Source organism: Kitasatospora sp. NPDC056273 (genome assembly GCF_042268845.1).
GTDB lineage: Bacteria > Actinomycetota > Actinomycetes > Streptomycetales > Streptomycetaceae > Kitasatospora.
In genome coordinates, this window is the sequence record NZ_JBHJSJ010000022.1 from 59,315 (window position 1) to 116,985 (window position 57,671).

At 74.2% G+C, this 57,671-nt stretch carries 42 protein-coding genes (1 of these 42 cut by a window edge); 14 read left to right on the top strand and 28 right to left on the bottom strand.

The window, feature by feature from the left end:
- Window positions 1-51 precede the first annotated feature (51 nt).
- The 3 genes from ACFCY1_RS20915 (at window position 52) to ACFCY1_RS20925 (ending at window position 2,080) form a co-directional block, all read left to right on the top strand.
- Window positions 52-711: a TetR/AcrR family transcriptional regulator gene (locus ACFCY1_RS20915; RefSeq protein ID WP_375875526.1), complete on the top strand. Its 660-nt coding sequence runs from the start codon at window positions 52-54 to the stop codon at window positions 709-711.
- An 87-nt stretch (window positions 712-798) separates the two neighbouring features.
- Window positions 799-1,344 carry a DUF4188 domain-containing protein gene (locus tag ACFCY1_RS20920; RefSeq protein ID WP_375875527.1) on the top strand — a complete coding sequence of 182 codons (546 nt, stop codon included), beginning with the start codon at window positions 799-801 and terminating at the stop codon, window positions 1,342-1,344.
- Between the two features lie 61 nt (window positions 1,345-1,405).
- Complete coding sequence (locus ACFCY1_RS20925) at window positions 1,406-2,080, top strand: C39 family peptidase (protein ID WP_375875528.1); 675 nt, start codon at window positions 1,406-1,408, stop codon at window positions 2,078-2,080.
- A 97-nt stretch (window positions 2,081-2,177) separates the two neighbouring features.
- Here ACFCY1_RS20925 and ACFCY1_RS20930 read toward each other — a convergent pair whose 3' ends face one another.
- A complete protein-coding gene (locus ACFCY1_RS20930; protein WP_049649292.1) occupies window positions 2,178-3,029 on the bottom strand; it encodes a hypothetical protein in 852 nt (283 codons plus the stop codon).
- A gap of 292 nt (window positions 3,030-3,321) precedes the next feature.
- Between ACFCY1_RS20930 and rpe the strand changes: the two genes are divergently transcribed.
- The 5 genes from rpe to ACFCY1_RS20955 all read left to right on the top strand — a co-directional run bounded on the left by rpe (window position 3,322) and on the right by ACFCY1_RS20955 (window position 13,633).
- The gene (rpe, locus tag ACFCY1_RS20935) at window positions 3,322-4,005 is read left to right on the top strand and encodes a ribulose-phosphate 3-epimerase (protein WP_049649291.1); all 684 of its coding nucleotides are present in this window, start codon (window positions 3,322-3,324) and stop codon (window positions 4,003-4,005) included.
- Between the two features lie 171 nt (window positions 4,006-4,176).
- On the top strand, window positions 4,177-5,136 hold the full coding sequence (locus ACFCY1_RS20940; RefSeq protein WP_375875529.1) for a pirin family protein: 960 nt from the start codon (window positions 4,177-4,179) through the stop codon (window positions 5,134-5,136).
- A 178-nt stretch (window positions 5,137-5,314) separates the two neighbouring features.
- The gene (locus tag ACFCY1_RS20945; RefSeq protein WP_375875530.1) at window positions 5,315-5,926 is read left to right on the top strand and encodes a hypothetical protein; all 612 of its coding nucleotides are present in this window, start codon (window positions 5,315-5,317) and stop codon (window positions 5,924-5,926) included.
- Window positions 5,927-6,185: 259 nt separating this feature from the next.
- Entirely contained in the window at window positions 6,186-12,122 is a 5,937-nt protein-coding gene (locus ACFCY1_RS20950; RefSeq protein ID WP_375875531.1) for a hypothetical protein, read from the top strand.
- Window positions 12,119-13,633, top strand: a complete 1,515-nt coding sequence (locus ACFCY1_RS20955) for a hypothetical protein (protein WP_375875532.1) — start codon at window positions 12,119-12,121, stop codon at window positions 13,631-13,633. The genes ACFCY1_RS20950 and ACFCY1_RS20955 overlap by 4 nt, the downstream gene beginning before the upstream one ends.
- 84 nt (window positions 13,634-13,717) lie before the next feature.
- Here the strand turns inward: ACFCY1_RS20955 and ACFCY1_RS20960 are convergent, their stop codons facing one another.
- The 3 genes from ACFCY1_RS20960 to abc-f all read right to left on the bottom strand — a co-directional run bounded on the left by ACFCY1_RS20960 (window position 13,718) and on the right by abc-f (window position 17,704).
- Window positions 13,718-14,281, bottom strand: coding sequence for a CGNR zinc finger domain-containing protein (locus ACFCY1_RS20960; RefSeq protein WP_375875533.1), 564 nt, complete (start codon window positions 14,279-14,281; stop codon window positions 13,718-13,720).
- The gene (locus ACFCY1_RS20965) at window positions 14,278-15,984 is read right to left on the bottom strand and encodes an ABC-F family ATP-binding cassette domain-containing protein (protein WP_375875569.1); all 1,707 of its coding nucleotides are present in this window, start codon (window positions 15,982-15,984) and stop codon (window positions 14,278-14,280) included. The genes ACFCY1_RS20960 and ACFCY1_RS20965 overlap by 4 nt, the downstream gene beginning before the upstream one ends.
- A gap of 85 nt (window positions 15,985-16,069) precedes the next feature.
- Window positions 16,070-17,704: a ribosomal protection-like ABC-F family protein gene (gene abc-f, locus ACFCY1_RS20970; RefSeq protein ID WP_049649298.1), complete on the bottom strand. Its 1,635-nt coding sequence runs from the start codon at window positions 17,702-17,704 to the stop codon at window positions 16,070-16,072.
- A 656-nt stretch (window positions 17,705-18,360) separates the two neighbouring features.
- Here abc-f and ACFCY1_RS20975 point away from each other — a divergent pair.
- Window positions 18,361-19,977 (top strand): tannase/feruloyl esterase family alpha/beta hydrolase, encoded by a 1,617-nt coding sequence (locus tag ACFCY1_RS20975; RefSeq protein ID WP_375875534.1) that lies wholly within the window; start codon window positions 18,361-18,363, stop codon window positions 19,975-19,977.
- Between the two features lie 182 nt (window positions 19,978-20,159).
- On the opposite strand, the gene ACFCY1_RS20980 is transcribed toward ACFCY1_RS20975, so the two are convergent.
- Entirely contained in the window at window positions 20,160-20,588 is a 429-nt protein-coding gene (locus tag ACFCY1_RS20980; protein WP_375875535.1) for a hypothetical protein, read from the bottom strand.
- A gap of 142 nt (window positions 20,589-20,730) precedes the next feature.
- Entirely contained in the window at window positions 20,731-21,087 is a 357-nt protein-coding gene (locus ACFCY1_RS20985) for a hypothetical protein (RefSeq protein ID WP_375875536.1), read from the bottom strand.
- A 251-nt stretch (window positions 21,088-21,338) separates the two neighbouring features.
- Here ACFCY1_RS20985 and ACFCY1_RS20990 point away from each other — a divergent pair, with 251 nt between their 5' ends.
- A complete protein-coding gene (locus tag ACFCY1_RS20990; protein ID WP_049649282.1) occupies window positions 21,339-21,533 on the top strand; it encodes a hypothetical protein in 195 nt (64 codons plus the stop codon).
- Window positions 21,534-21,650: 117 nt separating this feature from the next.
- Here the strand turns inward: ACFCY1_RS20990 and ACFCY1_RS20995 are convergent, their stop codons facing one another.
- The 13 genes from ACFCY1_RS20995 to ACFCY1_RS21055 form a co-directional block, all read right to left on the bottom strand.
- Window positions 21,651-22,592 carry an ATP-binding cassette domain-containing protein gene (locus tag ACFCY1_RS20995; protein ID WP_117487111.1) on the bottom strand — a complete coding sequence of 314 codons (942 nt, stop codon included), beginning with the start codon at window positions 22,590-22,592 and terminating at the stop codon, window positions 21,651-21,653.
- A gap of 53 nt (window positions 22,593-22,645) precedes the next feature.
- The gene (locus ACFCY1_RS21000) at window positions 22,646-23,899 is read right to left on the bottom strand and encodes a cytochrome P450 (protein WP_049649278.1); all 1,254 of its coding nucleotides are present in this window, start codon (window positions 23,897-23,899) and stop codon (window positions 22,646-22,648) included.
- A gap of 56 nt (window positions 23,900-23,955) precedes the next feature.
- Window positions 23,956-24,774, bottom strand: coding sequence for an ABC transporter permease (locus ACFCY1_RS21005; protein ID WP_049649277.1), 819 nt, complete (start codon window positions 24,772-24,774; stop codon window positions 23,956-23,958).
- Window positions 24,768-39,710, bottom strand: a complete 14,943-nt coding sequence (locus tag ACFCY1_RS21010; protein WP_375875537.1) for an amino acid adenylation domain-containing protein — start codon at window positions 39,708-39,710, stop codon at window positions 24,768-24,770. Before ACFCY1_RS21010 ends, ACFCY1_RS21005 begins: the two co-directional genes overlap by 7 nt.
- Complete coding sequence (sbnA, locus tag ACFCY1_RS21015; protein WP_375875538.1) at window positions 39,710-40,729, bottom strand: 2,3-diaminopropionate biosynthesis protein SbnA; 1,020 nt, start codon at window positions 40,727-40,729, stop codon at window positions 39,710-39,712. The genes ACFCY1_RS21010 and sbnA overlap by 1 nt, the downstream gene beginning before the upstream one ends.
- 191 nt (window positions 40,730-40,920) lie before the next feature.
- Window positions 40,921-42,075: an acyl-CoA dehydrogenase family protein gene (locus ACFCY1_RS21020; RefSeq protein WP_049658255.1), complete on the bottom strand. Its 1,155-nt coding sequence runs from the start codon at window positions 42,073-42,075 to the stop codon at window positions 40,921-40,923.
- Window positions 42,072-42,767 carry a hypothetical protein gene (locus tag ACFCY1_RS21025; protein WP_375875539.1) on the bottom strand — a complete coding sequence of 232 codons (696 nt, stop codon included), beginning with the start codon at window positions 42,765-42,767 and terminating at the stop codon, window positions 42,072-42,074. The genes ACFCY1_RS21020 and ACFCY1_RS21025 overlap by 4 nt, the downstream gene beginning before the upstream one ends.
- A complete protein-coding gene (locus ACFCY1_RS21030) occupies window positions 42,764-43,660 on the bottom strand; it encodes a hypothetical protein (protein ID WP_375875540.1) in 897 nt (298 codons plus the stop codon). The genes ACFCY1_RS21025 and ACFCY1_RS21030 overlap by 4 nt, the downstream gene beginning before the upstream one ends.
- A 2-nt stretch (window positions 43,661-43,662) precedes the next feature.
- Window positions 43,663-43,932, bottom strand: coding sequence for an acyl carrier protein (locus ACFCY1_RS21035; protein ID WP_049655074.1), 270 nt, complete (start codon window positions 43,930-43,932; stop codon window positions 43,663-43,665).
- Window positions 43,933-43,976: 44 nt separating this feature from the next.
- Complete coding sequence (locus ACFCY1_RS21040) at window positions 43,977-45,263, bottom strand: type III PLP-dependent enzyme (protein WP_375875541.1); 1,287 nt, start codon at window positions 45,261-45,263, stop codon at window positions 43,977-43,979.
- The gene (locus ACFCY1_RS21045; protein WP_375875542.1) at window positions 45,260-46,669 is read right to left on the bottom strand and encodes a hypothetical protein; all 1,410 of its coding nucleotides are present in this window, start codon (window positions 46,667-46,669) and stop codon (window positions 45,260-45,262) included. The genes ACFCY1_RS21040 and ACFCY1_RS21045 overlap by 4 nt, the downstream gene beginning before the upstream one ends.
- Window positions 46,669-47,598, bottom strand: coding sequence for a 3-oxoacyl-[acyl-carrier-protein] synthase III C-terminal domain-containing protein (locus tag ACFCY1_RS21050; RefSeq protein ID WP_049655080.1), 930 nt, complete (start codon window positions 47,596-47,598; stop codon window positions 46,669-46,671). Before ACFCY1_RS21050 ends, ACFCY1_RS21045 begins: the two co-directional genes overlap by 1 nt.
- A gap of 111 nt (window positions 47,599-47,709) precedes the next feature.
- A complete protein-coding gene (locus ACFCY1_RS21055; protein ID WP_375875543.1) occupies window positions 47,710-48,438 on the bottom strand; it encodes a DUF4097 family beta strand repeat-containing protein in 729 nt (242 codons plus the stop codon).
- 187 nt (window positions 48,439-48,625) lie between these two features.
- On the opposite strand from ACFCY1_RS21055, the gene ACFCY1_RS21060 reads away from it, so the two are divergent.
- A complete protein-coding gene (locus tag ACFCY1_RS21060; protein ID WP_053112228.1) occupies window positions 48,626-49,354 on the top strand; it encodes an aspartate/glutamate racemase family protein in 729 nt (242 codons plus the stop codon).
- Window positions 49,355-49,426: 72 nt separating this feature from the next.
- Here the strand turns inward: ACFCY1_RS21060 and ACFCY1_RS21065 are convergent, their stop codons facing one another.
- The 9 genes from ACFCY1_RS21065 to ACFCY1_RS21105 all read right to left on the bottom strand — a co-directional run bounded on the left by ACFCY1_RS21065 (window position 49,427) and on the right by ACFCY1_RS21105 (window position 56,283).
- Window positions 49,427-50,140, bottom strand: coding sequence for a 2-hydroxychromene-2-carboxylate isomerase (locus ACFCY1_RS21065; protein ID WP_375875544.1), 714 nt, complete (start codon window positions 50,138-50,140; stop codon window positions 49,427-49,429).
- Entirely contained in the window at window positions 50,137-50,871 is a 735-nt protein-coding gene (fabG, locus tag ACFCY1_RS21070; RefSeq protein WP_049655090.1) for a 3-oxoacyl-[acyl-carrier-protein] reductase, read from the bottom strand. Before fabG ends, ACFCY1_RS21065 begins: the two co-directional genes overlap by 4 nt.
- Complete coding sequence (locus tag ACFCY1_RS21075) at window positions 50,871-51,368, bottom strand: 3-hydroxyacyl-ACP dehydratase FabZ family protein (protein WP_049655093.1); 498 nt, start codon at window positions 51,366-51,368, stop codon at window positions 50,871-50,873. The genes fabG and ACFCY1_RS21075 overlap by 1 nt, the downstream gene beginning before the upstream one ends.
- Window positions 51,365-51,760 (bottom strand): hypothetical protein, encoded by a 396-nt coding sequence (locus ACFCY1_RS21080; protein WP_375875545.1) that lies wholly within the window; start codon window positions 51,758-51,760, stop codon window positions 51,365-51,367. The genes ACFCY1_RS21075 and ACFCY1_RS21080 overlap by 4 nt, the downstream gene beginning before the upstream one ends.
- 103 nt (window positions 51,761-51,863) lie before the next feature.
- A complete protein-coding gene (locus tag ACFCY1_RS21085; protein WP_375875546.1) occupies window positions 51,864-52,985 on the bottom strand; it encodes a beta-ketoacyl synthase N-terminal-like domain-containing protein in 1,122 nt (373 codons plus the stop codon).
- On the bottom strand, window positions 52,982-53,947 hold the full coding sequence (locus tag ACFCY1_RS21090; protein ID WP_117487105.1) for a hypothetical protein: 966 nt from the start codon (window positions 53,945-53,947) through the stop codon (window positions 52,982-52,984). Before ACFCY1_RS21090 ends, ACFCY1_RS21085 begins: the two co-directional genes overlap by 4 nt.
- Window positions 53,944-54,747: an alpha/beta fold hydrolase gene (locus ACFCY1_RS21095; protein ID WP_375875547.1), complete on the bottom strand. Its 804-nt coding sequence runs from the start codon at window positions 54,745-54,747 to the stop codon at window positions 53,944-53,946. Before ACFCY1_RS21095 ends, ACFCY1_RS21090 begins: the two co-directional genes overlap by 4 nt.
- Complete coding sequence (locus ACFCY1_RS21100; protein ID WP_375875548.1) at window positions 54,744-55,985, bottom strand: beta-ketoacyl-[acyl-carrier-protein] synthase family protein; 1,242 nt, start codon at window positions 55,983-55,985, stop codon at window positions 54,744-54,746. Before ACFCY1_RS21100 ends, ACFCY1_RS21095 begins: the two co-directional genes overlap by 4 nt.
- Before the next feature lie 37 nt (window positions 55,986-56,022).
- Window positions 56,023-56,283, bottom strand: a complete 261-nt coding sequence (locus ACFCY1_RS21105; RefSeq protein ID WP_049652157.1) for an acyl carrier protein — start codon at window positions 56,281-56,283, stop codon at window positions 56,023-56,025.
- A 161-nt stretch (window positions 56,284-56,444) separates the two neighbouring features.
- Here ACFCY1_RS21105 and ACFCY1_RS21110 point away from each other — a divergent pair, with 161 nt between their 5' ends.
- From ACFCY1_RS21110 to ACFCY1_RS21120, 3 genes are all read left to right on the top strand, one after another.
- Window positions 56,445-56,786 carry a winged helix-turn-helix domain-containing protein gene (locus tag ACFCY1_RS21110; protein WP_049652158.1) on the top strand — a complete coding sequence of 114 codons (342 nt, stop codon included), beginning with the start codon at window positions 56,445-56,447 and terminating at the stop codon, window positions 56,784-56,786.
- A gap of 54 nt (window positions 56,787-56,840) precedes the next feature.
- Window positions 56,841-57,080, top strand: a complete 240-nt coding sequence (locus ACFCY1_RS21115) for a hypothetical protein (RefSeq protein WP_049652159.1) — start codon at window positions 56,841-56,843, stop codon at window positions 57,078-57,080.
- 78 nt (window positions 57,081-57,158) lie between these two features.
- Window positions 57,159-57,671, top strand: the 5' portion of a protein-coding gene (locus ACFCY1_RS21120; protein WP_375875549.1) for an ABC transporter ATP-binding protein. Its footprint extends 315 nt past the window's final position; only the first 513 of its 828 coding nucleotides appear in the window; its start codon is at window positions 57,159-57,161; the stop codon falls past the right edge of the window.

The window sequence follows — 57,671 nt, forward strand, 5'->3', positions numbered from 1 at the left end:
GGCCGTGGGAGACGGCCTGGCCGGGGGCGCGGCTGTGGTAGCAAGGCAGGCATGAAGGAGCGGGAGCAGGAACGGGAGCGGGAGCGGGAGCGGGCGCGGAAGCGGGGCGGGGGCCGGGGGGCGTACCACCACGGGGCGTTGCCGGAGGCGTTGGTGGCGGCGGCGTTCGAGGTGCTGGACGAGCAGGGGCAGGAGAAGGTCAGCGTGCGGGAGGTGGCGCGCCGGGCCGGGGTGTCGGCGGGGGCGCCGTTCCGTCACTTCGCCGACCGGCAGGCGCTGTTGACCGCGCTGGCGGACCGGGTGCTGGCGGACTTCGTACGCTGGCAGGAGGCCCAGGTGGCGGCCGCGGGGCCGGACGGCAGGTCGGTGATGCGGGCGATCGGGCTGGGGGTCGTCCGGTACGTGCTGCGCCATCCGCGGCGGTTCGAGCTGGTGCGCTCGCGGGTGTTCGCCGCCGCGCGGGACCCGGAGCTGAGCGAGCGGCTGGACGGCATCGACCGGGTGTTCACGGACCTGATCGTCGCGGACCAGGAGGCGGGCCTGCTGCGCCCCGGGGATCCGGCGCTGGTCGGGCTGGCCGGGCAGGCGCTGGTGTACGGGCTGGCGCAGATGATCCTGGACGGCTACCTGCCGGCCGCGGCGGCGGAGGAGCTGGCCTGCCAGGTGATGGACACCTTCGGCCAGGGGATCGCCAACCACCCTTCGCCGTAACCGAATTGTGCGCTGGACGGGCCTTGACCGGGCCATTCCGCGCTGATGTAATCACCGATTACATCGGCACGGGCACGGGAGGCAGAGATGTCCTTGTTCGCCAAGCCGCAGCCGGGCTACACCACGGCCGCCGCCACCGGCGACACCGTGGTGCTGCTGATCGGCATGCGGATCAACCGCTTCTGGGCCGTGCACCACTGGGGCCCGGTGATGTTCTCGATGCTCCGGATGCTGTACGAGCTGGGCCGCGCCCCCGAGCGCGGCCTGCGCGGCCGCATCCTGCTGACCGCCTCGCCGCGCACCTACTACGTCGTCCAGTACTGGGAGTCGAAGGAGAAGCTGTACGGCTACGCGAGCGCGCCGGACGGCTTCCACCACACCGTGTGGGGCATCGTCAACCGCAAGCTGCGGCAGGGCAAGGCGCGCGGCCACGTCGGGCTCTGGCACGAGACGTACATCGTGCCGCAGGGCGGGTACGAGGCGATCTACTTCGACATGCCGCCGTTCGGCCTGGCCGGTGCCACCGGCTCGCTGCCGCTGGAGGCGCGCGGCCGGCGGGCGTCGCAGCGGCTGGCCTACCGGGAGCCGGAGTCCGGTGGGGTGGAGCCGGCCGAGCCGGGGACCGGCGCCTGAGTACGGCCGCGCAGGGAGTGTCGTGAGCCGCCCGGCCGCCGCGCCGTGAGAGCGTCGGGGGATGGTGGATCGGGGCGACGCGCGGCCGGAGGCGCCGGCGCGGCCGGTACGGGTGGTGCACGAGGTGCCGTACCGCGCGCAGTGGGAGTCGGAGGAGCTGGTGCGGGAGATCGTCGACGGGCGGCTGGACGCGTCCGCCGACCCGCGCTGGGGGCAGTCCGGAGCGGCCAGCGCGGAGGAGTACGCGTGGTGGTCCTGGCGGCTGTGCGGGGTGGCCTGCCTGCGGATGGCACTGGCGCACTGGTGGGGTGTGAACCCGGCGGCGATGGCGCTCGCGGAGGAGTGCCTGGCGGCCGGCGCGTACCTGCGGGACGGCGACGGCCTGCGCGGACTGATCCACGCGCCGTTCGCCGGGTACGTCGAGCGGCGCTGGGGACTGGCCGCGCGGGCCCGGGAGTTGACGCCCGAGGAGGTGTCGGCCGAGGTGGTCGGCGGCCGGCTGGTGATGCTCTCGGTGCACCCGTCGATCCGGGAGCCGTACGGGCCGGAGCCGGTCCGGCGCGGCGGGCACCTGGTGCTGGCGGTGGGCGCCACGGACACGGCGCTGCTGGTCCACAACCCCTCCGGGTTCCCGGGGGAGTCGCAGGCCTTCGCGCGCGTGCCGTGGCGGTCGTTCGGGCGGTTCTACGCCGGGCGGGCGATCGTGCTCGGCCCGCCCGGGGCGCTCTCGTCCTGAAGGCGCGGACTGGCCCTGGCGTTGTCCTCGCCCTGGGGTCGCGGACTGGCCGTGGCTGCGCCCTCGCCCCGACGGCGCGGACCGGGCGGGCCGGCCGTCACTGGTTGTCCGGCAGCCCCATCGGGTTGATCGGCAGCTCGCTGCGACAGAGCGCCGAGATCGGCTTCAACGCCGCCGCCAGCCGGTCGAGTTCGGCGCGCGGGTAGTCGTCCCAGACCCGGGCGGCGGCCAGGTCGGTGGCGGCCTCCAGGGTCTGGTGGCGGATCCGGCCGAGCTCGGTGACCGTCCCCTCGGCGGTCAGCCAGCCGCGCTCGACCAGGCGCTCGGCGGCCGCCTCCCACTCGGCGTCCGTCCACCCGCGCAGCGGCTGGATCATCTCGCGCCGCATGTCCATCGCGCAGCGGACCACCAGCGCCTCGCAGCCGTCCAGCCCGGCCGCCACCAGGGCGGCCACGTGGCCGTCGCCGCGGTGCTCGCGCATCACGGTGGCGGCCTGCCAGAGCCGCTCGTAGAGGCCGCTCGGGCGGGGGAGCGCGGCGTTGGCGGCGGCCAGCACCCGGCCGGCGCAGTCCAGCCGGGTGGCGGCCTGCTCCAGGGTCTCGGCGACCAGCTCCACCTGGTTCTTGTCCACGTGCTCCAGCAGCCGGCCCAGGATCGTCGCCGAGGCCTTCAGCCGAACGGCCAGCGCCTCCTCCGGGCTCGCGTGGTTCCACACCTCCGGCAGGGCCCGCTCGACCATCGCCGGAGCGAAGTTGAAGAACGCGGCGGTGACCGGCGGGGCGTCCACCGCGCCGAGCGGGGCCGCGCGGGTGGCGAAGTAGCCGTGCAGGCGGCCGTGCAGACCGGCCTCCTCGAAGGCGGATCGGCCCTCGGGCAGGAAGTAGGTGACGGCGTGCACCGGCTCGAAGAGCCACCACAACGCGCGGGCGGGGTGGACGAGATCGGTCATCGAGGGACCTTCCTCGGACGGAGCCCCGGGCGGGCCGGGGCGCTCGGCTGGTCGGGACGACGGCCCGGCGGGAGCCGCGGCAGGAGCGTGGACCGTTCACCTGGCAGGTGCGTGGACCGTACAAGGGCTGATGACCACGGGGAAGGCCCCGGTAACCCCCGAGGGGGTGTGATGACGGTCACGCGGAGGCGACGCCGTGCGGTCGGCGGCGGTGCGGCACGGGATGATGGGATGAGGTGCCCGCTCCGGGGGCGCCGAGCCCTCGCAAGCCCTCGTACGAAGGTAGTCGGTCATGGCCCAGATCAACCCCAGCATCCTGTCCGCGGACTTCGCCCGGCTCGCCGACGAGGCCGAGGCCGTCCGGGGTTCCGACTGGCTGCACGTGGACGTCATGGACAACCACTTCGTGCCCAACCTCACCCTCGGCGTCCCGGTGGTCGAGTCGCTCGCCCGCGCCACCGACATCCCGCTCGACCTCCACCTGATGATCGAGGACCCGGACCGCTGGGCCCCGCAGTACGTCGAGGCCGGCGCCGGCTCGGTCACCTTCCACGTCGAGGCCGCCGCCGCGCCCGTCCGCCTCGCCCGCGAGATCCGCGCCAAGGGCGCCCGCGCCTCGATGGCGCTCAAGCCCGGCACCCCGATCGAGCCGTACGAGGACCTGCTGCCCGAGCTCGACATGGTGCTGATCATGACCGTCGAGCCCGGCTTCGGCGGCCAGGCCTTCCTGGACATCATGCTGCCGAAGATCCGCCGCACCCGGGAGCTGATCGCCAAGCACGACCTGGAGCTGTGGCTCCAGGTGGACGGCGGCGTCGCGGCCAGCACGATCGAACGCTGCTCGGAGGCGGGCGCGGACGTGTTCGTGGCCGGCTCGGCGGTGTACGGGGCCGAGGACCCGGCCGAGGCGGTCCGCAACCTGCGGGGGCTCGCCGAGAAGGCGGCGGCCGACGCCTGGTGGGCCTGCGGGCACTGAGCGCCCCGGGGGCGGCGGCCCGGCGGCCTACTGGTGCGCCGGGCCGTCGGCGCCGCCGGATGGCCGGGCACGGGTGGAGGAACCCCGCACCGTGGCGGATGATCGGTGACGGTGTCCTCCGAGGAGCCGAGGACCCCGCCCGGCCCCTCTCCGTACGGTGGTGGAACCGCGATGAGCAACCTCGACCTCAAGCCGGCCCCGACCAGCTGCGGCCGCGAGGCCGGCACCGGCCCGGCGAAGGACCTGCTGACGGCCCGTCAGTTCCCGCTTGGCGCAGGCACGGTGGTCCGCCGCCTGCTGCCCAACCTCGGCCGCCGGATGGTCGGAGCCTGGTGCTTCGTGGACCACTACGGCCCCGACGACATCGCCGACGAGCCCGGCATGCAGGTCCCGCCGCACCCGCACATGGGCCTCCAGACGGTCAGCTGGCTCCATCAGGGCGAGGTGCTGCACCGCGACAGCCTGGGCAGCCTCCAGACCGTCCGGCCGTACGAGCTGGGCCTGATGACCTCCGGCCGGGCGATCTCCCACTCCGAGGAGTCCCCCCGCCCGCACGCCCGCCACCTGCACGGCGCCCAGCTCTGGGTCGCCCTCCCGGAGGCCGGCCTCCACCTCGCCCCCGCCTTCGAGCACCACCCCGACCTGCCCGTGGTCACCGCCCCGGGCCTGCGCGCCACCGTCATCCTCGGCACCCTCGACACCGCCACCTCGCCCGGCGCCACCCACACCCCGCTGGTCGGCGCCGACCTCGCTCTCACCGGCGGCGCGGACCTCCGCCTCCCGCTCGTCCCCGACTTCGAGTACGCCGTCCTCGCCATGTCCGGCCGCGTCGACGTCGACGGCGTCCCGGTCGAGCCCGGCTCCATGCTCTACCTCGGCTGCGGCCGCCCCGACCTCCCCCTCCGCGCCGACGGCGACGCCGCCGTCCTCCTCCTCGGCGGCGAGCCCTTCGACGAGAAGATCGTCATGTGGTGGAACTTCATCGGCCGCACCACCGACGACATCGCCCAGGCCCGCACCGACTGGATGGCCGGCACCCGCTTCGGCGAGGTCCACGGCTACGCCGGCGCCCGCCTCCCCGCCCCGGAACTCCCCACCGTCCCCCTCAAGGCCCGCGGCCGCGAGCGCTGACCCGGCGGTCCACGTGGTCGGCGAGGGCGCCGTTCGCGGCCGGAACCGACGGGGACGGCGTCGGCTGGGGGGTGCGGGCAGCCTGATTTCCGTCGGCCGACTACTACAATGCGGAATCCAAGAACGTGGATATCAGGATCAGGGTGGGGGACGAATGGCGGCAACGGATGACTCGGTCATGGTCGATCGCGACGCCTACCTCGATGTCCGCTCCCGCAGCGCGTCCGTCTTCGACCTCGACGCCAGACTGCCCGGCCAGGTTTTCCGGGAGGACGCGGGGGATTCGCTGTTCTGCGAGTTCGACGCGGTCCTCACCCGGGAGTTCTGGCCGGCGCTCTGCGCGATGGCCCGGTGGCACGGCGACGACCGCATCGACCTGCTGGTTCTCAAGCCCGGTGCCGACGAGTTCTACCTTCCGGAGTGTGGGACGTACCCGGCGGTGTCGCTGTCCGTCGACGCGGGCATGGACGACTACTGGGAGAGGATCGGCTTCACGTCGGACGATGATTTCGCGGAGTCGATCGCGGTTTCCGCCAATGTCATCGCGGTGACCGGCCCTTCCGGACGGTGGGGGTGCTGGGGCGAGAGGGATCCCGAGGTCGCGGTTTTCCGGGGTTTTCCGGATGCGGCCACGCGGAACGAATGGCGCGAGCGGTTCGGACCCTTCCTCGAGGTGTCGGGCGCACTGGAGTCGTATGTCTCGATGGCCTTTTGGCTCCATGGCATCCCGGACGCCTTCGCGGCGGCCCTGACCGCCAACTACGGACCCCCCGACGGTAGGACGCCGTAACGTCACGGGGTTCCAGTGGAGTTGCGGTGACGCTCCGCAGTGTCCCGGTCAGGGCTCCTGTCGGCCCGGGGATGCGGGCGGGGGACGAGGCCGCCCGACCACGCGGGTGGTGCGTCGGCCGGTGGCGGGGTCCAGGCCGGGCATGAGCTCCTTCGCCTGCGCGACCGCCTGGCAATCCTGATGTTTGAAAGCCGGGAGATACCGCTGTACTGCCCGATTCCCCTGCGGGCGGGGCAGGGGCCGTGTGAGGATGTGCGGCGTGCCGCCAGCTCCCGAGCTCCGCCGTTGGCTCTCCAGCCAGCCGCCGGACGCCGTTCAGCATCTGCTCGCCTTCCTCGCCGTCGTGCACGGCCAACCCTTCGGTTACAAGGGTGAACCGACCGGACAGGTCCGTGCGAGTGCCGCGGGTATGCGCTCCTGGGTCGCCAAGGCCCCCGCGGATCTGCTCCTCCACATAGCCGACGTCGGGCGCGGGGTCGCCGACAAGATGGCTCGTCAACACGGCTTTGCGAAGCAGGGCTTACGGGACGCGGACGCCGAGCGCCTGAGGTCGGCGTTGACGAGCCTGCCGCCGTCGCTCGCCTGCCTCGCCCTCCACTGGTATCCGCTGTCCGATGAGGACACGCCCGAACGCGGCCGTGTCCTGGAGCATTGGGACACCCTGTGGGAGGCCGCTGTGACATCGGCGGACTGGCCCGAGCCGAAACGCGGCCGCCGTGCGAGCAAGGCGGAGACGACCGCGCCCGGCGCGGCCTCGGAGGAGGCCCGGTACGGCGACCCGCACAGCACGCGGCCCGAAGCCGCAGACAGGGGGAACGTGGTGTCCGGCGACCTGGCGGAGCAGCTTGAGTCCGCTGCGCAGCGCCTGCGCGGGGAAGGCGAGGCGCTGGCCGAGCGGCTGGAGGGCCTGGCGGTGGACGTCCGCAGAGGAGTGGGGCGGCGGGACGCCGACCTGTCCGCGGCCGTGGACGCCTGGTTCGGTCTGCGGGCCGCCACCGCCGAGTTGGCGCTGGGACTCGGTGGCGACGTCCAGTGGGCGGTCGCGCAGACCCACGATGACCTCGACCGGATCCTGGCGGACGTCCGCTCGGCCAAGGTCGGGGAGGAGATCGCGACGGCCCTGGTGGAGCGCGAGAGGCTCGTCGCCATGCTGGGCGCGGTGGCCTATCCGGGTGTGCGGACCGCGCTGCAGGTGGAGGTCGACGCCATCGACGCCCGGCTCCAGGAGCTGCGGTCGCTCGGTGGACCGCAGCTCGGGACCCGTCCGGCCGACGCCACCCCTCCGGCCGACGCCACCCGCCCGGAGGAGTCCGTCGAGCCGGCCGTGACCGGCGGTGCCGCCGGCGGGGAACCGCCCGCGTCGGCAGATGCGGGTGCGGTCCCCGCCGCGGTCGAGGTCGACGCACAGGCGCCGGACGCCGTCTTCGACGGGCCCGGGCAGTTCGCCGACACCCTCGACACGCCGGTCCCCGAGGAGGAGCGGGAAGGCCCGGAAGCCGTACGGGCGGAGCCCGCGGCGGGCGGCAGCGCGACCGGGCCCGAGCCGGCGCCGGTCGGTGCGACCCTCACGCCGGTGGGCCCGGCCGCGGCTCCGCGGACGGCGGACGAGCCGGGCGGCCGCCCCAGGCCCGCCGCCACTGCCACTGCCGCCGCCACCGTTGGAACCAGCCAACTGCCGAGTCCGTCAAGGCCGTTGGCGGAACCGCGCGTCGTCCGCCCGATCGGCATCCCGAAGCAGGCGTCGGCCGAGGCCGAGCCGAAGACCGCCAAGGTGGTCGAGGCACCGGTGGCCGTCGAACCGACCACCGACGTCTGGACGCGGACCGGCGACTGTCCCTCCCCGGTCGAGCAGATGGTGGCCGAGGGCAGGTTGGCCGAGGCGTACTGGCTGACCCGGGCCGCCCGGGAGCGCCAGGAGCGGTGCCAGTCCCTGGCCTTCGCCACGTCGGCGTTCGGGCTGGCCCCGGGGCAGCAGGCGGCGATAGCCCTGCAGGTCGGCGTCGAGGACAAGGCGCTGCCGACCGCCGAGGACCGGGACGGCTACCTCATCGCCCTGGCCGCCGCGGTGCGCAGCGGACTGCAGGCCGGCTGGGCACTGCCGATCGTCAACGACTTCGCACAGCTCCCCGGCCTGCCCGAGGTCTGGAACGAGCTCTTCCGGACGCTGGCGCTGGAGATCCGCCGGGGGGTCTCCGTCCAGCCGGGCGACGAGGTCCGGCTCGGGCAGGACGACACCGTCGATCCGGCGGACCTGCGCGATCGGGCGGAGGCCCTCAGGGCCCGTCTGGGGACCAGCAAGACGGCGTACCAGCTCGCGTCCCGGGTGCTCCAGACCCTGCTCAAGGACGACGCGGAGCTCGGGCACACCCTCAACCTGATCGTGGCGTGGTCGGTGGGCGGCGCCACCTCGGAGCAGCTTCGTCAGGACCTGGAGGGCACCTACGGGGAGGCCGACGCGATCGATCGGATCATCAAGGAGACGACGCGCCGGGTCAGTTCGCCCAACCAGCGGAAGACCAAGATCATCGCCACCGCCCTGGACCAACTGCGGGGACGGATCGGGGAGGTGACGACGCTGCTGCGCGAGGCGGTGCAGGTCGCCGAGATGCCGCCGCGCGGCGACAACCGGCGACTCGGGAGCGAACTGCTCGTCGCGCTCCGGGCGGCGGGGAAGTCGGCCCTGCTGCCGGGCCCCGGCGGCGAAGCGGTCCGGCTGCTGCTCGACTGGATCGGCGACGGAGTCTCCCGGGGCGCCTCACGGGCCCTGCCCGGTCTGCCCGGCACCGACGCGCTGCTGGTCCTGCCGCGCCTGGCCTGGACCGCGGCGGCCGACGGCCAGGACACGCCGGACCTCGCCGCACCGGACGTCCTGGACGCCCTGCTGGAGGTCCTGAAGCCGGCCGACCCCGGGAAGGCGTTCGGCGCCCACCTCGACCGCGGTGACCTGCACATCGCCGCGCGGCTCCTCGACCTCGCGGGAGCGGGTCGGCTGGGCGCCCTCCCCGCACCCGAGGTGAACCAGCCGGACGCGTGGCGGCGCCGGCTCGGTGACGCCGAGGCCCAGTGGCGCCTCAGGGCCGAGACGGCCCTGCGCAAGGCCGACGACCTCTTCGCGCACGTCCGGCTGCAGAACCTGCTCACCCCCGAGCAGGAGAGCCATCTGGCGGCCCGGCTCCTCGACCTCAAGACCTCGGACCGGAGCCTGCGGTTCCGTCATCTGCTGGAGCGGGTGCGGGACGTCGTCGCCCTGCTGGACGAACGGGTGTCGGAGAAGACGGACCAGCTGCGCGAGCAACTGGTCGACCTGAACCTCGACGGGGCGGACCTCGCCCGGATCAGCGCCCTGATCGACCGCGGCGACGTCGCCACCGCGGAGGAGCTGCTCTCCTTCGCCCGCAAGGGCGACCGCATCCCGGAGCAGGTCGCGGAGACCGGCACCGAGCTGGCGGCCTTCCTGGAGGGCGTGCGCCACCCGGAGTCGCCCAGGGCCAGCAGCACCGGAGTCGACGCGCGGTGGTGGTTCGACCACTACGCGCGCGGGCGCTCCGGTCAGGCGGAGACCGACGCGGTCACCGGCGCCCTGGAGGCCTGGGAGTCGCTCGGGCGGCTGAACGAGCGCCGCAACTCCTTCCAGAAGCACGTCCCCAGCGTGCTGCGGATGCTCGGCCTGAGCGTCAAGGCCCCGGTCCGGCTGGTCGACCAGGACCGCAAGGACTGGCAGGTGATGACGCTCTCGGTCACCGCGGAGATAAGCGACAACGTCCCGGGCTACGTGTCCCGGATCGGCTCCCGGGCCAAGGGCAGTTACCGGGTCCTCATCGTCGGCACCGAGGAGCTCGGCCCCGACGCCCTGCTGCGCCACCTGCCCGAGTCCGCGCTCGGCGCCAACATCATCCTCTACCTGCAGCCGCTCGGCATCAGCGGGCGCCGGCGCCTCGCCCAGGCCTCCCACCAGAAGCCGCAGCAGGCGATCGTCGTCGACCCGGCCGTGTTCGGCTGGATCGCCGCCGGTGAGGCCCGCTCCTTCCGCGCGGTGCAGCGGGTGACGCTGCCGTGGGCCGCGTACCGACCGTACGAGCCGTTCCAGGCCGGCCAGGTCGCCGCCGAGGTGTTCAAGGGCCGCGACGACGAGAAGCGCACGATCATGGCCCGTGAGGGCGGCCTCTTCCTCTACGGCGGGCGGCAGTTGGGCAAGTCCTCGCTGCTCCGGCAGGTGGCCGAGAGCTTCCGGGCGGGGCACGGCGGCAACCAGGTCGCGGTCTACACCGACCTGCGGTTCGCCGAGATCGGGCTCAGCCGGCTCCCGCAGGAGATCTGGAGCGTGCTGGCCCAGCAGTTGAAGGCCGCCGGGGTGCTCGACCGCAGCGTCTCGGAGCACGCCAGCGCCACCGCCATCGGCGACCAGATCCAGCAGTGGCTGAACGAGAGCGAGGAGCGCCGCATCCTCTTCCTCGCCGACGAGGCGGACGCGTTCCTCAACGCGGACGCCCGGCCGGTCGAGACGGCGGGGGCGCAGTCGACCTTCCGGACCCTCACCGGCCTGATGAAGCTGATGGCCGACACCGAGCGCCGCTTCAAGATCGTGTTCGCGGGCCTGCACCAGGTGCAGCGCTACAACCGGCTCACCAACTCCATCACCGGTCACGGCGGCGAGCCGGTCCTGGTCGGGCCGCTGCGCGCGAAGGCCGCGATCGACCTGGTCGTCGAACCGCTGGCCGCGGCCGGGCTGTTCTTCGAGAACCCGGATCTGGTCTGGAGCATCCTGGCGCTGACCAACAACCAGGCCAACCTCGTCCAGATCGTCTGCGAGGGACTGGTCGAGGAGATGCAGGGCCGAGCCCTCTCCACCGAGGGCGGGCGCCCCCGGATCACCAACGCCGACGTGCAGAAGGTCGTCGCGAAGGGAGGCATCCGGGACAAGATCCGCGACCGGCTCCGCCTGACCATCGACCTGGAGGACCGGTACCGGGTCCTGACGCTGATCCTGGCCCTGCGCAGCCTCACCCTCACGGACGGCTACGCCCGCGGCTACACGCCCCAGGAGCTGCAGGAGGAGGCGCACCGGGTGTGGCCGGACGGGTTCCCGGAGCAGAACGGCGTGGACGAGGTCCGCACCGACCTGGTGGAGATGGAGGGCCTCGGGCTGGTGCTCCCGCTCCCGGGTCGGAGCAACAGCTTCGTCATGCGCAGCCCGAACCTCGTCAACATGCTCGGCACCCGCGACGAGCTCGAAGCGGAGCTGCGCACCAGCGAGTTCACCCAGAAGTACGACTACAACCCGCGCGTCGCCCGCCGGTCCATCGGCGTCGACAGCGGACGGGTCATGCGGATGAGCCCGCTGACCGACGAGCAGTGGCATGACGCGCTGTCCCGGCGCGCCGCGGTGATCACGGCCTCGGCGGCGCTCGGTGCCGACTCCCTGGCCAAGGCGGCGGAGCAGCACGTCGGGAGGGAGTGCCAGGTCGTGTCCGCGGCACCCGCGGAGCTGACCCAGACCGTCACCAGGTGGGCCCGGGAGCGCTCGCCGCACCTGATCTTCGTCGACCTGCGGGGTGTGCCCGCGGCGGACGTGCGGGCCGCCGTCGAGCGGCTCGCCAAGTACGCCTCGGCGGCGGAGGAGGAGGGCAAGGAGATTCCGCGCCGGCGCGCGCTGGCCGTCGTCGACCCGTTGACCGCGCTCGGTCCCGACTTCCCGGAGGTGTCCCGGGCGCAGCCGCAGCGCTGGAACGCGACCAGCCTGCGGGCCTGGCCGGAGCAGCCGTTCGTCTCGGTCGAGGAGCGCCGCAACCTGATCGAGGTGACCGGCGGCTGGCCCGCCTTCGTCGAGCGGGCCATCGCCCAGTACCTCCAGGGCGCTCCCCGGGAGCGGCTCTTCGACGCGACGCGGGCCCTGACGGACGACCCCGATTTCGCCCGGAGCCACCTGCGGCGGGTCGGCCTCTCCGACCGCCGGGTCGAGCAGATGGCCGGCTGGGCCGACATGTTCAGCCCGGAGGAGCACCGACAGGGCAGGGCCCACGCCGTCCCGCAGGACCTGGCGGTGGTGCTCGACGACGACCTGGACGAGGCCGAGGCGCTGCTGGCGGATCTGGAGGCGCTCGGGGTCCTGGACGACGACGGCGAGGTCCTCACCGTCGACAGCGTCACCTTCCGCGCGCTCAAGGCCGTGGCGGGCGCGCAGGGCGGGTCGGTGTGACCGAGCTCGTCGATCCGGTCGGCGGGCTGTCCCCGGAGGCGGTCCGGTACCTGCCGGGCGCGCGGCGCCACTGCGCCGGGGTGCTCGCCGACCTGCGCGCCGGGCTGACCTGCGTCTGGCTGTTCCCGGACGCCGAGGTGGAGTCGGAGCGCGCGGACCGGGCCGTGGAGGAGGTGGTCCACGGCCTGGACGACGTCGTGGACGTTCCCGGCAAGGAGACGGGGCCGCGCCCGGCCGCGGCCCCGCCGGAGCCGCGGGTGCCCTGGGAGCCGCCCGGCGGCGGGGGTGGGTCGGCCGCCCACCACACCGGGGAGCACCCCGAGGACACGTTCGACGTCGACGACGGCTTCGGGGACTGGGACCCGTTCGGGATCTTCGGCGGTGGGGGTCTCCGGGCGTCCGAGGGCCTGCCGCCCGCACCGGCCGTCGACTCCCGGTTCCCGGACGGTCCGGACGGCCCGGGCACCGACGTCGCCGCGCGCCTGGCCCGCAGCCTCGGCCTGGACGGGGACCTGGTCACCGAGCTGGTCGGCGACGCGGACGGCCGGGCGCCCGTGCTCGTCGTCCGGGCCTGGACCGAGGCGGACCCGCACGGGGTCTCCCGGCTGCTGCGCCGGTTCCAGGCCGCCGTGAAGGAGGCCGGCCTCAGGCCGAGCGATCGTCCGCGGCTGCTGGTGGCCTCCCGGCTCCAGGACCTGGAGCCGGACACCACGGTGCTCCTCGACGGAACGGTGTCCAGAGCGCACTGGTGGTGGGGGGTGTGGAACCACCTCGACACCGCCACCGTGGTCGCCGAGGCGATTCCGCACGCGGGCTCCGGGCAGGCCCACGACCGCATGACGCCGACCAAGCTCATCCGGCACGCCCTGCGCCGCGAAACCGTGGTCCAGACGGCCGGGCCCGATCTGGGACTGGCGGTGGAGCTGGCCAGGGTCTGGAGCGGCAGGACCGGGGAGCTGGCTTCCGCCCTGGGCGAGTGCTGCCCCGGGGATGGCACCGTCGGGCCGGGCTCCCAGGGCCGGAGCACGCCCGGAGCGGCGTACGCGCCGCTCCCCGAGAACGGCCTGCGCGAGGCGTGGTCGGCCGGGTCGGTCGACAGCTGGGAGGGGCAGATCCGGCACAGCCCCCGCTCCGGTGCGGGGGGATCCGGTGGCACGGAGCTCGACAAGCTGGTCTGGCAGGCCCAGAACCGCGTCCTGCTGCCCCTCATCGACGACGCCCGCGTCGGCTTCGTCGAGCTGCTTCCGCGCATAGCGGTACGCGGTGTCACCCGGCTCGTCGACACCTACGTCCGGCGGTCCCTGCGCGACGCCAACGGATCGTCGGCGGATCCGGCGTCCATGGAACTCGGTGAGCTCTACGACGCGGCGGTGCACCGGGACATCACCCTGACCGACGACCAGTTCGGTCGGCTGCGCACGCTCCGGCTGGCACGCAACAAGCTCGCCCATCGCACGCCGATAGCCGATGCCCTGCTCCACGACCTGCTGGACGCGCTCTCCGGCCCCTGACACCCGCGCTGTCGGACAGCCCAGTCGGCGCGTGCGACGCCGAACGGCCACGGGCCCGCGCTGCGGGGCCGTGGCCGGAGGGGGCTATCGGGCGGTCGTGGCGGACGGGGTCTTCTTCCGGGCGCGGTAGGCGGCGGCCTTGATCTTGTTGCCGCAGGAGTCCATGCCGCACCACTGGCGGCGCATGCCCCGGGAGCGGTCGATGTAGACCCGGGTGCACTCCGGGTTGCCGCACTCCTTCAGCAGGGGGACGTCCGGGCCGCTGAGGAGTTCGACCGCCTGGCGCGCGACGGTTGCCAGCGCCTGTTCGGGGGTCGCCTCGTTGTGCCGTCCGGTCAGGGTGAGCTGCGGTGTCACGGGCGGTTTGCGCGCGGCGCCGTTGAGTACGGCGAGTGCCTCGCGGTCGAAGGCCTCGCCGAGTCGGCGGTTGGTGATCAGCCGGTAGACGGCCTCGCGGACGGTGGTCGCCTCGCGGACGTCCTGGTCGTCACCGGGCGTGATCGTGTCCACCAGGCCGCAGTCCAGGTACCAGGCGTTCAGGCGCTCCGGCGTCACGAACATCTCGAACCGGACCGTGCGCCGTGCACGGAGCGTAGCGGCGAAGTCCAGGGCGGGGTGCCCGCAGACGAAGACATGGTCAAGGTTCACATCACCATGCTGGCAGGTGACTGTGTCGGGGGGCAATGACGGGTGGCGCCCGCCGGGTCGAGCCGCAGCTCGCGGCCCTGCCAGCGTCGGCGCAGCCAGCGGTCGTGGCTCGCGAGGACGATCGCGCCGGGACCGGTGCCGAAGGCCTCCTCCAGTTCGTCGCAGAGGCGCGGGGAGAGGTGGTTGGTGGGTTCGTCGAGCAGCAGCAGCCGGGGCGGTTCGGCCACCAGGAGCGCCAGTGCGAGCCGGCGGCGCTGCCCGACGGACAGCCGGCCGACGGGCTTGTCCAGGTCCGCCGCGTGCAGCAGGCCGAGCGGTCCCAGCGGCACCCGCTCGGCGCGCGCCGCGCCCAGCGCCTGCTCGTAGGTGTCGCGGACGGTGCGGTCGGGCCGGTCGAACTGGGTGTCCTGGGTGAGCAGTCCGACCGTCAGTCCGGGGTGCCGGTGCACCGTGCCCTCGGCCGTGAGGTGGCCGGCGAGTACGGCGAGCAGCGTCGACTTGCCCGTCCCGTTGCCGCCCGTGACCAGCAGACGGTCGTCCGGGGCGACGTCCAGGCCGTCCAGTACGAGTCGGCCGGGCACCCGGAGGTCCCGGAGCGACACCAGGGGCCGGAGGCCCTCGCCGGTGTCGGACGGCGCGTGGGCGTCCGCCGCCAGGGATTCGACGGCGAACCGCAGCGGGCGCGGCGGTTCGGGGACCTGCGCGCGCTCCAGCTCCTCCAGTCGGCGGGCGGCGTTGCGCACCCGTCGGGAGACCTGGTTCTGCACCCGGCCGGCCCGGTGGCCGTAGCCCATCTTCTCGTTGTCACGCGGCCCCCGGTCCGGTGCGACCAGGTGCGCGGTCACGCCGGCCGCGTGGCGCAGCTGCGTCAACTCCTGCTGCTCCTCGGCGAATCGCCGCTCCCAGCGGTCCCGCTCGGCGCGCCGCTCGCCCAGGTAGGCGCTGTAGTTGCCGCCGTAGCGGACCGGTCCGTCCACCGCCGGGTCGAGGTCGACCAGGTGGGTGCAGACGGCGTCGAGGAACGCCCGGTCGTGGGCGGCGACGACCACGGTGCCGGGCAGTGCGCGGACCTGCTCCTCCAGGAAGGCGGCGGCGCCGTCGTCGAGGTGGTTGGTCGGCTCGTCCAGCAGCAGCGCGGACGGCCGTCGGACCAGCAGCGCCGCGAGGGCCAGCCGGCCGCGCTGCCCGCCGGACAGCGAGCCGAGCGTGCGGTCGTGCCCGAGCGGGCCGAGGGCCGGTGCGCCGAGGCCCAGCCCGTCGAGGACCAGGGCGGCACGGCGGTCGGCGTCCCAGGACTCCCGGTACCGGGCCTGTTCCAGCCGCCTGCCGTAGGCGTCCAGGAGTTCCGGGTGGCCGGGGTCGGACTCCGGGAGCCGGGCGATCTCCGCGCCGAGCCGGTCCAGTTCCACCAGGTCCTCGCGGGCCTCGCGCAGCGCGTCGTCCAGGACGGCGGCGACGGTCGCGGCGGGGTCGAAGGGCATCTCCTGGTGCAGGAAGCCGAGGTCATCGGGGCGGGAGACGCTTCCCGCGTCGGGTTCGTCCACGCCGGCGAGCACCCGCAGCAGGGTGGACTTGCCGGCGCCGTTCTCCCCGATCAGGCCGATCCGGTGGCCGGGGGCGGCGGTCAGGCCGACGCCGTCGAGGACGCGACGACCGCCGAGGACGCGGACGAGGTCATGGGCGAGCAGGGCGTTCTGAGACAGGGGGAACACGGGAAGCCTTCCGACGTGAGGGGGTGGGCCCGCCCGGGCACCGAGCCTCGGGCGGGCCGCGTCACACGGCGGCGGGTCACACCGCGGGCGCCCCCGTCTCCCGCAGCGTGCCGTCGGCCAGCCGGAGCCAGCGGTTCACCCCGATCTCGGCGAGGAAGCGCTCGTCGTGACTGACCACCAGGAAGGCGCCCTGGTACGAGTTCAGCGCGCTCTCCAACTGCCCGGCGCTGACCAGGTCGAGGTTGTTGGTCGGCTCGTCGAGCAGCAGCAGCTGCGGGGCCGGCTCCGCGCACAGCACGCAGGCCAGGGTGGCGCGCAGCCGCTCGCCGCCGGAGAGCACCCCGACCGGCAGATGGGCGCGGGCGCCGCGGAACAGGAAGCGGGCGAGCAGGTTCATCCGCTCCGTCTCGGGCCGCTCGGGGGCGAACGCGGCGAAGTTCTCCGCCACGGTGCGGTCGAGGTCCAGCAGGTCCAGGCGCTGCGAGAGGTAGGCGATCCGCCCGTCGTTGCGCTTGATCTCCCCGCTGTCCGGGGTGAGTTCGCCGGTGACCAGGCGCAGCAGGGTGCTCTTGCCCGCGCCGTTGGGCCCGGTCAGCGCGATGCGTTCGGGGCCGCGGACGCTCAGGTCGACGCCGCCGTCGGCGAACACCGGGCGGCCGGCGTGGTGGACCTGCAGGCCCTCGCCGAGGAAGAGGTTGCGCCCGGCGGGCACCTGGGTGTCGGGCAGCTCCAGTGAGAGCCGCTGCTCCTCGCGCAGGGCGCGCCCGGCCTCGTCCAGCCGGGCCTTGGCCTCGCCGACCCGGGCCGCGTGCATCTGGCCGGCCCGGCCCGCGGACTCCTGGGCGCCGCGCTTCATGTTCCCGGCGAAGATGCGGGGCAGGCCGGCGCTCTTGAGGTTGCGGGCGGCGTTGCTCTGACGGCGCTCGGCGCGTTCGCGGGCCTGCTGCATCTCCCGCTTCTCCCGCTTCAGCTCCTGCTCGGCGTTGCGGACGTTCTTCTCGGCGACCTCCTGCTCGGCCCGGACGGCCTCCTCGTACGCGGTGAAGTCGCCCCCGTAGAAGCGCAGTTCGCCGTTGCCGAGCTCGGCGATGTGCTGCATCCGGTCGAGCAGAGCGCGGTCGTGGCTGACCAGCAGCAGGCAGCCGTTGAATTCCCCCAGCACGTCGTAGAGCTTGTGCCGGGCCTCCGCGTCGAGGTTGTTGGTCGGCTCGTCGAGCAGCAGCACGTCGGGGCGCTTGAGCAGCTGGGCAGCGAGGCCGAGGGAGACGATCTGGCCGCCGCTGAGCGTGCTCAGGCCGCGGTCCAGGGTGAGGTCGGTCAGGCCGAGGCGGTCGAGCTGGGCACGGGTGCGCTCCTCGATGTCCCAGTCGTCGCCGATGGTGGTGAAGTGCCGCTCGTCGACGTCCCCGGACTCCACGGCGTCGATGGCCCGGATGACGGCGGCGACGTCGAGCACCTCGGCGACGGTGAGGTCGGAGGTCAGGGGCAGGCTCTGGCGGAGGTAGCCGAGCCGTCCGGTGACCGACACCGAGCCGGTGGCGGGCTTGAGATCGCCGGCGATCAGCTTGAGCAGGGTGCTCTTGCCGGCGCCGTTGGGGGCGACCAGGCCCGTCCGGCCCGCGGGCACGGTGAAGGACAGGTCCTGGAAGACCGGGGTGTCGTCGGGCCAGGCGAAGGAGAGGTTCGAGCAGACGACGGCGGCGTTGGACACGTTGGACATGGGGATGACCTCGAAGGGATGAGGGCAGGAAGGTAGACCTCTGCCCTGGGCAGACGTGCGGAGAAGGGGTACGACAAAACGGACCACCTCGGCGGCGCTCCTGAAGCACCGGCCGGTGGCCGTCAGATCCGGATCTCACCCGGAGATGTCGTCGTCACCCGCCACGTCTGCCACTCCTCGATCACACGACTACAGGTCGCTGCGACTGTAGCAGGCACCGCCGACAGCCGGCAGCGGATATGTGCGCGCCCAGCGGGCGGCGGCCGGCAACTGCCCTCTGCCACGGCTCCTTTCGCTCCGGCTCCCGCGTCGGCCGGTGCCGCCGGGGCCCCTTCGCCGTCTCGTTGACAGGCCGGGCGCGACCGTGCCAGCATCGTCACCTGCTGAACCGGTGACGGACATGAGAACAGCCCGACCCGGCGTACCTGCGAGAGTCACCCGTACGCACCGGCTGCTTGAGCCGAACCTGGGCTGAGAAGCGCCACTTGCGGCGACTGCCCGAGGAGCGTCGGCCCGCAGCCGTCACCGGTCGGATCGTCACCGCCTAGACCGGAAACACCTTGTCCTTCGACCAGCCCTGCCCGTACGCCCCGCACGCGCTCCTTGGCGGCCGGGCGCATGCCCACCTTTTTCCTGGACGGATACCCATGAAGAGATTCCTGATCGTGCTCGCGACCGGCGCGGCGCTGGCCGCGGTGCACCTGCCGGCGGCAGTGGCGGAGACCCCGTACGGCTCCCTGCCCGCGCCGTCCGGCTGTTCGGCGCCGGCCGTGCGGGCCCCCGCCGGTACGGCGGTGGAGTCCGTGACGGCGGCCCGCCGGGAGGGCGGGACCATCGACGGAACCGGGGTGGTGGGCGGCACGGTCACCGGTGTTCCCGCCTTCTGCGAGGTGACCGTCACCCTGACCCACCCGGGCGACAACGACCATGCGAGGGTGCGGACCTGGCTGCCAGTCAGCGGCTGGAACGGCCGCTTCCAGGCGCTCGGCGGAAGCGCCTTCGCCGCCGGGGACAACGGCGTCGGGATGGGCACCGCGGTCAAGAACGGCTACGCCGCGACCACCACCGACGGCGGGCTCGCCGATGCCGTGGACGCCGGCTGGGCGCTGAACGCGAAGGGCGAGGTCGACACCGCGCTGCTGAACAACCTCGCGTCCCGCTCCCAGCACGAGGCGGCGATCGTCGGCAAGCAGGTGGTCGCCGCGCACTTCGGCAGTCCGGCCTCCTACTCCTACTTCAACGGGTGCTCCACCGGCGGGCGCCAGGGTTACCTGGAGGCCCAGCGCTACCCCGACGACTTCGACGGCATCCTCGCCAACGCGCCCGCCGTCAGCTGGGACGAGTTCGAAGTCGCCACCCTGTGGCCGCAGGTGGTCATGAACAACGAGAAGACCTACCCGTCCGCCTGCGCGTTCAAGGCCTTCACGGACGCCGCCGTCGCGGCCTGCGACCCGCTCGACGGAGCCGAGGACAAGCTGGTCAACGACGCGTCGCGGTGCGACTTCGACCCGCGTCGGCTGATCGGCACCACGGTGGTCTGCGACGGGAAGGAGCTGACCATCACGGCCGCCGACGCCGCCGTCGTCCGCAAGATCTGGGACGGTCCGCGCACCGCCTCGGGCCGCAGGCTCTGGTCCGGCGTCCCGGTCGGTGCCGACCTGGCGGGGCTGGCCGGCACCACCGCGCCCGACGCGGACGGCCAGGTGCGGGGCGCGCCGTTCCCGGTGCCCCGGCTCTGGGTCACGAACTGGCTGAAGAAGCAGCCCTCGTTCGACGTCTCGACGATCACCTACGACCAGTTCACCCGGCTGTTCGAGCAGTCGCGGACCGAGTACGGCCGGATCATCGGCACCGACGACCCCGACCTGTCCGCCTTCCGCGATGCCGGCGGCAAACTCCTGACCTGGCACGGCCAGGCCGACCAGTTCATCCCCGCCCAGGGCACCGTCGACTACCGCCGGCAGGTCGAGCGGACGATGGGCGGCGGCAAGCGGGTCGACGACTTCTACCGGCTCTTCCTCGCCCCGGGCACGGCCCACTGCGGCCTCAACAAGGGCGGCGGCACGACCGACGACCTCGCTGCCCTGACGGCCTGGGTCGAGCAGGGCAAGGCGCCGCGGACACTGCCCGCCACGCTGCTCGACGCCACCGGGCGGAGCGTCGACCGCGACCTGTGCCGCTACCCCGAGGTGTCCCGCTACCGGGGCCACGGCGACCTGGCCGCCGCCTCCAGCTTCCGCTGCGTCCTCCCTTCCCGGCACTGATCCCTGCCCGGCGCCGATCCTCTCCCAGTGCCGGTTCCCTCCGGTGCCGCCCCGGCCCGGCCCGCACCCGACGGCGCGGGCCGGGCCTTCGTGCGTCGCGCGCGGGGCGGGCGGGGGACGGCGAAGGGGCCGACAGCGGGTGCTGTCGGCCCCTTCGGGAGTGGATCAGTCCGTGCGGTGGATCACCGGACCCGCAGCGGCCCCGCGAAGGACTTGCGCAGGGCCGGCGGAGCGGCGACGGGGAGCAGCGCGGCGAGCATCCTGCCCTTGAGGGTGCTCGGCTGCCGCGTCAGCTGGACGTCGACCCGGGTTCCGTCGCCCTCGGGGATCATCCGGAAGACCCAGCCGCCGCCCGGGCCGAAGAGCTTGGAGTCGAGGGTGGTGACGGTGACGGTGCGGCCGCCCGGCTCCCACTCGTAGCGGGCGCGCTCCCAGGCGGCGGCGGTTCCCTCGGTGACCTCGGCCCAGGTGTCGCCGAGCGCGTGGACCTCGAAGTGTTCGGCGTCGATCGTCGGCCAGGCCTCTGCGCGGGAGGGGCCGAAGTCGGTCAGCACCGCCAGGACGTCCTCCGTGCCGAGCGTGGAGACGAGATGGAAGCGTACGACTGCCATGGTGGGTGTCCTCATCGGTAAGTAACTGCTCCAGCCGGTGACGACAGGTTTCCATGCGCCTGCGTCACCTGTCAAAGGGGTGACGAAATGAGGACATGCGTGGGCGCGGCGCCCGCAGGGGAGGGCGCCGCGCCGGGAGGTGTTAGGCCTGGAGGACCCGGTAGCTCAGGGCGGTCCGCGGGAGGTTGGCCTGGGCCAGCGTTCCGCTGAGCCACCCGGGGCCGTTGCAGTCGGCCTCGGCGTACAGCGCCAGCGTGGCGCCCCCGTTGGCGATCTGCACCGAGCGGGCGCCGGGCCACAGGGTGTGGCAGGTGCCGAGGTCGGTGAGGTCGACGGTGGTGGCGAACCCCTGCCCGTAGGTGGAGGAGTAGAGGCGCGCGCCCGGCTGCAGGGGCGGCCAGCCCGCGGCGCCGGCCGTCCCGGCGCCGAGGCCGACCAGGGTCGCGGCCAGGGCGGCGGTGACGGCTGCGCCGCGGAGTTTCGTCTCGGGTGTGAACATGCGATCCGCCTTCTCGGGTGGGAGGGAACTGCCGGATCGGCCGGTGGCTCGTCGGGCGGTTCCGGCTCGGGGGAAGATCATTGCATCTTCAACAAAGCGTCGCGAGGGCAGAATCGGCCAGGCGCGCGCAGGCGGGAGTGATGGGCGCGTTCTCGTCACCGCCTTGACAGGTGACGGTGCGGAATGCACCCTGAAAGCCGCCTCCGGCGCCGCGAGGGCGCCGGCCGCGATCGCCGACGAGGAGAGTGGCCATGGCCGAGCGGCCCGCAGTCGATCCCGCCGCCGAAGCGCGGCACGCACGCTACGGAACCCTTCCCGAGCGCATCCGCTTCGAGGACATGACCGAGGAGGCGGCAACCGGCCCGGGCGGCGCCGCGAACACGGCCCACGACCCCGAGCGCTCCTGGACCTTCTACAACTGCCTGGCCGTCGACCTGGCCCCGTAGCTCCGCAGCCCCGACATCCCGCAGGCGGACGTGTGGACCGACCACACCCACCGTGGCGGTGATCAGCGAGATCCACCGGGGGGTGCCCGAGGCGGAGTAGTGCCCGAGGCGGGGTGGTCAGGGGGTGGGGTGGCCGGTGAGGTGGGCGAAGACGTCGTCGAGAGTGGGGCGGCGCATGGTGAAGTCGGCGACGGGGATGTCGGCGCGGCGCAGGACGGCGGCGACGGTGGCGATGTCGTTGAGGCCGTCGTCGAGGGGGATGGAGAGCCGGCCCTTCTGGGTGTCGACGGTGGGTTCGGCGGTGAGGGCGGGGCGGAGGGCGGCGAGGGCCGGGGTGACGTCGGCGGGGGAGGCGACGGTCAGCTCCAGCCATTCGCTGCCGACCTTGCGCTTCAGTTCGTCGGGGGTGCCGTCGGCGATGACGCGGCCGGAGTCGACGACCACGATCTGGTCGGCCAGGTAGTCGGCCTCCTCCAGGTACTGGGTGGTGAGGAGCACCGTGGTGCCGCCGTCGACGAGTTCGCGGACCTGGCCCCAGAGTTCCATCCGGCTCACCGGGTCGAGGCCGGTGGTGGGTTCGTCGAGGAAGAGCACCGGGGGTGCGGTGATCAGGCAGCTGGCGAGGTCGAGGCGGCGGCGCATGCCGCCGGAGTAGGCGCGGGCAGGGCGGTGGGCGGCGTCCGCGAGGCGGAAGCGTTCCAGGAGTTCGTCGGCCCGGCGGCGGGCCTCGCGGCGGCCGAGGTGGAGCAGGGTGCCGAGCAGGACGAGGTTCTCGCGGCCGGTCAGGACCTCGTCCACGGCGGTGTACTGGCCGGCCAGTCCGATCCGGCGCCGGACCTCGTGCGGTTGGCGGACGACGTCGTAGCCGGCCACCTCGGCGTGGCCGCCGTCCGGGGTGGTGAGGGTGGTGAGGATCTGCACGGTGGTCGTCTTGCCGGCGCCGTTCGGTCCGAGCAGGCCGAGGACGGTGCCGGTCCGGACGCCGAGGTGGATGTCGGCGATCGCCACGACGTCCCGGTGGCGCTTGTGCAGGCCCTCGGCGCGGATGGCCATGTCCATGTGGGGCTCCCGGTCGGTGGCGAGGAGGGGCGAGGCAGGAGGAGGAAGGGCGGTCAGGCGGTGAGGCGGACGGGGAGGCTGCTGTAGCCGTGGACGAAGTTGGAGTAGAGCCGGACCGGTTCGCCGAGCAGCTCGATCCCGCCGACGGTGCCGCGCAGGGCGGCGAGCATCGCCTCGACGTGGGTCCGGCCGAGGAAGGCGCCCAGGCAGAAGTGCGGGCCGTAGCCGAAGGCGACGTGCTTGTTCGGGGTGCGGGCCAGGTCGAAGCGGTTCGGCTGGTCGAAGACCTCCTCGTCGAAGTTGGCCGAGCTGTTCCAGAGCGTCACGACGTCGCCGGCCCGGATCGTCCGGTCGCCGAGTTCGACGTCGGTCAGGGCGCGCCGGCCGAAGTGCATGGCCGGGGTGGTCCAGCGCATGACCTCCTCCACGGCCGGCTCCAGCCCGACCGAGCCGTCCTTCAGCGCCCGCCACTGCTCGGGGTGCCGGGAGAGGGCGATGAGCGCGCCGATGGAGGACATCCGGCTGGACTCGTCGCCGCCGAGGATCAGGCTGTAGCAGTTGAAGACGACCTCCTCCTGGCTGAGCGGCTCGCCGTCGACGGTGCCGGTCGCCAGGGCGCTGATCACGTCGTCGCCGGGGTGCTTGCGCCGCTTGGCGGCGAGGTCGGAGAAGTAGAGCAGGATCTCGTTGCGGGCCAGCCACTCCTCGGTCGCGGTGTGCTCGGCGCTGGTGCGGGAGAGGGTCTGGGTGTTCCAGTGGACGAGGCGCTCGCGGTCCTCGACCGGGACGCCCATGAGGTCGCCGATGGTGTTGATCGGGATGTGGTCGGCGAGGTCGGTGACGAAGTCGAAGGAGCCGCGGGCCAGGCCCTCCTGGAGCAGCGCGGCGGTCCGCTCGTGCACGCCGGCCACCACCGGGGCCAGCACCCGGGGCGAGAAGGACCGGAGCATCAGGTTGCGGATCTCCCGGTGCCGCGGCCCGTCGGTGACGGCGAGCATCCGGCGGGAGGCGGAGTCCTCGCCCTGCAGCAGGGTGGCGAGCACGTTGCCGCGCTCGGAGGTGAACCGCTTGTTGTCGCGGTAGACGGCGAGCACGTCGGCGTGGCGGGAGACCGCCCAGAACGGCGGGCCCTGGTCGGTCGCCGGGTGCAGGTGGACGGGCTGTTCGGCGCGGAACCGGGCCCACATCGCGCGGACGTCGAGGTCGAGGTAGGTGTGCGGGTCGGTGAGGTCGATCGTAGCGAGGTCGACGGTGGCCAGGTCGACGGGCGGGGAGGCTCCGTCGACCGTCGGGGGCTGGAGGGGCATGGTCGGCCGTTTCTGTGACGGGGGCGGGTCAGGAGGACGGCGCCGGGACGGCGGGGTCAGGAGACCGCAGACCGGTAGCGGCGCAGGCTCAGCAGCACGGTGACGACGAAGACGGTCCCGAGCGAGGCGGCGATGGTGAGCGAGAGGCTCGGGGTGGCGGCGCTGCCGGCCGCGTCCGGGTTGCCCCACAGCCGCCGCAGGGCCGTCACCACGGCGCTGACCGGGTTCCACTCGGCGACCAGCCGCAGCCAGCCCGGCAGCCGGTCGACGGACTGGAAGGCGTTGGAGAGGAAGGTCAGCAGGACGGTGACCAGCCCGGCGACGACGTTGATGGTCTCCATGGTGCGGGAGAACATCCCGAGCATCAGGCCGACCCAGAGCATCGCGTACATGAAGGCGGTGAGCAGGGCGAGTCCGGCGAGGAAGGGCAGCACGCCGCTGTGCGGGCGCCAGCCGAACGCCAGGCCGGCCGCCGTGACCACGGCCAGGCCGATCAGCCCGACGACCAGGTCGCCGAGGGTGTGGCCGACCAGGACGGCCGGTCTGGAGATCGGCATGCTGCGGAACCGGTCGACCAGGCCGCCGCGCAGGTCCGCCGCGACGGCGACCGCGGTCGGGCCGATCCCGGCCAGGCCGACCTGGGCGGCCGCGCCCGCGAAGATGTACTCCTGGTAGCTGCCGCGGCCGGAGAAGGACAGCGAGCCCTGGAACAGGTAGCCGAGCACGATCATCGAGATGAGCGGGTTCATCACGATGCCGATCAGCCGGCCGGGTGCCCGGCGCAGCCGCCGCAGGCGCCGTCCGGCGACGGTGACGGATTCGAGGAGCAGGGCGAGCGGCGCCGAGCGGGGGCGGGGGGTGACGGCGGTCAGCATTCCGGGCTCCCGTCCAGGCGGCGCAGCTCGGCGTCGACGAGCCGTCCGATGACGGCCTGCGGACCGGCGTGCATCAGGTACTCGTGGCCGGCGGCGATCCGGTGGACGACCACCCGTCCGTTCACGTGCTGCTCCCATCGGCCGGTCTGGTCGGCGAGTTGGTCCGCGGTCCACTCCTCGGCGGCCGCGAACAGGTGGAGGTCCCCGGTGAACCGGCCGGGGGTGAAGCGCTCCATCAGCGCGCCGTGGTGGCGCGACAGCCGCAGCAGCCGCAGCAGCGACTCCTCGTCGAGGTCGGCCAGCGGGCCGGCCTCGCGCCGCAGCAGGTCGAGCAGGGCGGCGCGGGTGCGGCCGGGGCCGGCCAGCTCGTCGCGTCGGTGGCCGAGCGCCTCCAGGGCGCGCAGCAGGAGTTCGCGGTCGTCCTGGCCGCTCTCGTCGCGGCCGGTGCGGCCGGGGTAGCCGTCCAGGTCGGCCAGGAAGTCGACCTGTTCGCCGGCCTCCTGGAGCCGGACGGCGATCTCGTGGGCGAGCACGCCGCCGTAGGACCAGCCGAGCAGCCGGTACGGGCCGTGCGGCCGCAGCCGCCGGATGGTCCGGACGTAGTCCGCGGCCACCGATGGGATGGACTCGGGCAGCGGGGCGGCGGCGTCCAGTGCGGGCGACTGGAGGCCGTACAGCGGGTAGCGCGGATCGAGGTACCGGGCCAGGCCCAGGTAGGGCAGGCTGAAGCCGAGTCCGCTGTGCACCAGGAACAGCGGGGGCGCGTCGCCGTCCGGCCGGATCGGCAGGACGGGCGCGAACGCGTCCGCGGACTGTTCGGCGGAGGCGGTCGGGCGGGCCCGCTTGGCCAGTTCCGCGACGGTGCGGTGCAGGACGACGTCCGCCACCGCCAGCCGGAGCCCGGCCGACTGGGCCCGGCCGACCAGCCGGACCGCCAGGAGCGAGTGGCCGCCGAGGTCGAAGAAGCTGTCGTCGATGCCGACCTCGGGGAGGCCGAGGACCTCGGCGAAGAGCGCGCCGAGGGCCTCCTCGACGGGGTTGCGGGGGCGGCGCGCGGCGGCGGGGGTGAAGTCGGGGGCGGGGAGACGGTTGCGGTCGATCTTGCCGTTGGGGTTGAGCGGGAGTTCGTCGAGCACCACGACCGCGCCGGGGACCATGTACCCGGGCAGGTGGTCGGCGGTGTGGTCGCGCAGGGTGGCGGGGTCGGGTGCGGTGCCGGGGGTGGGGGTGACGTAGGCGACGAGGGTGGGGCCGGCGGGGCCGTCGGTGCGGGCGACGGCGACGGCGGTGCGGACGGTGGGGTGGGTGGCGAGGACGGCTTCGATCTCGGCGGGTTCGACGCGGAAGCCGCGGATCTTGACCTGGGTGTCGGCGCGGCCGAGGTAGAGGAGTCGGCCGTCGGGGGTCCAGCGGACGAGGTCGCCGGTGCGGTACATGCGCTCGCCGGGTGCGAACGGGCAGGCGAGGAAGCGGGTGGCGGTGAGGCCGGGGCGTCCGGCGTAGCCGCGGGCGAGTCCGGCACCGGCCAGGTACAGCTCGCCGGCCACGCCCGGGGGCACCGGCCGCAGCCCGTCGTCCAGCACGTACGCCCGGGTGTTGCGGATCGGGCGGCCCAGCGTCACGACCCCGTCGCCCGCCAGCCCGGCCGCCGTGGACCAGATGGTGGTCTCGGTCGGCCCGTACAGGTTGGTGACCGTGTCGGCCCGGGCGGCCAGGGCGTCGGCCAGGGCGGGCGGGACCGCCTCACCGCCGATCAGGACGCGCAGGCCGCGCACCGACTCGGGGCGGTGGAGCACGAGTTCCTGCCAGAGCGCCGGGGTCGCCTGCATGATCGTGATGCCGTCGCGTTCGAGGGAGGCGGCCAGCGCGGCCGGGTCCAGGGCGACGACCTCCGCGCCGACGACCAGGCCCGCGCCGGACAGCAGCGGCAGGTAGACCTCCAGGCCGGAGATGTCGAAGGACCAGGTGGTGACGGCCAGCAGCCGGTCGTGGGCCTCCAGCGGGAAGCGCTCCCGGGTGGACACCAGCAGGTTCAGCAGTGACCGGTGCTCGACCATGACGCCCTTGGGCCGCCCGGTGGAGCCGGAGGTGAAGAGCAGGTAGGCCAGCCGGGAGCCGTGCAGCGGGGCGGCCCGCTCGGCGTCGGTCAGCGGCCGGCCGTCGAGGGCGGCCAGCGCGGCGTCGACCTCGGGGTCGTCCAGCACGACCGTGGGCACGCCGGTGCGCGGAAGCCGTGCGGCGATGGCGAGTTCGGTCAGCAGGAGGACGGGCGCGGCGTCGTCGAGCATCAGCCGGACGCGGTCGGCCGGGAGCGCCGGGTCGACCGGCAGGTAGGCGGCGCCGCTCTTCAGGACGGCCAGCTGTGCCACCACCATCTCCGCCGTCCGGGGCAGCGACAGGGCGACCGGCCGGTCCGGGACGACCCCGCGGTCGACCAGGTGGCGGGCGAGCCGGTTGGCCCGGGCGTCGAGTTCGGCGTAGGTGAGGGCGGTGGTGTCGGTGAGGACGGCGACGGCCTCGGGGGTGCGGGCGGCCTGGGCCTCGAAGAGGGCGACGACGGTCGTGGCGGTGCCGGCGGGAGAAGCGTCGTCGGCCGCGGTGTCGTTCCACTCGGTGAGGACCTGCCGGTGCTCCTCCGGAGTGAGGACGTCCAGTCGGGACAGCGGCGTCCGCGGGTCGCGGGCGACCTGGTCGAGCAGCCGGACCAGGCGGGCGGCCAGGGCCTCGGCGGTGGCCGGCTCGAACACGTCGGCGTTGTACTCCAGGGTGCCGACGAGACCGGCCGCGGAGTCGCCCGTGGCGTCGCCCGGGGAGCCGCTCGCGGAGTCGTCCTGGCGGCGCCGCTCGGTGACGGCCAGGGACAGGTCGAACTTGGCGCCGTCCGCCCCGACCGGCTGCTCCGTCGCCGTCAACCCCGGGAGTTCCAAGGACGGTTGGGTGTTGTTCTGGAGCACCAGCATGACCTGGAAGAGCGGGTTGCGGCCCATGGAGCGTGCGGGGTCGAGGACTTCGACGAGTCGTTCGAAGGGGATGTCCTGGTGTTCGTAGGCCTTGAGGGCGGTTTCCCGGGCGCGGTCGAGGAGTTGGGTGAAGGCGGGGTCTCCGGTGGTGTCGGTGCGCAGGACGAGGGTGTTCATGAAGCAGCCGACGAGGTCTTCCATGGCGTCGTCGGTGCGTCCGGCGATGGGGGAGCCGATGGGGATGTCGTGGCCGGCGCCGAGGCGGGTGAGGAGGGCGGCGAGGGCGGCCTGGAGGACCATGAAGAGGGAGGCGCCGTTGTCGCGGGCGAGGTGGGCGAGGCGGTCGTGGGTGTCGGGGTGGACGCGGAAGGGGACGGTGCCGCCGCGGTGGGTGGCGACCTTGGGGCGGGGGCGGTCGAAGGGCAGGGCGAGTTCCTCGGGGAGGTCGGCGAGGTTCTCCGTCCAGTACGCCAACTGCTGTGCGGCCAGGGAGGTTTGGTCGTGGTCCTCGCCGAGGAGGTCCTGCTGCCAGAGGGTGTAGTCCGCGTACTGCACTGGCAGTGGCGACCAGTCCGGCGCGGTGCCGGTGGACCGGGCCGCGTACGCCCGTGAGAGGTCCCGGGCCAGCGGGGTGGCGGACCAGCCGTCGGCCACGATGTGGTGGACCACCAGCAGGAGCAGGTGCTCCGCCGGGCCGGTGCGCAGCAGCGTCGCGCGGACGGGGAGCCGGGTCGCGAGGTCGAAGCCGCGGCCGGCCTCGCGGGCGGCTTCCGCCGGGGCCTCGGCGGGGGAGGTCTCCCGGACGGTGAGTCCGGTCCAGGCCTCGGTGCCCAGGACCTCCTGGCGGGGCTCGCCGTCGGTCTCCGGGAAGACGGTGCGCAGCACCTCGTGCCGCTCGACCAGGTCGGCCAGCGCCGCGTCCAGCGCCGTGACGTCCAGCGCCCCGGAGAGCCGGACCGCGAAGGCCATGTTGTAGGCCGCCGAGCCGGGCTCCAGCCGGTTCAGGAACCACAGCCGCCGCTGGGCGGAGGACAGCGGCAGAGCGGCCGGGCGCGGTCCGGGCCGCAGCGCGGGCCGCGCGGAGCGGTCCCGGTGGAGGCGGCCGGCCAGCCTGGCCACTGTCGGCGCCTCGAACACGTCCCGGATCGAGACGGTCGAGCCCAGTGCCGTACGGATCCGGCTGACCAGCCTGGTCGCCAGGAGCGAGTGGCCGCCGAGGTCGAAGAAGCTGTCGTCGATGCCGATCCGGGGCAGGGCCAGGACCTCGGCGTAGAGGGCGCAGAGGCGCTCCTCGGCCGGGGTGCGGGGCGGCCGGGCGGCGGCGGGGGTGAAGTCGGGGGCGGGCAGCCGGTTGCGGTCGATCTTCCCGCTCGGGGTGAGGGGGAGTTCGTCGAGCACGAGGACGGCGGCCGGGACCATGTGGTCGGGCAGGTGGTCGGCGGTGTGGTCGCGCAGGGTGGCGGGGTCGGGTGCGGTGCCGGGGGTGGGGGTGACGTAGGCGACGAGGGTGGCGCCTGCGGGGCCGTCGGTGCGGGCGATGGCGACGGCGGTGCGGACGGTGGGGTGGGTGGCGAGGACGGCTTCGATCTCGCCGGGTTCGACGCGGAAGCCGCGGATCTTGACCTGGGTGTCGGCACGGCCGAGGTAGAGGAGTCGGCCGTCGGGGGTCCAGCGGACGAGGTCTCCGGTGCGGTACATCCGGGAGCCGGGCTCGTAGGGGCAGGCGAGGAAGCGGGTGGCGGTGAGGCCGGGGCGTCCGGCGTAGCCGCGGGCGAGTCCGGCACCGGCCAGGTACAGCTCGCCGGCCACACCCGGGGGCACCGGCCGCAGCCCGTCGTCCAGCACGTACGCCCGCATGTTCCAGATCGGACGGCCGATCAGGGTGTCGGCGCCGTCCGGCCCGGTGCACACCTCGCCCCGGGTCGCGACGGCACCGGCCTCCGAGGCGCCGTAGAAGTTGAGCAGCCGGGCCGAGGGCAGGGCCTGCCGGAACGCCCGGACGGTGGCGGCGGGCAGCTGCTCGCCGCTGCAGATCCAGACCGCGCAGCCCGCGACGGCGGTTGGCTCGGCGCTGTCCAGGAAGGCGTTCAGCAGGCTGGGCACGACGGTGAGCCGGGCGATGCCGTGCCGGGCCGTGGCCGCCGCGAGCTCGGGTACGCTCCGGGCCGTGTCGGCGTCGACCAGGACGGTCGAGCCGCCGGACAGCAGCGGCGCCAGCAGCTCGGTGATCCCGTCGATGACGCTGACCGGCGACTTCGCCAGGATCGCGGCCTCCCGCTGCTCGGGGAGCTCCTCGGCGAACCAGGTCAGCCGGTTGACCAGGGCGCGGTGCAGTCCGAGCACGCCCTTGGGCCGGCCGGTGGAGCCCGAGGTGTAGATGACGTACGCCGGGTGGTCGGGCAGCAGCGGGCAGGTGCGGTCCGCGTCCGTGGGGGCGGTGCCGGGGAGGGCGGCCGTGGCGCGCTCCAGTGCCGGGTCGTCCAGCAGCAGGCGGGGCAGGCCGGTCTCCGGCAGCTGTCCGGCGGTCGCGCTGTCGGTCAGCAGGAGGACGGGCGCGGCGTCGTCGAGCATCAGCCGGACGCGGTCGGCCGGGTACGCCAGGTCGACGGGCAGGTGCGCGCCGCCGGCCTTGAGCACGGCCAGCAGGGCGACGACCATGTGCGGCGACCGGGGCGCCGCGAGCGCCACCGTGCTCTCCGGGCCGACGCCCCGGCCGATGAGGTGGCGGGCGAGCCGGTTGGCCCGGGTGTCGAGCTCGGCGTAGGTCAGGGCGGTGGTGTCGCTGCGGACGGCGACGGCCTCGGGGGTGCGGGCGGCCTGGGCCTCGAAGAGGGCGACGACGGTGGTGCCCGGGTGGCCGCCGGCGGTGTCGTTCCACTCGGTGAGGACCTGCCGGTGCTCGCGCTCGGACAGCAGGTCGAGCCGCCCCAGCGGGAGCCCCGGGTCGCGGGCGACCTGGTCGAGCAGCCGGACCAGACGGGCGACCAGGGCCTCCGCGGTGGCCGGCTCGAACACGTCCGCGCTGTACTCCAGGAAGCCGTCGATGCCGGCCGGGGCGGCGCCGGCGTCCTGCTGTTCGGCCAGGAAGAAGTTCAGGTCGAACTTGACCGAGTCGGCGGCCGGCGGCTCGAAGGCCGCCCGGACGCCGGGCAGGGCCAGCTCGGGGCGGGTGTTGTTCTGGAGCACCAGCATGACCTGGAAGAGCGGGTTGCGGCCCATGGAGCGTGCGGGGTCGAGGACTTCGACGAGTCGTTCGAAGGGGATGTCCTGGTGTTCGTAGGCCTTGAGGGCGGTTTCCCGGGCGCGGTCGAGGAGTTGGGTGAAGGCGGGGTCGCCGGTGGTGTCGGTGCGCAGGACGAGGGTGTTCATGAAGCAGCCGACGAGGTCTTCCATGGCGTCGTCGGTGCGTCCGGCGATGGGGGAGCCGATGGGGATGTCGTGGCCGGCGCCGAGGCGGGTGAGGAGGGCGGCGAGGGCGGCCTGGAGGACCATGAAGAGGGAGGCGCCGTTGTCGCGGGCGAGGTGGGCGAGGCGGTCGTGGGTGTCGGGGTGGACGCGGAAGGGGACGGTGCCGCCGCGGTGGGTGGCGACCTTGGGGCGGGGGCGGTCGAAGGGCAGGGCGAGTTCCTCGGGGAGGTCGGCGAGGTTCTCCGTCCAGTACGCCAACTGCTGTGCGGCCAGGGAGGTTTGGTCGTGGTCCTCGCCGAGGAGGTCCTGCTGCCAGAGGGTGTAGTCCGCGTACTGCACCGGCAGCGGTTCCCATGCGGGGGCCGCACCGCGTGCCCGCGCCGCGTACGCCCGCGAGAGGTCCCGGGTGAGCGGTGCGGCGGACCAGCCGTCCCAGGCGATGTGGTGGACGATCAGCAGCAGCAGGTGCTCCGCCGGGCCGGTGCGCAACAGGGTGGCCCGCAGCGGGAGTTCGGTCGACAGGTCGAAGCCGCGGGCGGCCTCCGCCGGGGCCTCGGCGGCCTCCCGGACGGTGAGTCCGGTCCAGGCCTCGGTGCCGAGGACCTCTTGGTGGGGTTCGCCGTCGGTCTCCGGGAAGACCGTGCGCAGCACCTCGTGCCGCTCGACCAGGTCGGCCAGCGCCGCGTCCAGCGCGGCGGTGTCCAGGGCCCCGGAGAGCCGGACCGCGAAGGTCACGTTGTAGGCCGCCGAGCCGGGCTCCAGCCGGTTCAGGAACCACAACCGCCGCTGGGCGAACGATAGTTCACCGGAGCGGTCGCCCTGGACGGCGGGCCGCAGCGGCGGCCGGACCGCGCCGCCGGCCGCGAGCTCCCGGGCGACGCCGGCCACCGTCCGCTGCTCGAAGAGCGTACGGATCGGCACCTCGGTGCCCAGGGCGGAGCGGACCCGGCTGATCACCTGGGTGGCCAGCAGGGAGTGGCCGCCGAGGTCGAAGAAGTCGTCGTCGATGCCGACGGCGGTCCGGCCGAGCGCGTCCGCGAAGATCCCGCCGAGGATCTCCTCGACCGGGGTGCGCGGCAGCCGGCCCGCCGGGGCGGGGGCGCTGTCGGGGGCGGGCAGGGCCCGGCGGTCCAGCTTGCCCTGCGGGGTGAGCGGCAGCGCGTCGAGCACGACGACGGCGGCCGGGACCATGTACTCGGGCAGGGCCTCGGCGACCCGCTCCCGCAGCGCGGCCGGGTCCGGTACGGCCGGGGGCCGGGCGACCACGTAGGCCACCAGTCGGTCCTCGCCGTCGTCGGTGCGGACCACGACGGCGGCCTGCGCCACCTCGGGCCGGCCGGTCAGCACGGACTCGATCTCGCCGAGTTCGATCCGGAAGCCGCGCAGCTGCACCTGGTCGTCGGCCCGTCCGGCGTAGTCGAGTTGGCCGTCGGGGCGCCAGCTCGCCAGGTCGCCGGTGCGGTACATCCGCTCGCCGGCGGGGCCGAAGGGGTCGGCGACGAAGCGTTCGGAGGTCAGGCCGGGCCGGTCCAGGTAGCCGCGGGCCAGGTTGCCGCCGACGTAGAGTTCGCCGACCACCCCGGCCGGGACGGGCCGCAGCGCGGAGTCGAGCACGTAGACCCGGTGGGCCCGGGTGGGCCGGCCGATCGGGGGCCGGCCCGAGCCACCCGGCCGTTCGCCACCACTGAGCCGCTCGCTGAGCCGTTCGCCGCCACCCAGCCGCTCGCTCACCGTCGAGGCGAGGACGGCCTCGGTGGGCCCGTAGCCGTTGATCATCTGCAGCTGCCCGGACCAGCGGTCCACCACGTGCGGCGGGCAGGCCTCCCCGGCGACGACCATGGTCAGGTCGGCGGGCAGCCGGGTGCCGTCCGGGAGCGCGGCGGCGACCACCGGCGGCAGCCCGGCGAGGTTCACCCGGTGGCGGTGGATCAGGTCGACCAGCGGCCGGCCGGGGACCCGGCACTCCTCGTCGGCGACCACCAGGGTGCCGCCGCCGAGCAGGGACAGGCTCAGCTCCCAGACCGAGGCGTCGAAGCTGAACGAGGCGAACTTCAGCACCCTGGTGTCCGGGCCGACGCCGAAGCGCTCGACCAGGCTCGCCACCATCGCGGCGAAGCCGGAGTGGTCGACCGTCACGCCCTTGGGCCGGCCGGTCGATCCGGAGGTGTAGATGACGTACGCCGGGTGCCGGGGCAGCAGCGGGGCGGTCCGCTCGGCGTCCTGCGGGGCGTGTGCCGGGAGGCCGGCCAGCTCCGCCAGGGTGGCCGGGTCGTCGAGCAGCACCGTGCGGCAGTCGGCCCCGGCGAGCTGCGGGGCGAGGGCGGCGGTGGTGAGCAGGACGGCGGGCCGGCTGTCGGCCAGCATGAAGGCGATCCGGTCGGCGGGGTACTTGGGGTCGATCGGCAGGTACGCGGCGCCGGTCTTGAGCGCGGCCAGGACGGCGCAGGTCATCTCGACCGGGTCGGGTACGGCCAGCGCGATGATCCGCTCCGGTCCGACGCCGTGGGCGATCAGCAGCCGGGCCAGCCGGTTGGAGCGCTCGTCCAGCTCGCGGTAGGTCGTCTCGCGGTCCTCGAAGACCACGGCCACGGCCTCGGGCGCCCGGGCGACCTGGGCGGCGAACAGCGCGGGGACGACGGTGCGCGGGGCGGCGGCGGCCCGTCCGGCCCAGTCGCCGAGGATCCGGTGGTGCTCCTCGTCGGTGAGCAGGGGCAGCCGGCGGAGCGGGACGTCCGGGGCCGCCAGGACGCTCTCCACCACGTGGGCGAAGCGGTCCAGGATGCGGACGACCTCGTCGCGGTCGTAGCGGTCGGGGCGGAACTGGGCGCTCAGCGTCAGCCGGGTGTCCGGGTAGGCGAGGACCGCGAGGCCGCGCTCGCCGGCCAGCCGGGTGCGGGCGTTGCCCAGCCGCAGTTCGGGCACCAGTGCGTTGAGCCGGCCGACGTCGGCCTGCGGCTGGTTCTGGTAGCTGAACACGGTGTCGAACAGCTCGCCGGCCCCGGCGATCCGCTGCACCTCGGCTAGGCCGAGGTGCCGGTGGTCGAGCAGGGCGGTCTGCTGCTCGTCGATCCGGTGGAGGAGTTCGGCGACGGGCAGGTCCGGGTCGAGCCGCACCCGTACCGGGAGCATGTTCAGGAAGAGTCCGACCAGCGACTCGATGCCCGGAAGCTCCGGCGGCCGCACCGAGTTGACCGCGCCGAACACCACGTCCGGGGCGTCGGTGAGCCGGCCGAGCAGCAGTGCCCAGCAGCCCTGGAGGACGGTGTTGAGGGTGAGGTTCTCCGCGCGGGCCCAGGCGACCAGCCGGGCGGTGAGCTCCTCGGGCAGGGCGAGGTCGACGGCCTCGGGCAGCCCCGGGTCGCCCGGCCGGTCGGCCGTGCCGAGCCGCAGCGGCTCGCCCAGCCCGTCCAGTGCCTGCCGCCAGGCCGCGCGGGCGGCCTCGGTGTCCTGGGCGGCGAGCCAGTCGAAGTACGCCCGGTAGGAGGGCGCCGGGGGCAGGGCGGCCGGGTCGCCGCCGGTGGCGTACAGGGTGAACAGTTCCTGGGCGATCACGCCCATCGACCAGCCGTCCACCAGCAGGTGGTGCAGGGTCCAGAGCAGCCGGACCCGGTCGGGGGCCAGCCGGAGCACGGTGAAGCGCAGCAGCGGGGGCCGCGCCAGGTCGAAGCCGCGGGTCCAGTCCGCGTCGGTCAGCCGTTCGGCCTCGGCCGTCCGCTCCGCCTCGGTGGGGAGCCCGGACAGGTCGACCTCCTCCCAGGGCACCGGCACCGAGGCGGCCACGACCTGCCGGGCGTCCTCGGCGGACCGCTCGGGGAAGTGCACCCGCAGGCCGGCGTGCCGGGCCAGCAGCGCGGCGGCCGCGGTGCGCAGCGCGGCCGGGTCGAAGGGCCCCTCGATGTCGAGGACGGCCTGCATCAGGTAGGAGTTCATGCCCTGCTTGTCGAACTCCGTCTGGAAGATCAGGCCCTTCTGGAGCGGTGACAGCTCCAGCGCCTCGCCGTCCGCCGCCCCGTCCTGCTCGCCGGGGACGGCCTGTTCGGCGTGGGAGGCGTGGGCGGCCAGGGCTTCGAGGGCGCGGAACCAGGCGCGGGCGATGTGCTCGGCGTCGGCGTCGGCCAGTGCCTCCGGGGCCCAGAGCCAGTCGGCGACCAGGTGCGGCCCGTCCGGCCGGTCCTCGGTGACGGGCGTGGCCGCGAGCACGTGCCGCAGCGGCATGCTCGGGTGCACCCCGGTGCCGACGACGGCGTGCCGGGCGTCCGGCAGCCAGTCCCCGGCGCTCTCGTCCCGGTCGGTCCGGAACCGGCCGAGGTAGTTGAAGCCGAGTTCCGGTACGCCGTGCCGGGCCAGGGCGGTGACGGTCTGCGGGTTGAGGTGGCGCAGCAGCCCGTGGCCGAGCCCGTGGTCGGGCAGCCGGCCGAGCTGCTGCCGGACCCGGCGCACGGCCGCGTCGAGCGGCTCCCGCCCGGCGTCGCCCGGATCCAGCCGTACCGGGAAGACGCTGGTGAACCAGCCGACCGTACGGGAGAGTTCGGCCTCGTCGGTGAACGGCTCGCGGCCGTGGCCCTCCAGTTCGACGGTGACGGCGCCGGCCGGGCGGTCGCGGTGCCGGCGCCAGTCGGCGACGGCGAGCGCGAGGCCGGTCAGCAGCAGGTCGTTGATCTCCCCGCCGTAGACCCGGCGGGCGGCGGCGAGCAGTGTCGCGGTGGTGTCCGCGGGCAGCTCCAGCCGGAGCCGGTGGGCGGAGCCGTACACGTCCCGCTCGGGGTCCAGGGGACGGGAGCCGAGCGGCTCCGCGGCCGCCGACTGCTCGGCCCACAGCGGGAATTCGCGCACCCGCTCGGCGGTGCGGGCCTGCTCGCCGAGCAGCTGCGACCAGCGGCGGTAGGAGGTGCCGACCGGTTCCGGGGCGAGGCCCCGGCAGGCGGCGGCGAGGTCGGCGACCAGGACCCGCCAGGAGACCCCGTCCACGCACAGGTGGTGGGTCAGCCAGACCAGCCGGCCGGGGCGGCCGGGGCCGGCGTCGAGCAGGACGAGCCGGGTCACCGCGCCGGTCTCCGGGGCCAGCCCGGTGCGGGCCGCGGCGATCTGCTCGTCGACGGCGGCGGCCAGCGCCGCCGGGTCGTCGGCGAGCGCCGAGACGTCGACCCGGTGCACCGCGTCGGCGGCCCGGACGGCGCCCCTGGGCAGGGCCTCCAGGGACCACAGGCCCGGCGCCACCACGGTCAGCCGCGACCGCAGCGCGGCGTGGTGGTCCAGCAGGACGGCGGTGGCCGCGGTCAGCCGGTCGAGGTCCAGGCCGGCCGGGGTGGTGAGCACCTGGTACTGGCTGTACTCCCTGGTCCGCTCGTCCAGGACGCCGAGGTCCTCGCGCAACTGGTGGGCGATCGGCAGGAGTTCGACCTCGCCGGTGTCGTCCGGCGCGGCGGCCGGGCGGGCCGGGCCGCCCGGTGCGGCGAGCGCCGCGATGGCGGCGGGGGTGTGGTGGGTGCGGATCTGCAGCGGGGTGACGGTCAGTCCGGCCCGGCGGGCGTGGCCGACCGCCAGGATGGCGCTGATGCTGTCCCCGCCCAGCTCGAAGAAGTTGTCGCCGGGGCGGACCTCCGGCACGCCGAGGACCTCGGCGAACGCGGCGCAGACGATCTCCTCGGCCCGGCTGCGCGGAGTGTCCGGCCGGGCCGGGGCCTCGGCGCCGGCCGGTGCCGGGTCGGGCAGCGCCCGGCGGTCGACCTTGCCGTGCGGGGTCAGTGGCAGGGCGTCCAGGAGCAGGACGTTCGGCGGCACCATGTACTCCGGCAGGACGGCGGCCAGGCGCTCGCGGACCCCGGCCGGGTCGAGCACGGCCCCGGCGCGCGGGACGCAGTAGCCGACCAGCCGGGTGCTCCCGCCGGTGCCGCCGACCGCCCGTACCGCCGCGTCGGAGACGTCCGGCAGCGCGCGCAGCGCCGCCTCGATCTCGCCGAGCTCGATCCGGTGGCCGCGCACCTTCACCTGGTTGTCCCGGCGGTCCAGGAAGACCAGTTGCCCGTCCGCGCCGCGCACCACGCGGTCGCCGGTGCGGTACATCCGGCTGCCCGCCGGGCCGTACGGGTCGGGCACGAACGCGGCGGCGGAGCGGGCCGGGTCGGCCAGGTAGCCGCGGCCGACGCCGGCGCCGCCGACGTACAGCTCGCCGGGCGCTCCCTGGGGGACCGGGAGCAGGGCGTCGTCGAGCACGTAGAGCCGGGTGTTGCGGACCGGGCGGCCGATCGGGACGGCGCCGTGTTCGGGGAGCCCGTGGCCGAGGTGCGCGTGGGTGACGTCGTCCGAGCACTCGGTGGGCCCGTACGCGTTGACCAGCCCGACCAGCGGGTAGCGGCTCGTCCAGCGCCGGCACAGGTCGGCGGGCAGTGCCTCGCCGGTCGCCACCAGGTGGCGCAGCGCGGCCAGTACGGGAGCGCCGGCGCCCAGGTCCCAGGCGTCCAGGGCGGCGCGCAGCAGTGAGGGGACGACCTCCAGGACGGTGACGTCCTCGGTGTCGGCGAGGGCGAACAGCAGGTCGGGGTCGGCCGCGGTCTCCCGGCGCACCACCCGGACCAGGCCGCCGACCACCAGCGGCGCGAGCATCTGCCACACCGACACGTCGAAGGTGACCGGGGCGTTCTGCACCACGCTGTCGGCCGCGTCCAGCGCCAGGTCGTCGACCTTCGCCAGCAGGTGGTTGACCATCCCCGCGCGGTGCACCATGGCGCCCTTGGGCGCCCCGGTGGACCCGGAGGTGAAGATCACGTACGCCAGGTCCAGCGGGGTGCCGAGGACCGGCGCGAGGTCGTCGGCGGCGTCCCGCTCCCGCGCGGAGACCTCCAGCAGCCGGACCGGTCGGCCGGCGGCGGCCGCCACCCGCTCGGCGAGCGGCCGGTGGGCGGCGTCCGCGACCACGGTGGTGATCCCGTTGTCGGAGAGCAGGGCGACGGTCCTGGCCTCGGGCGCGCCCGGGTCCAGCGGGACGTAGGCCGCGCCGGCGCCGATCACGCCGAGCACCGAGGCGATGAAGTCGGAGCCCGGGGCGACCAGCAGGGCCACCAGGCCGGCGTCGCCGACCCGGCGGGAGAGGGCGCTGGCCCGGCCGACCAGCTCGGCGTACGTGGTCGTGCCGCCGTCCTCGGCGACCGCCACGGCCTCGGGCCGTCGGGCAGCGAGTTCGCGGATCCGGGCCACCGCGCAGTCGAAGCCCGCCGGGCGCTCGGGCCCGCTCGACTCCCGCACCCAGGCGGCGCGGTCCCCGGTGTCCACGGCCAGGCCGCCGACCGGCTGCTCGTCCCCGGCCTCGGCGAAGCGGTCCAGGAACTCCACCAGCCGGGCGAGGTGGCCGTCGATCTCCGCGTCGGTGTAGCGGTCCGGGTTGCCGTTGAGGTGCAGCTCGATGCCGGCCCCGGTGGTCTCGACCACGGTGACCATCAGGTCGTCGATCAGCCCGGTCGACAGGTTCACCACCCGCGCCGTGCACGGGCCGAGGGCCAGTTCGGCCTGCTGCGGCAGCAGGTTGACGAACGGTCCGAAGGGCCGCCGGTCGTCGCTGCGCAGCCCCATGGCGCGGCGGATCGCGCTGACCCGGTGGCGCTGGTGGCGGAGCGCCTGGGCGAGCTCCTTGGAGGTCCGGCGCAGCAGCCCGGCCCTGGTCAGGGCGGGGCGGACGGGCACCCGCAGCGGCAGGTAGTTGGCCAGCATGCCGGGGATCGACCGCTCGTGGGCGGTCGGCCGGGCGGTCACCGGCAGGGTCAGCAGGACGTCCTCGACCCCGGTCATCCGCTGGGTGTACACCGCGACCGCCGCCATCACCGCGGTCGGCCAGGTGACGTCCGCGCGGCTGGCGGCCGCGCGCAGCCGGGCGCTGGTGCCGGCGGACAGGACGGCGGTGCGGCGCAGGAAGCCCTGCGGCGCGGCCGTCGCGGGCTCCCGGTGGGAGAGGTCGGCCGGCTCGGGCGGCTCGGGGAACCGGCGCTGCCAGAACTCGGCGTCCCGCCGGGCCCGGGAGGAGCCGAGGTAGGCGGCCTCGGCGGCGAGCAGGTCGGCGAGCGGGGGCAGGGCCGGGCCGGCGTCCCCGCCGTCGGCCTCGTACAGTTCGGCCAGCCGGCGCCAGAGCACCACCTGGCTGAAGCCGTCGCACAGCAGGTGGTGGACGGAGAGGTAGAAGAGCGCCCGGTCCGGGCCCAGGGTGAGGACGGCGAGCCGGAACAGCGGGAACCCGGCGGGGTCGTAGGGCTTCGCCAGGTCCGTCCGCATCCAGTCCAGCGCCGCCGCGGACGGGTCGGGCTCGGCGCCGAAGTCCAGCTCGTCGAGCGGGAGTTCGGCCACCTCGCGGAGGCGCTGGCGGGGTTCGCCGTCGACGTCGAGGAACTGGGCGCGCAGGCACTGCGCCTCCTCGACCAGCCGGCCCAGCGCGGTGCGGAAGCGGGCCCGGTCCAGCGGGCCGCGGACGTCCAGGTAGCCGGCCGAGTTGTACGCGTTGCTCCCGCCGGCCCCGTTGACGTCGAGCCAGATCTCCGTCTGGCCGGCGGTGAGCGGCAGCGAGGTCCCCAGGACCGATGTCATCACAGGCTCCCAACGGAGGTCGGGCCGATCGAGGCGAGGCCGGTACCGGGGGCGGCCGCCTCGGCGGCCAGGGCGTCGGGGCCGAAGGACTCCAGCACCCACGCGTCGTCGTAGACGGTGTCCAGGTAGCGTTCGCCGAGGTCGGGCGCGATGGCCACGGCGGTCAGATCCTCGTCCGGCCGGTTGGCGCCCAGCCAGCGGGCCGCGCCGCTGAGCACCGTGCCGGTCGAGCCGCCGAGCAGGAAGCCCTCGCGCAGCAGGGCGCGGCAGGCCCGGACGGTGTCGGTCTCGGCGACCAGCACGGTGTCGTCCACGTAGGACTCGTCGAGGATGGCGGGCCGGACGCTGGTGCCGATGCCGGGGATCAGCCGGCCGCCCGGCTCGTGGCCGAAGTTGACCGAGCCGACGGCGTCGACCGCGACGATCGTCACCCCCGGGTTGTTCTCCCGGAAGTACCGGGCGCAGCCCATCAGGGTGCCGGTGGTCCCGGCGCCGACGAACAGCACGTCCAGCTCCGGGAAGGCCTTGGCGATCTGCGGCCCGGTGGTGCGGTAGTGGGCGGTCCAGTTGCCCGGGTTGGCGTACTGGTTGAGCCAGTGGAAGTCCCGGTGCTCGGCGCACAGCCGGGCGACCAGGTCGAGCCGGGCGCCGAGCAGGCCGCGCTGCGGGTCGGGCTCGGTCACCACCCGCACGTCGGCGCCCAGGCGCTGCATCAGCCGCCGGGAGACGGTGGTGCAGCGGGAGTCGGTGACGCAGACGAAGGTGAGCCCCCGGCTCGCCGCGACGAGGCTCAGCGCCACGCCGAGGTTCCCGGAGGAGCTCTCCACGATGGTCATCCCCGGCCGCAGCGCCCCGGACCGGAAGGCGGAGTCCACCATCTCGCCCGCCGCCCGCAGTTTGACCGAGCCGGCGAAGTTGAAGCCCTCGCACTTGAGGTACAGCGGACGGCCGATCATCCGTCGGAGGTCGACGTACAGGTCCTCGACGTCGAATTCCTGCGGTGTCGTGATAACTGGCATGCGTCTACTCCCACCCGGTCGTTCCGTGGTAGCGGGTGCCCAATCGGTCCGAAGCGATGGCCCCATGGTTTCCGAACACACTGACGTCGCACTGATTCGCAACTGATGGGGCGAAGGCCCTGGTCAGAGGCCCGGGACGGGCCCCGGGGCGCCGCCGGGGGCGCCTGCCGGGGCGGCCCCGGGAGGCGCTGCTAGGCGCGCCCGACCTTGCCGGTGAGCAGTCCCTGGAAGAGGTTCAGCCGGTGGATGTTCGCGGCGCCCTCGAGGAACTCCATCGCCCGGGCGTCGCGCGCGAGCTTGTCCAGCAGCGGGTGCGCCAGCCGGGCCCCGGGCCCGAAGAAGCCGCAGGCCGCCAGCGTCACGTCCTCGGCGAGCCGGGCGGCGCGCAGTTTGGCGGCCGAGGCGAGGTGGCCGTCGGCCGGCCGGGCGTCGACCGTCGCGGCGGCGTCCAGCACCAGGCGGTGGACGGCGTCGATCCGGCGGCCGATCGCGTCCAGCCGCTCCTGCTCGGCGGTGCGCAGCGGGCCGCGGTGCGCGGTCACGTAGTCGTGGGCGGCGCGGGCGATCCCGACCGCGATCGCCGCGACGCCCGGGCGCAGCTGGTTGAAGATCTGGACGAAGGACCAGACCCCGCGCCGGCTGGCCGGGAGGTGGCGGCCGAGGACGTGTTCCTCGGGGACGGCCACCGACTCCAGCCGGACGGCGCTGATCCGCGCGCCGCGCAGCCCCAGCATGTCCAGCGGCTCGGCGTGGAACCCGGGGGTGTCGGTGTCGACCAGGACGGCGGTGATGCCGAGCGGGCCGGGCCGGGTGCGGGCGAAGACCACCGCGAGCCGGGCCCGCGAGGCGTTGCCCACGTAGCGCTTCTCGCCGCTGAGCAGGGCCCCGCCCGGGGCGGGGGTCAGCGCGGTGGTCAGGGCCGCCGCGTCCGAGCCGCGGTCCGGTTCGGTCAGCGCGAAGCAGGTCCACAGGGGTTCGCGCAGCATCCGGCCGTAGAACCACTCCTTCTGCCGCTCGTCGGCGCACAGGCCGACCGCGACGCCGGCCAGGAACGGGCCCGGCGAGGCGACCATCGCGCCGACGTCGGCGCGGGCGAGCTCCTCCATGACGACGGCGCGTTCCAGCGCCGAGTCGCCGCAGTGGCGCTGCCCGTCGATCTTCTCCGGCTCGTTCCCGTACGCGGCCGGGATGCCCATCGTCGCCAGGTAGCGCACGGCCGGGAGGTCCAGGTGCTGCCGGATGGCCTCCGGGTCGCGGTCGATCTCCAGCGCGAGCGGGCGCAGCCCGGCGCCCCACTCGCGGGCCCTGGCGCGCAGCGCGGCCAGGTGCCCGTCCGGCCCGGTCATCGCGGTTCCTCCCCGGTCACGTGGACCTCCGCCAGCAGCTCCGACAGGTAGCAGGGCATCCCGGGGCCGTCCCGCAGGTAGCCGCTGGCGCCCAGCAGCCGGACCTGCTCCCGGTCGGCCGCGGTGATCCGGGCGTGGACGTCCGCCAGCACCGCGGCGGGCAGGTCGCCCGGCCCGGCGCCGGACAGCACCGCCCGGACCTCCAGGTGGTCGGCCACCGCCTCGGCGACGGTGCCCTTCACCAGCTGCTGCTGCAACAGGTACGAGTCGCCGCTGCGGCGCCGGCCCAGGTAGCCCAGGCAGGCCGAGCGCAGCGACTCCGACAGGCCGAGCCGCACCCAGGCCAGGCCTAGGACGAAGGCGGCGCCGGCCTCCCGCTCGGCCGCGCCGCGCCGGGCCGGCGGCGCGGTCGTGACGGTGGCGGCGACCACCTCGCCGCCGGGCAGCGCGGTGCGCGACAGCACGGCCTCGTCGGCGGGGCGGCGCGGCCGGGTGGCGCCGGCCACCCAGAGCCCGCCGGCCTCGGCGAAGGTCCGGGCGTCGGTGGCGGTGTGCCCGCCCGGCCCGCAGGGCAGCAGGCCGGGCGTCAGGGCGGAGGCGAGCAGCCGCAGCGCCGGGGCGAGGCCCCGCTGCCGGGCGGCGTCCTGGCAGCGGGGCCACAGGTCCGTGTCCCGGTGCGTCACGGTGGTCACCGCCCGCCCCGTTCGATCAGGCAGACGGCCAGGTCGCCGGTGTCGGGCTCGTGGTCGACGACGGCGATCCGCTCCTCCCTCCCGGCCGACCAGGCGGGGTCGGCGGCGAGGGCGGTGAGGGTGCCGGAGGCCGGGTGGCCCGGCGGGGTGCGCACGATCCGGCCGGGGTGGCCGGGCAGGTCGCGCGCCGGGTCGAGGGCGGCGCCGAGGACCAACGGGCAGCCGGTGGCGTCCAGTTCGGCCAGGGCGGTGCGGACGGCGGCCGGCACGTCGTCCGGTCCGGTGCCGGTGCGCTGCCACAGGGTGAGCCGGCCGAGGGAGCCGGTGTCGGTCAGCAGCAGCGCGAGGCCGGCGTCCCCGGCGAGGTCCCGTCCGGTCTCGTACGGGAAGGTGGCCTGGTCGAGCACGAACACCGCGACGCTGCGCAGGTCGTGCCGCCGGGCGTAGGCGTCGGCCAGCCGCAGCGCGGCGAAGGGGGCGTTGGAGCCGCACTCGGAGACGGCGAAGGAGAGCGGCCCGCCGGGGACGCGCTCGGAGAGGCTGGTGACGGCGGCGAGCCGGCAGTCCAGGTCCGGGGTGGCGTGGGCGACCACGGCCAGGTCGATCGGCGGCGCCTGCGTGGCCACTGCCGCTCGTCGGTCCTGCGGGTCGAGCGCGGCGAGCAGCTCCCCGGCCATGTCGGCGAAGGTGTTCCCGGCCGCCTCCCGGACCAGCTCCGGCCGGTGGTCGACGCCGTAGGCGGCCGTCAGGTCGGCGAAGTGGCGCAGCGAGAAGGCGTCGTCGATCCGTGCCCGGCCCGGTGGGAACCTCCGGTGGGTGATCGCGGCGAGCCCGAGCGGGAAGACGGCGGGCGCCTCCCAGGGGCCCTTCGTCGGTACGGTCCGGACCGGCATGCTCAGCCGCCCAGTTCCGTGGCCACGAAGTCGGCCAGCGAGCGGACGCTCGCGAAGTGGGCCATCTCCAGCGAGTCGGTGTCGAACTCGACGTCCAGCGACTCCTCCAGCCGCATCAGCAGCTCGAAGACGCCGGTGGAGTCGAGGCCGAGCTCGTCGAAGAGCCGGGACTCCTCGGTGAGTTCGGGCAGGTCGTAGTCGAGCACCTCGCCGAGGGCGGCGGAGATCTCGGTGACGATCCGCGCGCGGTCCGTGCCGGTGGCTCCGGTCATGGTCGGCACTCCTTCCGGGGGTTGGGGGTGGGGGCGTGCGACAACTAGCTGGAGCGGCCGAGGAGTTCGGTGGCGATCGGGCGCTGGTGGCGCAGCAGGTCCTCCGGGCGGTCGGGCTCGCGGACCAGGTGCGCCTCGCCGTCGAGTACCAGCACCTCGGCCGGGTAGCCGTGGCTGAGGAAGTGCACGGGGGAGGCGGTCGGCCCGTACGCGCCGGAGCGCAGCACGCCGAGCAGGTCGCCCGGCCGTACCGGCGGCAGCTCGGCCTTCTTGGCCAGGGTGTCGTTGGGCGTGCAGAGCGGGCCGGTGACGTTCCAGACCTCGGTGGCGGGCTCGTCGAGCCGGTTGAGCAGCAGCATCGGGAAGTTGCGCTTGACGAAGGAGCCGATGCCGACCGCCGCCATGTGGTGGTGGGTGCCGCCGTCGGCGACCGCGAAGCGCTCGCCCAGCGACTCCTTCACGTACCGGATCCGGGTGACGTAGGTGCCGGCCAGCGCGGTGAGGTAGCGGCCGAGCTCCATCACCAGCCGGGTGCCGGGGTGGCGTTCGGCGAACGCGGCGACCAGCGGGTTGATCCCGGCGGCGAGCTTCGGCAGGTCGAGGTCCCGTTCGCCGTCGAAGTAGGCGACGCCGAGGCCGCCGCCGACGTCCACCAGCTCCAGCTCGAAGTCCAGGGCGGCGCTCAGGCGTTCGGCCAGGTCGAAGATCCGCTCGGTGTTCTCGACGATGGTGTCCTCGACCAGGATGCGGGTGCCCATGTAGACCTGGACGCCCATCACCCGCACCGCCGGGTGGCGCGCCACCAGCCCCGGGTCGGCCAGGAGTTGGGCCTCGTCCATGCCGAACTGGCGGGGCTTGCCGCCCATGGTGAGGCCGGAGCCCTTGACCGAGAAGCTCGGGTTGACCCGCAGCGCGACCGGCGCCACCGTGCCGCGCTCGCGCGCGAGTTCGTCGATCAGCGCGAGTTCCTGGAGGGACTCGCAGACGATCGCCGCGATCTCCTCGTCCAGGCAGGCGAGCAGTTCCTCCCGGCTCTTGCCCGGCCCGAGGAAGAGGATGTCCCGGCCGGCCACCCCGGCCTGCCGGGCGGTGCGCAGCTCGGTGAGCGAGGAGACCTCGGCGCGGGCGCCGTGGGCGTGGAGCAGGGCGCAGATGGCGAGGTTGGGGTTGGACTTGAGGGAGAAGAACACCTGGAGCCTGGGGTCCAGGTGTTCGCGCAGGTCGCGCATCCGCCCGGTCAGGGCGTCCCCGTCGTAGAGGAAGAGCGGGGTGCCGTACCGCTGGGCGATCTCGGTGACGGGTGTGCCCTGGATCTCGAAGACGTCGCTCATGGCCGGTCCCCTCTCTCCCGCCGGTCGAGCCGGTCGGCGATCTCCGCGTCGATGGTGGTCAGTTCCTCCGCCGAGTCCGCGAGGACGATCCCGTACAGCCGGCCGTCGACCGGGGCGCCGCCGCCGGTGAACGCCGCGTTGACGGTGGCGAAGTTGTTCACCAGCAGGCCGGTGCCGCCGGCCGGGTCGAGCAGCAGGCCGTCGAGCAGCCGGCGCAGCTCGTCGAAGGCCAGCGGTGCGGTCAGCCGCAGCGGGTAGTGGCGGGCGACGGCGACCTGTTGCGGCTTGACGAACCGTTCCTGCAGACGGACCTGGTAGGTGGACATGTTGTTGCGGGCGTTGATCTCCACGATCGGGTAGATCCCGCCGTCCGGGTCCACCATGGCGTCCACGCCCACCACGCCGTGGAAGCCGTCCGAGGCCAGCCGCTTGCCGAGCAGGTCCGCGGCGGTGCGCAGCTCGTCGACCTGGTCGGCGCCGAGCCGGGCGGGCATCCGGTGGCCCTTGTGGACGCCGTCCTCGGTGAGCTGCTCCTTGACGAAGTCGAACGCCACCGAGCCGTCCAGGCCCACCGTGAACTGGTAGTTGAGGTCGGTGCTCTTGGCGACCCACTCCTCGACCACCATGGCGATCCGCGGCCGGCCGGAGGCCTCGACCTGCTTGGCGATCAGCCCGAGGATCCGCTCGCCGCGGCGCCGGCTGGTCAGCCGGGCGATGCCCTTGCCGGAGACGCCGAACGCCTCCTTCACCACGGCCCGGCCGTCGCCGAGTTCGGCGTCCACCGCCGCGAAGGCGTCGGCGAGTTCGGCGAGCGTCTCGCAGGCCCAGCCCCGGGGCTGGCGCAGGCCGAGCTCGTCGGCGATCCGGCGGCTGTAGACCTTGCTGTTGACGGCCTTGCAGGTGGCCGCGTCCGGCCCGGCCAGGCGCAGCCCGGTGGCCGCGGCGAGGCGCTCCTCCGGCTCGGACACGCCGTGCGCGGCGATCCGGCAGCCGTCGGCGGCCAGGCCCGCCAGTTCGGCGAGCAGGGCCGGGTCGGCCAGGGCGTCCTCGGTGACGGTGCGCTGCGGGTCCTGGGCGGCGGGGACGTGGACGTGCGGCAGGTCCAGGCCGAGCCCGGCCAGGTAGCCGAGGTAGTCGCCGTCCGGCCGGGTCTTGAGCACCACGTGGTCCCGGCCGCCGGCCAGCAGCAACGCGAACTCGTCCATCCGGTTGACCACGGCGCTGGAGGTGGCGGCGGAGAGCCGGGGCAGGGTGTGCTCGCCGAGCGCCCACTGCTGCTCCACCTCGAAGTTGCCCAGGAAGAGCAGCCGGGCGTCGGGGGAGCCGGTCAGGGCGAGGGCCAGCCGGTCGGCGGCATCGGGGGCATCGGCGGCATCGGGGGTCCGGCCCCCGTCGCGGGCGCCCATCAGTGCCTCACGACCATCGCGGCGAAGGACTGGCCGAGCCCCGCGGAGGTCATCAGGTAGGTGTCCCCGGGCCGCAGCAGGCCGAGTTCGAGCGCCGACTGGTAGTTGATGAAGGGGTCGGCGCAGAAGCAGTGGCCGGTCCGGCCGATGTTCTCCAGGAAGATGCGGTCCCGGTCGATGCCGAGCGCGTTGGCGGCGACCGTCCAGGAGACCCGGTTGACGTTGTGCGGCAGCACCAGGTCGAGGTCGCCGACGGCCAGGCCGGCCGCGGCCAGGGCGCCGTCGATGACCTCGGCCATCGCGTCCTGGTAGATCCGCTTGGCCTCGCGGGCGCCCTCGGCGTCGAGGTCGATGACGCCGTCCTCGCGGCCGTGGATGCGGGCGTGGTAGCCGAGCACCCGGTTGCGGTCGCCGCCGGCGCCCACCAGGACGGCGGTGACGCCCTCGCCCATGATCGAGACGTCCTCGACCCACTGGGAGAACGGGGTGAGCGTCTTGTCCCCGGCCAGCACCAGCGCGAGCGCGTCCGGGTCGCCGTCCGCCGCCAGCAGGGTGCCGGCCGCGTCCACCGCGAGCAGTCCGGTCGCGCAGCCGTGGTCGGCCACCGAGAAGACCTTCGCCCGGCGCAGCCCCAGCGACTCGCAGACCGTCCGCAGCGGGCTGACCGGGTACGGTGCGGTGGTGCGCAGCCCCTTGGCGCGCACCACGTACCGGATCCGGTCCTCCTGCCCGGCGAGGGCGTCGAGCTTGCCCGCCGCGGTGGCCAGCAGCTCCGCCTCGGACTGGTCGGGCGCCTGGCAGATCCGGTCGAGGCCGTACAGCCTGGTGAACCGGCGCACCTGCTGGTCGGTCAGCCCCAGCGGCTCCCGCAGCTGTTCGACCGAGACCGTCGGTGGCAGGTAGCTCGATACCGCTTCTATCGACGTCATGCGACGGGGCCTCCTCGCGACAAGGATCGGAGCCCCACCAGATTCGCCGGGAACGCTGACAGGCTGCTGACGCCCGGCTGATCGCCGGACGGCAGCCCGTTGCGCGGGTTGTCAGGCCTGCTTGACCTGGATGCGCCCGTTGCTGGTGCTCAGGTCGAGCTGGTAGCGGCCGGACGGGTCGTCGGAGACCCCGATGTCCTTGTGGCCGTTGCCGGTCTTCGCGGACACCTTGTACGTGGCGCTCGGCACGACCAGGGTGATGGCGCCGTTGGACGTCGACGCGGAGACGTCCTGCGGCTTGGTCGAGACGAGGTCGATCGCCCCGTTGTGGGTCTCGGTCTGGATGCGGCTGCCGTTCAGCCCGCGCCCGGTGATGGCGCCGTTGGTGGTCTTCACCTCCGTGGTGCCGTTCACCCCGTCCAGGCTGACCGCCCCGGAGTGGGTGGACACCTGCACGTTGCCCACCTGGGTCAGGTTGACCGAGCCGGAGTTGGTCTGGCCGCTGACCGGCAGGCCCGAGGGGACCTCGACGGTGTAGGTGACCGAGCAGTACTGGCCGCAGCCGCCCAGCACCAGGACGCCGTTCTCGACCCGGCTCGTCACCCCGGGCTTGTCGTTCTTGTAGCTGACCGACCGGTGCACGGAGACCTTGTCGAGGCCGTCCTTGCCGCGCAGGGTCACGCCGCCGGAGGTGGTGTCGAGCCGTACGGCGGTGATCTTGTCGCTCACCGTGGCGTCGTCGTCGAAGTTGTTGTCGGGAGCCAACCCGCACGCGCTGAGACCGCCCACGGCGGCCGCGAGGACGACGAAGGACGCGAGACGGCCGGACTGCTGGCGCATGTCATTCCCCAGATCTGAAGGACGTTCCTGGACAGGCCCCGTCGCGGGGCGGACCCCACGAAGCTATCCCGCTGGGAAAGCCGGGGACCATGGGGCTAACCCCCGTCTCCTGAGGGGGAGTTCCCCCAAACGGTGGATGTCAGGCGAATGTCAGTTCCGGGTCAGCGCGGCCGTCCAGAGTCGAGGCATGACAGCGCTGACGGCACGGGCTCCCGAGCGGACCCTGGGCGTACTGGGCGGCATGGGCCCGGCGGCGACCGCGGAGTTCCTGCGGCTGCTCGCGGCCGACGCGCCGGCCTCCCGGGACCAGCAGCACCCCCGGTTGCTGCTGCTGTCCGAGCCGGGCATCCCGGACCGCACCGCCGCGATCCTCGGCGGCGACGACGAGCCCGGGCGGCGGGTGCGGGAGTGCCTGCGCACGCTGGCCGGCTGGGGCGCGGACCTGCTGGCCGTCCCCTGCAACACGGCGCACGTCTTCCTGGACGGCTTCGCCGCCACCTCGCCCGTCCCGGTGGTCGACATCGTCGACGCCACCCTGGACGAGGCCGTCCGGCTGAGCCCGGACGGCGGCTGGCTCACGGCGACCACCGGGACCGTGCGCAGCGGCCTCTACCAGCGGCGGGCCGCGGCCCGGGGCTACCGGCTGCTGGTGCCCGACGGCGGGACGCAGGAGGCGGTCCACGGGGCCGCCGAACGGGTGAAGGCCGGACGGGCCGAGGAGGCCGGCGCCGCCTTCCGGGAGGCCGTCGGACGGCTCTGGCGGCGCCGGCGGCTGCCGGTGGTGGCGGCCTGCACCGAACTCCCGCTCGCCTACCGGAGCGCGGGCCTGCCGCCGGAGCTGATGGTCTCCAGCCTGGCCGCGCTCTCCCGGGCCTGCATCGCCGAGCTGTACCGGAGCGTCCCGGTGCGGTCCTGAGGCGCGCGCGTACGCGTACGGCACGGCCCCGGCGGAGGAACGCCGGGGCCGTGCCGTACGCGTGCGGGCCGGTCAGCCGCAGCCGCCCGCGTGGCCGTCGTCGACGGCCCGGGCGCCGAGCCCGACCGCCGGGGCGGCCGGTGGCGGCAGCGCCCCGTCGCCGCCGGCCCGGGCCCGCAGGTGGGCGACGAAGTCCGGCAGCCGGTCCAGCCCCCAGAAGCGGTTGAAGCCCTGGACGAAGAACGGGACGCCGAACACCCCGTCGTCGCAGATGTCCTTGAGCAGCAGGGCCCCCTGCCGGCGCAGCTCCGGGTCGTCGCTCGCACCCGCCAACTCCGCCGGGTCGAGGCCCAGTTCGGCCCCGATCCCGGCGATGACGGTCCGGTCGCAGATGTCCCGGCCCTGCTCCCAGCGGGCCCGGTAGGCGGCCGCGGCGAACTGCGGGCCGAGACCCCCGCGCAGGGCCCGCAGATAGGCCAGGTGGGGGACCTCCCACACCGGGTCGCGGTCCACCGGCCAGCGGAACGCGATCCCCCGCGCGGCGGTGAGGCGCCGCACGTCCTGGAGGACGTACAGGTGCTTGGCGCGGGACATCGCGGTGTACGGGAACGAGCCGCCGAGCTCGGCCAGCAGCCGCTCGCTGGTGCCGTCCGGCTCGAAGAAGGGCCGCCACTCCACCGCCCCGGCGACGTCCGGGTGCCGCTCCAGCAGCTCGCGGTAGGCGAGCCAGGAGTACGGGCTGCGCAGCGAGAAGTAGAACCGCGGAGCCCTGCCGGACCCGCTCACAGCACCAGCCCGCCGTCGACGCCGAAGACCTGCCCGGTGATGTACGAGGCGCGGTCGGAGAGCAGGAAGGAGACCAGGTCGGCGACCTCCTCGGGGCGGCCGAGGCGGCCCAGCGGGATGCGTCCGGTGAGGTCGGCGCCCTCGGCGAGGGCGGAGGTCATGTCGGTCTCGATGAAGCCGGGCGCCACGGAGTTGACCCGGATGCCGCGCGGCGCGACCTCCTTGGCCAGCGCCTTGGAGAACCCGATGATCCCGGCCTTGGACGCCGAGTAGTTGGTCTGGGTGGCGTTGCCGTACACGCCGGCCACCGAGGACATCGTCACCAGGGCGCCGGCACGGCGCTTCATCATCGCGAACACCGCCGCCCGGCAGACGTGGTACGTGCCGTCCAGGTTGACCCGCATGACGTCCTGCCAGGCCTGTTCGGTGAGCAGCACCAGCGGGTTGTCCCGGACGATGCCGGCCGAGGAGACGACCGCGTGGAGCGGCCCCAGCTCCTGCTCGGCGGCCTTGACGAAGGCCTCGGCCTGGGCGCGGTCGGCCACGTCGACCCGCCGGGCCAGCACCCGGGCGCCGGCCGCCTCGGCCTCCTTCGCGGTCTCCGCCGCGGCCTCCTCCCGGGACTGGTAGCAGAACGCCACGTCGTAGCCGTCGGCGGCGAGCCGGGCCACCACGCTGCGTCCGATGCCCCGGGACCCTCCGGTCACCAGGGCGACCCGTCGTGCGGACATCAGGACCTCCCGTCGGTCGTGCTTCCAGGGGCTCGGAGGAGTTCCGCCGGGCGCAGTGCCAGCGTCAACTGGCCGACCTCCAGCACCGGGTGGCCGTCCACGGTGCTGCGGCCGGAGGTGATGAAGGAGTCGCCCAGGGCACGGACCATGGTGACCTCGTGCACCACGACCGAGCCGGGGCGGACCGGGCCGAGCACCCGGACGTCCCGGGTCCGGGCCAGCAGTACGACCTGCCCGTCCAGCACGTTGGCGTTCGGCCGCTCCCAACAGGACAGCAGCACCGCGCACTGCGCCCAGGACTCCAGCAGCTGGCCGAGCGGGTAGTCGTACTCCTCGTTGGCGGCGTCCTCGGGCACGTCCCGGTAGGCGGGCTCGGCGAGGGTGACCGCCTTGTACGCGACGAGCCGGCGGCCCGGTTCGATCTCGGCGATCCGGTCGACCAGCAGCGCGGGGTGGCGGTGCGGGACGACCGAGGTGATGGCGGCGATGTCCTTCACAGGGCCTCCCGGGGGTAGAACAGGGTGATCTCGGCGGCGAGTCGGTCGTTGGCGTGGACCTGGGCGCAGACCCGGGCCCCGTCGTGGTCGCGCTGGATCCGGGCGTCGACGGCGATCTCGTCGCCGGGCCGCACCGGGCTCAGGAAGCGCGCCCGGGTGAGCTCGGCCCGGCCGGGGCCGGGGACGGCGGCCGCGGCCGCCAGCTCGTGGACGTACTGCACCAGGCCGAAGCCGGGGACCACCGGCAGTCCGGGGTAGTGCCCGCGCAGGAACGGTTCGGCCGCGGTCAGCACGACGGTGCCCCGGACGTGCCGCGCCACCGGTTCGCCGGCCGCGCCGGGGGGTTCCGGGCGGCCGTCCGGCTCCGCCACGGTCAACGCTGTGAGCATCATGGTCTGTCCCTCCTCTGTGTCGGGGCTGTCCGGGCCTGCCGACCGGGCCCCGCCGGTGCCGGGCCTGCCGGGACCGGGCCCCGCCGTGTCCGGGCCGCCGCGGTCAGCCGCCCAGGAGCGCGCAGCCGACCGTGCCGTCCCGGTCGACGCAGGTCACCAGTGCCAGCCCGCCCTCGGGCAGCCGTCCCTCGCCGGCCGCGGCCAGCACCGCCGCCAGCTGGAGGCCGGTCGCGGCCGCCGAGGCGTCGCCGAGCAGCGGCCGGCAGCGGAGCCACTGCGGCTCCGCCCCGGCGGGCAGGGCCGCGCGCACCGCCGCCTCCTCGTCCGGTCCGCCGAGCGGGGCCGCCAGGCGTACGTCCCGGCCGTCCGCGCCGGCCTCGGCGAGCGCCGCGCGCACGCAGTCGGTCAGTGCCCCGGCGGCCTGCTCGGGCCGGTGGTAGGCGCGGAAGCGGGTGCCGAGCAGCCGTGCCAGGACCGGGCGGTGCGCCGCGCGCGCCTGCTCGGCGGACTCCAGCAGCCAGGCGACGCCGCCCTCGCCGAGCGGGGTCCGGCCGTCCTCGCCCGCGCTGTGCCACTCCAGCCAGGCGCGCTGGACCGAGTACTCCTCGGCGGCGCCGCACAGCACCCGGTCGCAGTGCCCGCCGCGGTACAGCCGGGCGGCGTAGCCGAGGGCGAGCAGGCCGGCCGACCAGCCGCCCGCGATGGTGCTGTTGGGGCCCTTGATGCCGTGCCAGATCGCGCACTGGCCCGCGGCCCGGTTCATCACGGTGTTCGGGAACCTGGCCGGGTCGACCAGGTAGGGGCGGTCGCCGGTGAGCGAGTCCTTGGTGAAGTCCATGATGCTCTGCACGCTGCCCGAGCCGGTGCCCAGGACCAGGCCGACCCGTTCGGGGCGGTCCAGCAGGCCGGGCCCGCAGCCGTCGAGCAGGGTGCCGAAGGTGTGCACGGCGAGCGCGGTGACCCGGTCCATGGTCCTGGTGCCCTTGCGGCCGAGGGCCGCGGCGGCGCTGAAGTCCGGTACCAGGGCGGCCTGTTCGTAGGGGCCGGGGTACGCGGTGCGGTCCAGTGCGGCGACGGCGCCGGTGCCCGCGCGCAGCCCCGCGCCGAAGGCCTGCGCGCCGACCCCGAAGGGCGAGACCGCCGACCAGGCGGAGAACACCGGCTCGGGCACCGCCCGGTCCGGGCCGGCCGGCCCGGACCGGGCCCGGCTGTCGGTCGCCGTCATGCCCGGCCCCGGCCGAGGGCCTTGCCCGCCTTGCCGGTCAGGGCGTCGGTCAGCCGGTCGTCGAAGTCGACCAGGCTCCAGTCGCGGCGGTTCTCGATCACCGCCCAGCCGTGGGTGATCCGGCCGGTGGCGGTCGGCACCAGGACGCCGTCGCGCAGCACGTAGGCGTCCATCCGCGCGGTGTAGGTCAGCCGCTTGAAGACGCTCTCGACGGTGTAGACGGTGTAGAGCGTCTCCTCCATCAGCGCCTCGTCGAGGAGGGTGATCCGGGAGTGCGGGACGACCGGGATCCAGTCCTGCTCGTCCAGCAGGGTCTTGATGGAGACGCCGCGGTCCGCCAGGAAGAGGTCGACGACCTCCTCCATCTGCCGGAGGTACCCGGACATCTGGACCCGCTCGGTGAAGTGGCAGTAGAAGTACGGCATCCGCCACGCCCAGCCGAAGGCGTTGCGGCCCGCCGTCAGCTGCTCGAGCGGGTCGGTGCCGGGCTCCAGCGGGACGGTCGCCGCGCCCGCGCCCAGCCGGTCGACGGTGAGTCCGACGAGCTCGGCGGGCGGTTCGGCGACGGCGTGGCCGCGCGGGTCGGAGCGGAGGTGGACGGTGGCCTTGGCGGCGACGGCCTTCACGGTCTCGCCGGAGCGCTCCACGGTCAGCTCCACGCCCAGGCGCAGCCCGCCGCCGTCCTGGGCGGGCAGCCGGCGCACGGTGGCCGTCACCACGTCGTCGATGTGCAGCGCGGTGAGGATCTTGGTGTCGAGATCGGTGAGGTCGACGCCCAGGCCGTACCGCTCGAAGAGCTCCCCGGGCGGGAACCCGTGCTGCCGGGCGTGGTCGTAGACCGCCTCCTCGACCAGGTAGTTGACGTGCTTGAAGCCGATCCAGGTGCAGATGTTCGAGCCCTCGTAGCGGGGGCGCAGCCGCACCCGCGTGGTCGGGTCGGCGGCGGGGGCACTGCTGGTCATGGCAACTCCTGGGGTGAGAGGGTGGTGGCGTCGGCGTGCGGCGCCCCGGGCACGGCGGCGCGCAGGAACTCGCACACCAGCCGGGTGACCAGGTCGGGCCGCTCGACCATCGGGAAGTGCCGACAGCCCGGCAGCAGTTCGTACCGCGCCCCGGGCACCCGGGCCGCGAGGGCCCGGCCGTCCTCGGGCCGGGCGGCGGTGTCCCGCTGCCCGGACAGCACGAGCAGCGGCGAGCCGACGGCGCCGAGGTCGAGCGTGGGGGAGCGCAGGTAGGCCTCGAAGAACCGCATCCAGCCGTACGGCCCGACCTGGTCGCGCAGTTGGCGCGCCATCCAGTCGCGGTGGGACCGGGCGAACCGCGCGGTCTCGCCGACCTCCAGCGCCTCCTCGAAGACGCGGTGGAAGTCGTTGAGGTAGTACGAGATCACCGACCAGTCGAAGTCCTTGGGGCTGGGCCGGTAGAAGGGGCTGATCAGCACGGTCGGCCGGGGCGCGGTGCGGCCGGCCGCGGTCGCCTCGACGACCAGGTTCGCCGCGTACGAGTGGGCCACGACGGCGTCGAAGCGCTCGTCCAGCAGCTCGACCAGGAACCGGCCGGGGTCGGGCCGGGCGCCCCAGCCGTCGCCCTCGGACTGGGCGCGCCACGGCAGTTCGACGTCCCACAGCTCGAAGGCGGCCCCGGCCCGCCGGACCAGCGGGCTCCACACCGAGGGTTTGCCGCCCAGGCCGTGCAGCAGCAGCACCCGGACCGGGTCGGGGCCCTCGGCGGCCCTGCGCAGCCGGGGGGTGGGCGCGTTCATGCGTCCGGGTGCGCTCGGTACGCGCCGAGGATGAGCACCGCGTTGTTGCCGGCGAAGGCCAGCGCGTTGTTCTGCACGATGCGCACCTCGGCGGGGCGGGCCCGGTTGGGGACGGGGTCCAGGCCGCACTCCGGGTCGGTCTGCCGGTGGTTGATCGTCGGCGGGATGAAGCCCTCCTTGATCGCCAGCGCGCAGGCGGCGGAGGCGAGGGCGCTGGCCGCGCCCATGGTGTGGCCGAGCATGGACTTGATGGAGACGGTCGGCGGCGGGGTGGCGAACACCTGCCGGATCGCGCCCGCCTCCGTCACGTCGTTGGCCTTGGTGCCGGTGCCGTGCGCGGAGATGAAGTCGATGTCCTCCGGCTTCACCCCGGCGTTGCGGTGGGCCAGTTCGATGCAGGCGGCGAGGCTGTCGCGGTCCGGCGCGACCGGGTGGTGGGCGTCGCAGTTGAGCCCGTACCCGAGCACCTCGGCGTAGATCCCCGCGCCGCGGGCCAGCGCCGACTCCAGGCTCTCCATCAGCAGGATGCCGGCGCCCTCGCCGGTGAGGATGCCCTTGCGGTCGACGTCGAAGGGCTGGCTCAGCTCCGGCGCGATGGTGCCGAGCCGGTAGAAGCCGGTGAAGGTCTTGCGGCAGACCGCGTCGGCGCCGCCGGACAGGGCGACGTCCGCCTCGCCCGAGCGGATCGCGTCGAAGCCGGAGCCGATGGCGTAGTTGCCCGCGGCGCAGGCGGTCGCGATGGTGACGGCCTCCACGTCGGTGAGCTCCAGTTCGCGCACCACGCTGCTGGACAGCAGGCCGGCCGCCGACCGGCGGGCCACCACGGGGGACAACCCTTCGGGGCCGTGGTGGAGTTGGTGCTCCGTCAGGGCGTCGAGGTCGCGCGACTCGCCGTCGGTGGTGCCGACCGAGACCAGGACGCGCCTGGCGCGGAGCTCCTCCAGGGCGAGGCCCGCGTCGGCCACCGCCATCCTCGCCGCCGCGACGGAGAACTGGCTGGCCCGGCCCAGCTCTTCGGGATCCCCGTGCTCGATCCACTGGGCCGGGTCGAAGTCGTCGATCTCGCAGCCGTTCGCGTGGGCGTAGCCCGTGGTGTCGAAGGACGTGATCGGCTTGACGCCGCTGCGGCCGCTGCGGAGCCCGCCGAGGAACTCGGCCGCCCCGGTGCCGATGCTGGTGACCGCGCCCAGCCCGGTGATGACGACCCGGCGCGGTTCCCGGTCTCCGCTGCCCACCATTGCTGACTCCGTTCTGTCGACTCGGCGCTGCGGCGGGCTACTTGGACAGGCTCTCCTGGACGACGGCGACGACGCCGTCCAGGTTGACCATCCGGATCAGCTCGGCCTGGTCGATCTCGATCGAGAAGGTCCGCTCCAGCGAGGAGAGGATCTCGATGGCGCCCAGCGAGTCGGCGTTGTGGTCCTCCTTGAACCGGCTGGTGTCGGTGACCTCGTCGGCCTCCAGTTCGAGGATGTCGCAGACGATCTCCTTGATCTGGGCGCGCTGTTCGGTGGTGACGACCGCGGTGCTGGGCATTTCGCCTCCCGGTGAGGGGGTGGGTGCGACAGATGATGATCTGAATTCTTCTCGCCCGCGCTGACGGGCAACTGACGTGCAACTGACGGTCGTTGATCGGCTTGACAGTGCTCGCCAACACCTGTCAGTCTCAACTTTCAGGTAGGAGGAAGAGGGTGGGGGTGCCGACAAGCGCGGAACTACTGGCCCTGCTCGCCGCCGTCGGGCACACCCAGCGCCTGCGGATCATCGGCGAACTGGCGCAGGGCCGGGTCCACGTCAGTGAACTGGCCCGGCGGCTGGGCATGTCCAGGCCGCTGCTCTACATGCACCTGGAGCGGCTCGAACACGCCGGCCTGGTCGCCGGCGCGCTGGAGCTCTCCGATGACGGCAAGGCCATGAAGTTCTTCGAACTCACTCCGTTCGACATCCGCGTCACGGTCGACACCGTCATCGCCGCCCTCCGGGAGGACCGGGCGCAGGTCGACGGGCGCAACGCGACGCCCGAAGGCAGCGACGCCTGAACCAGGCGCCGCCCGGAGGAAGGCGCGACGCCCGAAGGAACAGAAGGGACCCTCATGAGCGGCGGCGTGATCGCCATCGTCATCACACTGATCGTCATCGGCGGGATCAGCGTCAGCATCGTCTCGTACTTCACCCTCCAGCGGCACCGCGCGGACGCCGCCGCGATGGCCGCCTACCGGCAGCTGGCCGAGGAGACGCTGACCGGACAGAAGGCGCTCCGGGGTGAACTACGGGCGCTGACCGCCAGGTTGGCATCGGTCGAGGACCTGCTGCGAAGCGTCGACGAACTCTGAACCACCCGTCCCACCCGTTCCATCCGCGCCGTCCGGCGCCATCCCGTCCCATCCGTCCTGGTCACCCACGGAGTCGCCATGACCACCGCCACCGTGCACGGCATCGACGATGCCGTGCGACTGAGGAACGTCTGCCGTGGCTACGGCAACGAGCGCAACCGGGTCGTCGCCCTCGACGACGTGTCGGTGGGCTTCGGCCGCAGCACCTTCACCGCGGTGATGGGCCCGTCCGGTTCCGGCAAGACCACGCTGCTGCAGTGCGCCGCCGGGCTGGACCGGCCGGACTCCGGCTCGGTCTCGCTGGACGGCATGGAACTCGCCGGGCTCAGCGAGAAGGAGCTCACCAGGCTCCGCCGGGACCGGATCGGCTTCATCTTCCAGGCCTTCAACCTGCTGCCCGCGCTGAGCGTGGCCGACAACGTGGCCCTGCCGCTGCGGCTGGCCGGGCGCCGGCCCGGCCGGGAGAGCGTCGAGCGGGTGCTGGAGCAGGTCGGCCTCGGCGCGCGCAGCAACCACCGGCCCGGCGAGCTGTCCGGCGGCCAGCAGCAGCGGGTCGCCATCGCCCGGGCCCTGATCACCCGGCCCGCGGTG

Coding starts and splice junctions, on each gene's coding strand:
- ACFCY1_RS20915 (WP_375875526.1), top strand. CDS start 52: ATGAAGGAGCGGGAGCAGGAACGGGAGCGGGAGCGGGAGCGGGCGCGG.
- ACFCY1_RS20920 (WP_375875527.1), top strand. CDS start 799: ATGTCCTTGTTCGCCAAGCCGCAGCCGGGCTACACCACGGCCGCCGCC.
- ACFCY1_RS20925 (WP_375875528.1), top strand. CDS start 1,406: ATGGTGGATCGGGGCGACGCGCGGCCGGAGGCGCCGGCGCGGCCGGTA.
- ACFCY1_RS20930 (WP_049649292.1), bottom strand. CDS start 3,029: ATGACCGATCTCGTCCACCCCGCCCGCGCGTTGTGGTGGCTCTTCGAG.
- rpe (WP_049649291.1), top strand. CDS start 3,322: ATGGCCCAGATCAACCCCAGCATCCTGTCCGCGGACTTCGCCCGGCTC.
- ACFCY1_RS20940 (WP_375875529.1), top strand. CDS start 4,177: ATGAGCAACCTCGACCTCAAGCCGGCCCCGACCAGCTGCGGCCGCGAG.
- ACFCY1_RS20945 (WP_375875530.1), top strand. CDS start 5,315: ATGGTCGATCGCGACGCCTACCTCGATGTCCGCTCCCGCAGCGCGTCC.
- ACFCY1_RS20975 (WP_375875534.1), top strand. CDS start 18,361: ATGAAGAGATTCCTGATCGTGCTCGCGACCGGCGCGGCGCTGGCCGCG.
- ACFCY1_RS20980 (WP_375875535.1), bottom strand. CDS start 20,588: ATGGCAGTCGTACGCTTCCATCTCGTCTCCACGCTCGGCACGGAGGAC.
- ACFCY1_RS20985 (WP_375875536.1), bottom strand. CDS start 21,087: ATGTTCACACCCGAGACGAAACTCCGCGGCGCAGCCGTCACCGCCGCC.
- ACFCY1_RS20990 (WP_049649282.1), top strand. CDS start 21,339: ATGGCCGAGCGGCCCGCAGTCGATCCCGCCGCCGAAGCGCGGCACGCA.
- ACFCY1_RS20995 (WP_117487111.1), bottom strand. CDS start 22,592: ATGGACATGGCCATCCGCGCCGAGGGCCTGCACAAGCGCCACCGGGAC.
- ACFCY1_RS21000 (WP_049649278.1), bottom strand. CDS start 23,899: ATGCCCCTCCAGCCCCCGACGGTCGACGGAGCCTCCCCGCCCGTCGAC.
- ACFCY1_RS21005 (WP_049649277.1), bottom strand. CDS start 24,774: ATGCTGACCGCCGTCACCCCCCGCCCCCGCTCGGCGCCGCTCGCCCTG.
- ACFCY1_RS21010 (WP_375875537.1), bottom strand. CDS start 39,710: ATGACATCGGTCCTGGGGACCTCGCTGCCGCTCACCGCCGGCCAGACG.
- sbnA (WP_375875538.1), bottom strand. CDS start 40,729: ATGCCAGTTATCACGACACCGCAGGAATTCGACGTCGAGGACCTGTAC.
- ACFCY1_RS21020 (WP_049658255.1), bottom strand. CDS start 42,075: ATGACCGGGCCGGACGGGCACCTGGCCGCGCTGCGCGCCAGGGCCCGC.
- ACFCY1_RS21030 (WP_375875540.1), bottom strand. CDS start 43,660: ATGCCGGTCCGGACCGTACCGACGAAGGGCCCCTGGGAGGCGCCCGCC.
- ACFCY1_RS21035 (WP_049655074.1), bottom strand. CDS start 43,932: ATGACCGGAGCCACCGGCACGGACCGCGCGCGGATCGTCACCGAGATC.
- ACFCY1_RS21040 (WP_375875541.1), bottom strand. CDS start 45,263: ATGAGCGACGTCTTCGAGATCCAGGGCACACCCGTCACCGAGATCGCC.
- ACFCY1_RS21045 (WP_375875542.1), bottom strand. CDS start 46,669: ATGGGCGCCCGCGACGGGGGCCGGACCCCCGATGCCGCCGATGCCCCC.
- ACFCY1_RS21050 (WP_049655080.1), bottom strand. CDS start 47,598: ATGACGTCGATAGAAGCGGTATCGAGCTACCTGCCACCGACGGTCTCG.
- ACFCY1_RS21055 (WP_375875543.1), bottom strand. CDS start 48,438: ATGCGCCAGCAGTCCGGCCGTCTCGCGTCCTTCGTCGTCCTCGCGGCC.
- ACFCY1_RS21060 (WP_053112228.1), top strand. CDS start 48,626: ATGACAGCGCTGACGGCACGGGCTCCCGAGCGGACCCTGGGCGTACTG.
- fabG (WP_049655090.1), bottom strand. CDS start 50,871: ATGTCCGCACGACGGGTCGCCCTGGTGACCGGAGGGTCCCGGGGCATC.
- ACFCY1_RS21080 (WP_375875545.1), bottom strand. CDS start 51,760: ATGATGCTCACAGCGTTGACCGTGGCGGAGCCGGACGGCCGCCCGGAA.
- ACFCY1_RS21085 (WP_375875546.1), bottom strand. CDS start 52,985: ATGACGGCGACCGACAGCCGGGCCCGGTCCGGGCCGGCCGGCCCGGAC.
- ACFCY1_RS21090 (WP_117487105.1), bottom strand. CDS start 53,947: ATGACCAGCAGTGCCCCCGCCGCCGACCCGACCACGCGGGTGCGGCTG.
- ACFCY1_RS21095 (WP_375875547.1), bottom strand. CDS start 54,747: ATGAACGCGCCCACCCCCCGGCTGCGCAGGGCCGCCGAGGGCCCCGAC.
- ACFCY1_RS21100 (WP_375875548.1), bottom strand. CDS start 55,985: ATGGTGGGCAGCGGAGACCGGGAACCGCGCCGGGTCGTCATCACCGGG.
- ACFCY1_RS21105 (WP_049652157.1), bottom strand. CDS start 56,283: ATGCCCAGCACCGCGGTCGTCACCACCGAACAGCGCGCCCAGATCAAG.
- ACFCY1_RS21115 (WP_049652159.1), top strand. CDS start 56,841: ATGAGCGGCGGCGTGATCGCCATCGTCATCACACTGATCGTCATCGGC.